General features: G+C 70.0%; 49 protein-coding genes and 7 pseudogenes (1 of these 56 cut by a window edge). 36 read left to right on the top strand and 20 right to left on the bottom strand.

The window, feature by feature from the left end; all coding sequences use genetic code 11:
• Window positions 1–140: 140 nt before the first annotated feature.
• Window positions 141–596, bottom strand: a complete 456-nt coding sequence (locus tag SMA5143A_RS04310; RefSeq protein ID WP_283946334.1) for a hypothetical protein — start codon at window positions 594–596, stop codon at window positions 141–143.
• A gap of 113 nt (window positions 597–709) precedes the next feature.
• Between SMA5143A_RS04310 and SMA5143A_RS04305 the strand changes: the two genes are divergently transcribed.
• Both SMA5143A_RS04305 and SMA5143A_RS04300 read left to right on the top strand, forming a co-directional pair.
• Window positions 710–1483: an MBL fold metallo-hydrolase gene (locus SMA5143A_RS04305; RefSeq protein WP_107461547.1), complete on the top strand. Its 774-nt coding sequence runs from the start codon at window positions 710–712 to the stop codon at window positions 1481–1483.
• A gap of 34 nt (window positions 1484–1517) precedes the next feature.
• Window positions 1518–2132: a DedA family protein gene (locus SMA5143A_RS04300; protein WP_107461545.1), complete on the top strand. Its 615-nt coding sequence runs from the start codon at window positions 1518–1520 to the stop codon at window positions 2130–2132.
• Between the two features lie 45 nt (window positions 2133–2177).
• Here the strand turns inward: SMA5143A_RS04300 and SMA5143A_RS04295 are convergent, their stop codons facing one another.
• The 4 genes from SMA5143A_RS04295 to SMA5143A_RS04280 form a co-directional block, all read right to left on the bottom strand.
• Window positions 2178–3296 carry an MBL fold metallo-hydrolase gene (locus SMA5143A_RS04295; RefSeq protein ID WP_107461601.1) on the bottom strand — a complete coding sequence of 373 codons (1119 nt, stop codon included), beginning with the start codon at window positions 3294–3296 and terminating at the stop codon, window positions 2178–2180.
• Between the two features lie 109 nt (window positions 3297–3405).
• Entirely contained in the window at window positions 3406–4635 is a 1230-nt protein-coding gene (locus SMA5143A_RS04290) for an aminotransferase class I/II-fold pyridoxal phosphate-dependent enzyme (RefSeq protein ID WP_107461543.1), read from the bottom strand.
• A 191-nt stretch (window positions 4636–4826) separates the two neighbouring features.
• Entirely contained in the window at window positions 4827–5519 is a 693-nt protein-coding gene (locus SMA5143A_RS04285; RefSeq protein ID WP_107461541.1) for a PT domain-containing protein, read from the bottom strand.
• A 178-nt stretch (window positions 5520–5697) separates the two neighbouring features.
• On the bottom strand, window positions 5698–6177 hold the full coding sequence (locus SMA5143A_RS04280; protein ID WP_308812026.1) for an ANTAR domain-containing response regulator: 480 nt from the start codon (window positions 6175–6177) through the stop codon (window positions 5698–5700).
• Window positions 6178–6588: 411 nt separating this feature from the next.
• On the opposite strand from SMA5143A_RS04280, the pseudogene SMA5143A_RS44545 reads away from it, so the two are divergent.
• Window positions 6589–7071, top strand: a pseudogene (locus tag SMA5143A_RS44545) (PAS domain-containing protein); the annotation flags it as partial.
• Window positions 7072–7802: 731 nt separating this feature from the next.
• On the opposite strand, the gene SMA5143A_RS04270 reads toward SMA5143A_RS44545, so the two are convergent.
• The gene (locus SMA5143A_RS04270) at window positions 7803–8609 is read right to left on the bottom strand and encodes an RNA polymerase sigma factor SigF (protein ID WP_107461538.1); all 807 of its coding nucleotides are present in this window, start codon (window positions 8607–8609) and stop codon (window positions 7803–7805) included.
• 231 nt (window positions 8610–8840) lie between these two features.
• On the opposite strand from SMA5143A_RS04270, the gene SMA5143A_RS04265 reads away from it, so the two are divergent.
• The 4 genes from SMA5143A_RS04265 (at window position 8841) to SMA5143A_RS04250 (ending at window position 14161) form a co-directional block, all read left to right on the top strand.
• Window positions 8841–10643, top strand: coding sequence for a thiamine pyrophosphate-requiring protein (locus SMA5143A_RS04265; RefSeq protein ID WP_107461536.1), 1803 nt, complete (start codon window positions 8841–8843; stop codon window positions 10641–10643).
• A 431-nt stretch (window positions 10644–11074) separates the two neighbouring features.
• Window positions 11075–12343, top strand: coding sequence for a DUF418 domain-containing protein (locus tag SMA5143A_RS04260; RefSeq protein WP_107461535.1), 1269 nt, complete (start codon window positions 11075–11077; stop codon window positions 12341–12343).
• Window positions 12344–12627: 284 nt separating this feature from the next.
• A complete protein-coding gene (locus SMA5143A_RS04255; protein ID WP_181361716.1) occupies window positions 12628–13803 on the top strand; it encodes a sensor histidine kinase in 1176 nt (391 codons plus the stop codon).
• A 67-nt stretch (window positions 13804–13870) separates the two neighbouring features.
• Window positions 13871–14161 (top strand): hypothetical protein, encoded by a 291-nt coding sequence (locus SMA5143A_RS04250; protein ID WP_107461533.1) that lies wholly within the window; start codon window positions 13871–13873, stop codon window positions 14159–14161.
• A 46-nt stretch (window positions 14162–14207) separates the two neighbouring features.
• On the opposite strand, the gene SMA5143A_RS44980 is transcribed toward SMA5143A_RS04250, so the two are convergent.
• From SMA5143A_RS44980 to SMA5143A_RS04240, 3 genes and pseudogenes are all read right to left on the bottom strand, one after another.
• On the bottom strand, window positions 14208–14450 hold the full coding sequence (locus SMA5143A_RS44980) for a response regulator transcription factor (RefSeq protein WP_441349504.1): 243 nt from the start codon (window positions 14448–14450) through the stop codon (window positions 14208–14210).
• A gap of 135 nt (window positions 14451–14585) precedes the next feature.
• Window positions 14586–14903 (bottom strand): annotated as a pseudogene (locus tag SMA5143A_RS44975) (response regulator); the annotation flags it as partial.
• A gap of 807 nt (window positions 14904–15710) precedes the next feature.
• The gene (locus tag SMA5143A_RS04240; protein WP_107461531.1) at window positions 15711–17756 is read right to left on the bottom strand and encodes a Xaa-Pro dipeptidyl-peptidase; all 2046 of its coding nucleotides are present in this window, start codon (window positions 17754–17756) and stop codon (window positions 15711–15713) included.
• A 373-nt stretch (window positions 17757–18129) separates the two neighbouring features.
• On the opposite strand from SMA5143A_RS04240, the pseudogene SMA5143A_RS04235 reads away from it, so the two are divergent.
• Window positions 18130–18492: pseudogene (locus SMA5143A_RS04235) on the top strand (acyl-CoA-like ligand-binding transcription factor); the annotation flags it as partial.
• A 17-nt stretch (window positions 18493–18509) separates the two neighbouring features.
• Here the strand turns inward: SMA5143A_RS04235 and SMA5143A_RS04230 are convergent.
• Complete coding sequence (locus SMA5143A_RS04230) at window positions 18510–19211, bottom strand: TetR/AcrR family transcriptional regulator (RefSeq protein ID WP_020276842.1); 702 nt, start codon at window positions 19209–19211, stop codon at window positions 18510–18512.
• Window positions 19212–19423: 212 nt separating this feature from the next.
• On the opposite strand from SMA5143A_RS04230, the gene SMA5143A_RS04225 reads away from it, so the two are divergent.
• The 12 genes from SMA5143A_RS04225 to SMA5143A_RS04175 all read left to right on the top strand — a co-directional run bounded on the left by SMA5143A_RS04225 (window position 19424) and on the right by SMA5143A_RS04175 (window position 30386).
• A complete protein-coding gene (locus tag SMA5143A_RS04225; RefSeq protein ID WP_107461529.1) occupies window positions 19424–20719 on the top strand; it encodes an alpha/beta fold hydrolase in 1296 nt (431 codons plus the stop codon).
• A 31-nt stretch (window positions 20720–20750) separates the two neighbouring features.
• A complete protein-coding gene (locus SMA5143A_RS04220; RefSeq protein ID WP_107461528.1) occupies window positions 20751–22013 on the top strand; it encodes a cytochrome P450 in 1263 nt (420 codons plus the stop codon).
• A 5-nt stretch (window positions 22014–22018) separates the two neighbouring features.
• Window positions 22019–22342: a 2Fe-2S iron-sulfur cluster-binding protein gene (locus SMA5143A_RS04215; RefSeq protein WP_107461600.1), complete on the top strand. Its 324-nt coding sequence runs from the start codon at window positions 22019–22021 to the stop codon at window positions 22340–22342.
• 6 nt (window positions 22343–22348) lie between these two features.
• A complete protein-coding gene (locus SMA5143A_RS04210; protein WP_219923574.1) occupies window positions 22349–23641 on the top strand; it encodes an NAD(P)/FAD-dependent oxidoreductase in 1293 nt (430 codons plus the stop codon).
• Window positions 23638–24159 carry an HtaA domain-containing protein gene (locus SMA5143A_RS04205; RefSeq protein WP_107461527.1) on the top strand — a complete coding sequence of 174 codons (522 nt, stop codon included), beginning with the start codon at window positions 23638–23640 and terminating at the stop codon, window positions 24157–24159. Before SMA5143A_RS04210 ends, SMA5143A_RS04205 begins: the two co-directional genes overlap by 4 nt.
• On the top strand, window positions 24156–25232 hold the full coding sequence (locus tag SMA5143A_RS04200) for a hypothetical protein (RefSeq protein ID WP_107461526.1): 1077 nt from the start codon (window positions 24156–24158) through the stop codon (window positions 25230–25232). The genes SMA5143A_RS04205 and SMA5143A_RS04200 overlap by 4 nt, the downstream gene beginning before the upstream one ends.
• A gap of 52 nt (window positions 25233–25284) precedes the next feature.
• Window positions 25285–26304, top strand: a complete 1020-nt coding sequence (locus SMA5143A_RS04195) for an alcohol dehydrogenase catalytic domain-containing protein (protein ID WP_107461525.1) — start codon at window positions 25285–25287, stop codon at window positions 26302–26304.
• Between the two features lie 82 nt (window positions 26305–26386).
• On the top strand, window positions 26387–27493 hold the full coding sequence (locus SMA5143A_RS04190; RefSeq protein ID WP_107461524.1) for a Zn-dependent alcohol dehydrogenase: 1107 nt from the start codon (window positions 26387–26389) through the stop codon (window positions 27491–27493).
• Window positions 27494–27685: 192 nt separating this feature from the next.
• Window positions 27686–28513 carry an MBL fold metallo-hydrolase gene (locus SMA5143A_RS04185; RefSeq protein WP_020276851.1) on the top strand — a complete coding sequence of 276 codons (828 nt, stop codon included), beginning with the start codon at window positions 27686–27688 and terminating at the stop codon, window positions 28511–28513.
• 22 nt (window positions 28514–28535) lie between these two features.
• Window positions 28536–29516, top strand: coding sequence for an aldo/keto reductase (locus SMA5143A_RS04180; RefSeq protein ID WP_107461523.1), 981 nt, complete (start codon window positions 28536–28538; stop codon window positions 29514–29516).
• Window positions 29517–29652: 136 nt separating this feature from the next.
• Window positions 29653–29829, top strand: coding sequence for a hypothetical protein (locus tag SMA5143A_RS42880; RefSeq protein WP_181361714.1), 177 nt, complete (start codon window positions 29653–29655; stop codon window positions 29827–29829).
• Window positions 29820–30386, top strand: a complete 567-nt coding sequence (locus SMA5143A_RS04175; protein ID WP_107461522.1) for a YbhB/YbcL family Raf kinase inhibitor-like protein — start codon at window positions 29820–29822, stop codon at window positions 30384–30386. The genes SMA5143A_RS42880 and SMA5143A_RS04175 overlap by 10 nt, the downstream gene beginning before the upstream one ends.
• Window positions 30387–31084: 698 nt before the next feature.
• Here SMA5143A_RS04175 and SMA5143A_RS04170 read toward each other — a convergent pair.
• Window positions 31085–32086: an AraC family transcriptional regulator gene (locus SMA5143A_RS04170; protein ID WP_219923573.1), complete on the bottom strand. Its 1002-nt coding sequence runs from the start codon at window positions 32084–32086 to the stop codon at window positions 31085–31087.
• Window positions 32087–32272: 186 nt separating this feature from the next.
• Between SMA5143A_RS04170 and SMA5143A_RS04165 the strand changes: the two genes are divergently transcribed.
• The 4 genes and pseudogenes from SMA5143A_RS04165 to SMA5143A_RS44690 all read left to right on the top strand — a co-directional run bounded on the left by SMA5143A_RS04165 (window position 32273) and on the right by SMA5143A_RS44690 (window position 34595).
• Entirely contained in the window at window positions 32273–33124 is an 852-nt protein-coding gene (locus SMA5143A_RS04165; RefSeq protein WP_107461520.1) for an oxidoreductase, read from the top strand.
• A gap of 4 nt (window positions 33125–33128) precedes the next feature.
• A pseudogene (locus SMA5143A_RS43710) lies at window positions 33129–33325 on the top strand (MBL fold metallo-hydrolase); the annotation flags it as partial.
• A gap of 116 nt (window positions 33326–33441) precedes the next feature.
• Window positions 33442–34356: an MmyB family transcriptional regulator gene (locus SMA5143A_RS04155; protein WP_107461518.1), complete on the top strand. Its 915-nt coding sequence runs from the start codon at window positions 33442–33444 to the stop codon at window positions 34354–34356.
• 23 nt (window positions 34357–34379) lie between these two features.
• Entirely contained in the window at window positions 34380–34595 is a 216-nt protein-coding gene (locus SMA5143A_RS44690) for a helix-turn-helix domain-containing protein (RefSeq protein WP_181361713.1), read from the top strand.
• A 57-nt stretch (window positions 34596–34652) separates the two neighbouring features.
• Here SMA5143A_RS44690 and SMA5143A_RS04145 read toward each other — a convergent pair whose 3' ends face one another.
• Window positions 34653–35465: a helix-turn-helix domain-containing protein gene (locus SMA5143A_RS04145; RefSeq protein WP_107461514.1), complete on the bottom strand. Its 813-nt coding sequence runs from the start codon at window positions 35463–35465 to the stop codon at window positions 34653–34655.
• A 120-nt stretch (window positions 35466–35585) separates the two neighbouring features.
• Here SMA5143A_RS04145 and SMA5143A_RS04140 point away from each other — a divergent pair, with 120 nt between their 5' ends.
• Genes SMA5143A_RS04140 through SMA5143A_RS04105 form a run of 8 tightly spaced genes read left to right on the top strand, consistent with a single transcriptional unit; the run spans window position 35586 to window position 45496 of the window.
• Window positions 35586–37661, top strand: coding sequence for an acetoacetate--CoA ligase (locus SMA5143A_RS04140; protein ID WP_107461512.1), 2076 nt, complete (start codon window positions 35586–35588; stop codon window positions 37659–37661).
• 59 nt (window positions 37662–37720) lie between these two features.
• Window positions 37721–39541 (top strand): PEP-utilizing enzyme, encoded by a 1821-nt coding sequence (locus tag SMA5143A_RS04135; protein ID WP_107461510.1) that lies wholly within the window; start codon window positions 37721–37723, stop codon window positions 39539–39541.
• A 17-nt stretch (window positions 39542–39558) separates the two neighbouring features.
• Complete coding sequence (locus SMA5143A_RS04130) at window positions 39559–40659, top strand: PEP/pyruvate-binding domain-containing protein (protein WP_107461508.1); 1101 nt, start codon at window positions 39559–39561, stop codon at window positions 40657–40659.
• The gene (locus SMA5143A_RS04125; protein WP_107461506.1) at window positions 40656–41150 is read left to right on the top strand and encodes an acetyl-CoA carboxylase biotin carboxyl carrier protein; all 495 of its coding nucleotides are present in this window, start codon (window positions 40656–40658) and stop codon (window positions 41148–41150) included. The genes SMA5143A_RS04130 and SMA5143A_RS04125 overlap by 4 nt, the downstream gene beginning before the upstream one ends.
• Complete coding sequence (locus SMA5143A_RS04120; RefSeq protein WP_107461504.1) at window positions 41147–42511, top strand: acetyl-CoA carboxylase biotin carboxylase subunit; 1365 nt, start codon at window positions 41147–41149, stop codon at window positions 42509–42511. The genes SMA5143A_RS04125 and SMA5143A_RS04120 overlap by 4 nt, the downstream gene beginning before the upstream one ends.
• Window positions 42504–43979, top strand: a complete 1476-nt coding sequence (locus tag SMA5143A_RS04115) for a biotin carboxyl carrier protein (protein WP_107461502.1) — start codon at window positions 42504–42506, stop codon at window positions 43977–43979. The genes SMA5143A_RS04120 and SMA5143A_RS04115 overlap by 8 nt, the downstream gene beginning before the upstream one ends.
• On the top strand, window positions 43960–44853 hold the full coding sequence (locus SMA5143A_RS04110) for an HAD-IIA family hydrolase (protein WP_258193282.1): 894 nt from the start codon (window positions 43960–43962) through the stop codon (window positions 44851–44853). The genes SMA5143A_RS04115 and SMA5143A_RS04110 overlap by 20 nt, the downstream gene beginning before the upstream one ends.
• A gap of 34 nt (window positions 44854–44887) precedes the next feature.
• Window positions 44888–45496 (top strand): biotin transporter BioY, encoded by a 609-nt coding sequence (locus SMA5143A_RS04105; RefSeq protein WP_107461500.1) that lies wholly within the window; start codon window positions 44888–44890, stop codon window positions 45494–45496.
• A gap of 265 nt (window positions 45497–45761) precedes the next feature.
• On the opposite strand, the pseudogene SMA5143A_RS04100 reads toward SMA5143A_RS04105, so the two are convergent.
• From SMA5143A_RS04100 to SMA5143A_RS04070, 7 genes and pseudogenes are all read right to left on the bottom strand, one after another.
• A pseudogene (locus SMA5143A_RS04100) lies at window positions 45762–45953 on the bottom strand (IS1380 family transposase); the annotation flags it as partial.
• Between the two features lie 225 nt (window positions 45954–46178).
• Window positions 46179–47036, bottom strand: a complete 858-nt coding sequence (gene purU, locus SMA5143A_RS04095) for a formyltetrahydrofolate deformylase (RefSeq protein WP_107461497.1) — start codon at window positions 47034–47036, stop codon at window positions 46179–46181.
• A 24-nt stretch (window positions 47037–47060) separates the two neighbouring features.
• On the bottom strand, window positions 47061–48323 hold the full coding sequence (locus SMA5143A_RS04090) for an aminomethyltransferase family protein (protein WP_107461597.1): 1263 nt from the start codon (window positions 48321–48323) through the stop codon (window positions 47061–47063).
• Window positions 48324–48385: 62 nt separating this feature from the next.
• Entirely contained in the window at window positions 48386–49417 is a 1032-nt protein-coding gene (locus SMA5143A_RS04085) for an amidohydrolase family protein (RefSeq protein WP_107461495.1), read from the bottom strand.
• A complete protein-coding gene (locus SMA5143A_RS04080; RefSeq protein ID WP_107461494.1) occupies window positions 49410–50933 on the bottom strand; it encodes an aldehyde dehydrogenase family protein in 1524 nt (507 codons plus the stop codon). The genes SMA5143A_RS04085 and SMA5143A_RS04080 overlap by 8 nt, the downstream gene beginning before the upstream one ends.
• A complete protein-coding gene (locus SMA5143A_RS04075) occupies window positions 50930–51790 on the bottom strand; it encodes an alpha/beta hydrolase (RefSeq protein ID WP_107461493.1) in 861 nt (286 codons plus the stop codon). The genes SMA5143A_RS04080 and SMA5143A_RS04075 overlap by 4 nt, the downstream gene beginning before the upstream one ends.
• Window positions 51787–53202 carry a carotenoid oxygenase family protein gene (locus SMA5143A_RS04070; protein WP_107461492.1) on the bottom strand — a complete coding sequence of 472 codons (1416 nt, stop codon included), beginning with the start codon at window positions 53200–53202 and terminating at the stop codon, window positions 51787–51789. The genes SMA5143A_RS04075 and SMA5143A_RS04070 overlap by 4 nt, the downstream gene beginning before the upstream one ends.
• A 128-nt stretch (window positions 53203–53330) precedes the next feature.
• Between SMA5143A_RS04070 and SMA5143A_RS04065 the strand changes: the two genes are divergently transcribed.
• The 3 genes and pseudogenes from SMA5143A_RS04065 to SMA5143A_RS04055 all read left to right on the top strand — a co-directional run.
• Window positions 53331–54629, top strand: coding sequence for a PucR family transcriptional regulator (locus tag SMA5143A_RS04065; protein WP_181361712.1), 1299 nt, complete (start codon window positions 53331–53333; stop codon window positions 54627–54629).
• Window positions 54630–54661: 32 nt separating this feature from the next.
• Window positions 54662–55827: pseudogene (locus tag SMA5143A_RS04060) on the top strand (ArgE/DapE family deacylase); the annotation flags it as partial.
• Between the two features lie 307 nt (window positions 55828–56134).
• A pseudogene (locus SMA5143A_RS04055) lies at window positions 56135–56365 on the top strand (MFS transporter); the annotation flags it as partial.
• 240 nt (window positions 56366–56605) lie between these two features.
• Here the strand turns inward: SMA5143A_RS04055 and SMA5143A_RS04045 are convergent.
• The gene (locus tag SMA5143A_RS04045; protein ID WP_046915892.1) at window positions 56606–57118 is read right to left on the bottom strand and encodes a 2,4'-dihydroxyacetophenone dioxygenase family protein; all 513 of its coding nucleotides are present in this window, start codon (window positions 57116–57118) and stop codon (window positions 56606–56608) included.
• 149 nt (window positions 57119–57267) lie between these two features.
• Here SMA5143A_RS04045 and SMA5143A_RS04040 point away from each other — a divergent pair, with 149 nt between their 5' ends.
• Window positions 57268–57671, top strand: partial view of a helix-turn-helix domain-containing protein gene (locus SMA5143A_RS04040; protein WP_107461490.1) — the start only. 553 nt of this gene lie beyond the right edge of the window; 404 of the gene's 957 nt are visible here — the first part of the coding sequence; its start codon is at window positions 57268–57270; its stop codon lies off the right edge, out of view.

Here is a 57671-nt window from a genome sequence, read left to right as displayed (position 1 = left end):
GCCGGGGAGCCGGGGTGGTACCGAGGGGTGGCACGGAGGCAGGGACGGGGCACCCGGGGGGGGCAGGGGCCGGGCGCGGCCCTCGGCGGGGTGGAGCCGGCCGCACCGGCGGCCGGTGGGCATGGAGCGCGGCTGGGCGGTCAGCGGCCGTCGTAGCCCGCTGTCGGCATCGACAGTCGGCGGTGGACGCTGGCCTTCATCTGGGCGTCGTAGGCGGGTTCGGCGCGGCCGACGGTCTCGACGCGGACACCGCGGCGGGCGCACTCGGCGGTGAAGTCGTCGACGGAGGCGAGGGCGCGTTCGAGGACGCGTCGGCTGGGGGCGACGAAGAGGTCGACATGGCCGGCGTCGACGTCGGCCCACAGGGCGCAGTGGTCGGGGCGCAGGCCGCGTACGAGCAGCTCGCGCGTGACCACGTAGCCGCGCTCGGCGGCCCAGCGGGCGCACATGGCGTGCTGGCTGCGGGAGTCGACCAGGAAGGGGTCCGCCTCCAGCTCCTCCAGGGGTGTCAGGCTGGCGATGGCGGCGACCCGCACGACCGCTCCGCGTCCCGCCGTCCGCCCTGGGCACTCACGGGGTATCTCCTGGCAGGACAGGGCGAAGGCGTCACTGTTGTCTCCCACGGCGTCCCCCTCACCTCCGGGTCCAGAGCCTGAGACCCTACTCCAGCCCGTAGGCTCGGGGGAGTAGCGCGAAGGAGGCGAAAGAAGTGCCGGTGGAGGTCACCTGGTGGGGTCATGCCACCTGCACGGTGGAGGACTCGGGCACACGCGTGCTCACCGACCCGCTGTTCACGCGCCGGCTCGCGCATCTGCGCAGGCGCCGCGGGGCGCCGCCCCCGCCCGAGGCGGCGGTCGCGGACGTGGCGCTGGTGTCCCATCTGCATGCCGACCATCTGCATGTCCCGTCCCTGGCCCGGCTCGCGCCGGGTACCCGGCTGGTGGTGCCGCGCGGGGCGCCGCGCCAGGTGCGGGGGCTGCGCGGGCTGCGGCATCTGCGGCTGTGCGAGGTGGCGCCCGGGGACGAGGTGGGCGTCGGTGACCTGGTCGTCCGTGCCGTGCCCGCCCGCCACGACGGGCGGCGCCTGCCGGTCGGGCCGCACCGCTCACCGGCGCTCGGGTTCGTCGTCGAGGGTGAGGCGCGGACCTATTTCGCCGGGGACACCGGGCTGTTCGAGTCGATGCCCAAGGAGGTCGGGCCGGTCGACGTGGCGCTGCTGCCGGTCGGCGGCTGGGGGCCCTGCCTCGGCGAGGGGCATCTCGATGCGGGGCGCGCGGCGGAGGCGCTCGCGCTGCTCGCGCCCCACAGCGCGATCCCGGTGCACTACGGCACGTACTGGCCGATCGGGATGGACGCCGTGCGACCCCATGAATTCCACGCGCCCGGTGCGGAGTTCGTACGCCTCGCCGCGCTGCGCGCGCCCGAGGTGGCCGTGCACCGGCTGGAGCACGGGGAGAGCGTACGGCCGGGGGTGGCGGAATGAGACGCCGGTCGAGCGGGGCCGCGGAGGGCGCCCGGTGATAGTGCTGTCCGTCGCGGCCACTCCCCTGCCCTACGAGTCGACGCAGCAGGCGATCGGCTATCCGACGCTGTTTCTGCTGGTGCTGGCGGGGGCGCTGCTGCCGGTGGTGCCGACGGGGGCGCTGGTCAGTTCGGCGGCCGTGGTGGCGTTCCACCAGACGGCGCCGTTCGCGCTGCTGATGGTGTTCGTGGTGGCGTCGGTGGCCGCGTTCCTCGGGGACATCGCCCTGTACTGGCTGGGGCGGCGCGGTATGGGCTCGAAGAACGGTTCGCGCTGGCTGGAGGCGATCCGCCGCCGGGCACCGGAGGACCGGCTGGCCCAGGCCCAGCGGAAGCTCGACGGGCACGGGGTGGCCGTCCTGGTGCTGTCCCGGCTGGTGCCGGCCGGCCGGCTCCCGGTGATGCTGGCGTGCCTGCTGGCGGAGATGCCGTTGCGGCGGTTCGCCCGGGGCAATCTGCCGGCGTGCCTCGCGTGGGCGGTCACGTACCAGTTGATCGGGATCCTCGGGGGGTCACTGTTCGCGGAGCCCTGGGAAGGGGTGCTGGCGGCGGTCCTGCTGACGCTGCTGATCAGCGTGGCGCCGAGCCTGTGGCGACGGTTCGTCCGCTGAGAGATCCGCGTCCCCTCGACGGACAGGTGTGTGCCGTCGCCGTCCTCAGGTGAGGATCCGGGACGCTCCGATCGGCAGGTCCCACAGGTTCTCGCGCGGGAGTCCTGCCGCCTCCCAGGCCGTCCGTACGCGGGTGAGGGGTTCCAGGACCGGTTCGGCGGACAGGACGAACGTGGCCCAGTGCATGGGGGCCATACGGCGGGCGCCGAGGTCCTGGAAGGCGCGGACGGCCTCCTCGGGGTCGCAGTGGACGTCGCTGAGCCACCAGCGGGGGTCGTACGCGCCGATCGGCAGGAGAGCGAGGTCGATACCGGGGTGGCGGCGGCCGATGAGGGAGAACCAGTGGCCGTAGCCCGTGTCGCCCGCGAAGTACACCCGCTTCCCGTCGGACCCCGTGAGGACCCAACCGCCCCACAGGGAGCGGCAGGTGTCGGTGAGGGTGCGCTTCGACCAGTGGTGGGCCGGTACGAAGTCGAAGCGGACGCCGTCGAGTTCGGCCGCCTCCCACCAGTCCAGCTCGGTGACCCGGGTGAAGCGGCGGCGGCGGAACCAGCCGCCGAGACCGGCGGGCACGAACACCGGCGTGTCGCGCGGGAGTCGGCGCAACGTGGGCGCGTCCAGGTGGTCGTAGTGGTTGTGGCTGATGACGACCGCGTCCACGCGCGGCAGCGCCTCCCAGGCCACGCCGACCGGGGTGATCCGGGCGGGCGTGCCGAGGATGCGGCGGGACCAGACCGGGTCGGTGAGCACGGTGAGCCCGCCGATCCGCACCACCCAACTCGCGTGCCCGGCCCAGGTGACGGCGACGGTACGCGCGTCGACGCGGGGCAACGGGCCGGGCTCGTACGGCAGTCGGGGGATGTCGACGAGACCCTCGGGGCCGGGCCGTACCGAGCCCTCGCGGGCGAAGCGCGCGAACGCCCGCAGCCCGGGCAGGGGGGTGGTCAGCCGGCCGACGAAGGACGCGGGCCAGCGGCGCCGCTCGCCGAGGGGGCGGGGCTCGGCGGGCTCCGGGGGCCGCAGGGGAACGGCGAAGGGCGATGTGGGCCTCGGCTCCAGGGCGCCGAGGCCGGACGGGGACGCCGGATCGTCGGTGTCCTCGGGGGGCGCGGAGACGGGCGACGAGGAGGCCGCTGAGGGGGTCGACTCGGACTGCTGCGTCATCGAGGAGGCTCCCATCGCCGGGCGTCGTCGAGGGATCGTCGTCGCGGACCGGACCGCTGGCGGTCGTCCGATCGGTGCGGACACGATCCGGTGGCCCGGGGCTCCCTCGTCATCGGAGATCCTCCAGAGCCGATCCGAACAGGGCCAACGCGCTTTCCACATGGGGGAGTTCAAGTGGGTCGGGGGCGGCCAGGGCCTGCGCCCGCTCCTCGTCGGCGGTGCCGAGGAACAGCCCCGTCGACAGGCGGAACCGCAGCGCCCCGAGGTCGTCCCCGAAGCGGTGCCCACCGGGCGCGGGCAGACCGAGCCGGGCGGTGAGGAAGTCCTCCAGTTCCTGGGCGTCGCCGACGCCGTGCGCGGTGAGCGCCGGGCGCAGCGGGGCCAGGTCGACGTAGAGGTGCCGGCCCGCGCGCGGGGGCAGGGCGAGCGCCCCGGCGGCGATCACGGCCCGGTGCGCGGCGGTGGCCAGCCGCGCGTGCAGCCGGACCGCACCGGCGAGCCGCTCGGTGACGGGGCCGGGCTCGTCGAGCGCGTACGCGGCGGCCGCGGCGACCGGGGTGGCGACACGGGCGCCGAGCGCGGTGAGCACGTCGAGGACCCGGTCGCGCAGTCCGCCGCCGATGCCGTCGGCCGGGAAGCGGGCGACGGCGGCGGGCCAGCCCGGCGGCAGGAAGGGGCCCGCGAGGTCGGTGACGACGGTGACCCGGTCCGGCAGCATCTCGGCGGGGCTGAGCAGCACGGGGTCGTGCGGGTCGTGCAGGGTGTCGCGCCAGGTCTCGTCGCTGACCAGGTGCAGACCCTCCCCCGCGGCGGCCTCCACAGTCTCGTGGACCAGCTCGGGCGGGGCCACGGTGGCGGTCGGGTCGTCGGCGACGCACAGCACGAGCAGCCGGGGGTCACCGCCCTCGTCGCGGATCCTGCGCACGGTCTCCAGCAGCGCGTACGAGTCCGGTACACCGCCGCACTCGGCGGGTGTCGGGACGTGGAAGACGGATCTGCCGAGCGCCCGCGCCTCGGGCTCCCACCAGGCGGCGCACGGTCGCGGGAGCAGCACGTCGCCGCCGATCGCGGCCGTCAGCGCCAGCAGCAGGGCGGGGGCGCCGGGGGCGGCCGCGACCCGGTCGGGGGTGGTGGGCAGCCCGCGCCGGTCCCAGTAGCCGCAGGCCGAGTCCAGGAGCGCGGGGGAACCGCCGAGGGGTACGGCGTCGGGGCGGCCGGCGGCGGCCGAGAGCACGGCGGTCAGCTCGGGCAGGAGCGGCAGTCCCTGGTCGGGAAGGGGCGGACCATAGCGGACGGGGCCGTGCCCCACCGGACCTCTTCCCGGTTCCGTCCGCCGCATCTGTGCCTCCGCGCCGTGTCCTCGCGTTGTCCGGTGCTCAGCGCTCCCGCGCTGTCCATGGTGCTCCGCCGTTCCCGCGCGTGCTCCTTCGTACCCCGTGACGCGTGTTCCACGCCCTCGGCCTGCCGGTACCCCGGCTCACGCGCCTCATGAGCACCGCGTCGGGTCGCGCCGGTCACCACGGCGGGCGGTCACGGCGCCCACCGGCCCCGGCGGTGCAGCAGCCGGTGGACGGCGGCGCCGAGCGCGCCGGCGATGAGGAGGCCGCCGGCGACCATGGCCGGCACGGAGTCGGTGAAGGCACCGCCGCTGCCCGCGTGCACGCCCCGCTGGACGGGCGCGGGACGCTGGGTGTCGTGGTGGGTGGGCTGGTGCGTCGGCTCGTGGGTGGGCGGGTACGTCGGCTCGTGGGTGGGCTGGTACGTCGGCTCGTGGGTGGGCTGGTCGGTGGGGTGGTGGCCGCCGAGGTCGACGGCGAAGGCGGCGCTCCACTGTTTCTGCTCGGCGCCGGGCGGGGCCGGGCAGACGCCGTCGCCGCCCCACTCGGTGGAACCGCCCGCCGCGTCCGGGCCGGTCTCGAAGTCGGCGGCCTGGGCGATACGGGCGGTGCCCTGGTAGGAGGGCCCGCCGGCGGGGTCGTCGTCGCCCGGGATCCGTTGCAGTGTGACGGTGCCCTGCTCGAACGCCTGGGAGCTGGCGTCGATGTTCTCCGGGGCCGGGCCGTCGGTCGGGTCGCAGGAGACGGAGATCGTGACGGTCTCGCCCGGCGCGGCCTCGTTCGGGACGACCTCGGCCGCCGGATCCGCGGACGCGACCGGGGCCGTGACGCCGAGCACGGCACCGGCGAGGACGGCTGCGGACAGGACACGGGCTCTGCGGCGCATGGGCGGGGCTCCTTAGGCCGACTCCGACTCGGGACACGCCCACCGCGCCCCGCCCTCCCCATCAGACCCCCCACCCCGACCCCCCGCCCGCCACCGAGCCCCATTAGCGGGACCACCCCCGCCGACCGGGTGACGGCACGTTTGAGGCGCGGGGGGCGCGTGGGAGGCGCCCTCCCCCTCACCCGGAAAGGGACATCAACTCCCGCTCCAGCCCCCTCCCCCGCTTCTCCACCACCGCCGAAGCCACCTCCGCCAACTTACGATTCGTGCCCTGCGAGACACGCCGCAGCACCGCGAACGCCGCCTCCGCGTCGCAGCCGAGGACGTGCATCACGATCCCGCACGCCTGATCGACCACCGGCCGCGTCCGCAGCGCCGCACCGAGCTGGTCGAGCTCCGTGAGCGCCGCCCGGTACGACCGGTCACGGACGATGCACGTCGCCGTGAGATCCCCGAGCGCGTGGGCCGGCCCGTGCGGCGCGTCCCCCAACGCTCCGGCGCGGAAGCTGTAGAGACTGAGCGTGACGGTCAGCCCCGACCGCCGGAACGGCAGGGTGACACTGGACCGTACGCCCGCGTCGAGGGCCACGGCCCGATAGTCCGGCCACCGTTCGTCGCTCAGGAGATCCGCCGCGTCGACCGGCTCCCCGCGCTCCAACGCCGTAGGGATCGGCCCCTCGCCCGAGCGGAGTTGGACCGCGACCAGCCCGGCGAGGTCGGGGTGGGTGACGGCGGCGGGCCGCTCCGCCCCGTCGTCCAGATGCCGCTCGCCCCGCAGCAGTCGCTGGTGCAGCGGGCGGCGTGTTCGACGAGCTGGGAGAGCCTCCTCGCCGGAAGGGCCGACTCGGGCGATTCCCCGGGCGGAAGGCCGACATGTTCGGGTTCCGGCATGCTGCGCGCCTCCTCTCGTGGGGCGCGTTCCCGTTCGCCCGCGCGGAAAACGGACACGGCGGACCCTCCGCGCGAAAGAGCGGCCCCTCCGCGCGAGAGAGAAGTGAGGTGGAGGACCGACGTCGTGCGGTGTGCCACGCCATCCCCGTGAACGCCTCTCCCGCGTTACGTTCGTCGCATGGCTCAGACGGACGAATTCGGCGAGGAGCCGGCGGATTTCGTACGCCGCGTCGCGGAGCTCAAGACGGCCAGGTCGGTGCCGGCCGACGATCTGCCGACGGTGCTCGACGCGGCGATCTTCGAACTCGACCATGTGGCGGACCAGTTGTGGCCGCGGTACGAGCGGCTCACGGCCCGACCGCCCGGTGGGACCTCGTCGGCCGCGCGGGAACACCAGTTGCTGAAGGCTGTTTTCCATCATCTGCCGCTGCCCGTGGCCCTGTTGGACCGGGAGACGGTGGTGCGCCGCCTCAACCGGGCGGCGAGCGCGTTCACCGGCGTGCGGGCGGGGCACGCGACCGGCCGCCCGCTCGCCGGGTTCCTGGCGCACGCCGACCGGAGCGCGTTCCGGGGCCAGGTGGCGGCGGTGGCACGCGGTGAGGGCGACCGCAGTCTCACCGTGCACCTCCAGCAGCGCCCCGTCGTGCCGGTCCGGGCGACGTTGACGGCGCTGCGCCCCAGCGGTGAGCCCCGCACCACCGTGCTGGTCGTGGTCCAGCCGGCGGGGCACCGCATGCCGGCCGTCGAGAGCTCCGCCCGCCCCCTGCCCGACCTCGCCGAGACGACCCGCCACGCGGCGCTCATGGATCTGCTGGACGCCATGACGACGGCCCTGCTCACCGCGCCCGCCGCCGAGGCCCTCGACCGCGCGGCCCGGGTGCTGCACGGCCGCTTCGCCGACTGGGTCGTGGCCGACACGGCGTCCCCCACGCTGAACCGTACGACCGTGCTGCCCCCTTCCGGCAAGGAGCCGGGTCTCCTCGCGGAGCAGGACCCGGCCACCTGCCCCCTGGTCGTGGCCGTCGGCCGGGGCGGCTCCGCCGCCCTCCAGGTCCGCCCACCGGATCCCGACGCCTTCGGCCACGACACCTCGGGCGCCCCCGTCCTCGTACGGGCCGACGTCACCTCACTCCTGTCGGTCCCGCTGACCGCCCCCGACGGTAAGGCGTCCTCACCCTCTTCCGTTCGGGCGCCCGGCCGGCCTTCTCGATGGCGGAGGCCCGGGCGATGGACACGATGTCCCGCCACATCGCCCTGGCGATGGACGCCCGCGGGCGACCGACGGGGGTCCCCGCGGACGGCGTCACCCCTCAGTGAGGAACGACCGGCCGGCCGAGCCCCGGGGGGGGTCGGCCGGCCGGTCGCGTCGGTGGCCGCGTGGACGGGCGGGGTTCAGTCGGAGGGGCCACCGGCGTCCTGCATCACCTGGTCGCGCAGTCGGTCGCAGCACCGGCTGATCAGCCGGGAGACATGCATCTGCGAGATGCCCAACTGCTCCGCGATCCGGCTCTGCGTCATGTCGCCGAAGAACCGCATGTAGAGGATCGCCCGCTCCCGCTCGGGAAGCGCCGCGAGCCGCGGCTTGACCGCCTCGCGGTCGACGACGGTGTCGAGCGCGGGGTCGGGCGCGCCCAGCGCGTCGCTGAGCGAGTAGCCGTCCTCGCTCCCCGGCAGTTCGGCGTCCAGGGACAAGGCCGTGAAGCTCTCCAGGGCCTCCAGTCCGACCTGGACGTCTTCCTCGCTCATGTTGGCGTGTGCGGCGATCTCGGCCACGGTGGGCCTTCGGCCCGAGATCGTCTGGGACAGGTCCTGGGTAGCGAACCGAACCCGGTTGCGCAGGTCCTGGACCCGGCGCGGCACGTGCAGGGTCCACATGTGGTCCCGGAAGTGCCGCTTGATCTCACCGGTGACGGTGGGTACCGCATAGCTCTCGAAGGCGTTGCCGCGCTCGGGGTCGTAGCGGTCGACGGCCTTGACCAGGCCGAGCGCCGCGACCTGGCGCAGGTCCTCGTAGCTCTCGCCGCGGCTGCGGAACCGACCGGCGAGCCGTTCGGCCATGGGCAGCCATGCCTCGACGATGTGTGCCCGGAGAGCGTCCCGCTCCGGGCCGGGGGGTAGTGTCGCCAGCTTTCGGAACGCCTCGGCGGTGTCGGGGGCGTCGTCGTGCGGGTGGTGCTTCGCGCTTGCCTGAGTACGCATGGTGCGTCGCAACTCCCTGGATGTGCTCTGGGGGGCGGTCACCGTGGGGGGCGCGGACGTGCACATATGGGGCACACCCGTGATGGATGGATCGCCGATCCCACGGACGTGCCTTCTGTCCGAAGCACTGGGGTGCGCCTGCCCCGCTTCATGCGCGGCAAACACACGCAGGTTTTCCTCCTCCCCACAGGGTGACTCGGGCTTGAGGAAAAACACCCTGGGAGGTCCAGTATGGGCACGTATGTCGCCGATCACATCCTGCGCAGGCTGCGCGCGTGGGGAGTCGAACATGTCTTCGGCTATCCCGGTGACGGCATCAACGGGCTGCTCGCCGCCTGGGGCCGGGCGGAGGACCGGCCGCGGTTCATCCAGTCACGGCACGAGGAGATGTCGGCGTTCCAGGCGGTCGGCTACGCCAAGTTCTCGGGCCGGATCGGGGTCTGCGCGGCGACGTCGGGGCCCGGCGCGATCCATCTCCTGAACGGCCTGTACGACGCCAAGCTGGACCATGTGCCGGTGCTCGCGATCGTCGGCCAGACCCATCGCAGCGCGATGGGCGGCTCGTACCAGCAGGAGGTGGACCTGCACACCCTGTTCAAGGACGTGGCCTCGGACTTCGTCGAGACGGTGACCGTGCCCGAGCAGCTGCCGAACGTCCTGGACCGGGCGATCCGCACCGCCTACGCCCGCCGGGCACCCACCGCGATCATCGTCCCCGGCGATGTGCAGGAACTGGACTACTCGCCGCCCACCCACGACTTCAAGATGGTCCCCTCCAGCCTGGGCAGCGGCTCCTGGACGACGGTCCCCTCGCAGGAGTCGCTGGAGCGGGCGGCAAAGATCCTGAACGCCGGCGACAAGGTCGCCGTCCTGGTCGGTCAGGGCGCCGCCGGGGCCCGCGCCGAGGTCCAGCGGGTGGCCGAGCTGCTGGGCGCGGGGGTCGCGAAGGCCCTCCTCGGCAAGGACGCGCTGAGCGACGAGCTGCCGTACGTCACCGGCTCGATCGGACTGCTGGGCACGCGCCCCTCGTACGAGCTGATGCGCGACTGCGACACGCTGCTGACCATCGGCTCGTCCTTCCCGTACTCGCAGTATCTGCCCGAGTACGGCAAGGCGCGGGCGGTCCAGATCGACATCGACCCGCACATGGTCGGGATGCGCTACCCGTACGAGGTGAACCTCGTCGGCGACGCGAAGGCGACGCTGGAGCGGCTGATCCCGATGATCGACCCGGAGCGGGGCCGGGAGTGGTTCGACGAGGTGTGCGCGGGTGTGGCGCGCTGGCGTGAGGTGATGACGCGGCGCGCGGAGCTGTCGGCCGATCCGATCAACCCGGAGTACGTGGCCCACGCCCTCGATCCGCTGCTGCCGGACAACGCGATCATCTCCTCGGACTCCGGTTCGGCGGCGAACTGGTACGCCCGCCATCTGACCCTGCGGGACGGCATGCGGTCGTCGCTGTCGGGCACGCTGGCGACGATGGGCTGCGGGGTGCCGTACGCGATCGGCGCGAAGTTCGCCCATCCGGACCGTCCGGCGATCGCGCTGGTCGGGGACGGGGCGATGCAGATGAACGGTCTGGCGGAGCTGATCACGGCGGCCAAGTACAAGGACGGCTGGGAGGATCCCCGGCTGGTGGTGGGCGTCTGGAACAACCGTGATCTGAACCAGGTGACGTGGGAGCTGCGGGCGATGGGAGGCGAGCCGTCCTTCCTGCCGTCGCAGGAGCTGCCGGACGTCCAGTACGCCGCGTTCGCCCGCTCCCTGGGGCTGACCGGCATCCGGGTCGAGAAGCCGGAGGATGTCGAGGCGGGCTGGCGGGCGGCCCTGGAGGCGGACGGCCCCGCCGTCGTCGAGTTCCTCACGGACCCGGCGGTCCCACCGATCCCACCGCACGCCACCTGGGAGCAGATGGAGGCCACGGCCGCCTCGATCCTCAAGGGCGACGCCGACCGGGGCTCCATGATCAAGCAGGGCTTCAAGGCGAAGATGCAGGAGTTCCTGCCGAACACGAAGCCGAAGAGCAAGAAGTGATGTTGAACGGCACTGAAGAGTTCAGTTGCGCACGAAAGAGTTCAGCGGTCAGTTCAATAGCGCGGTAAACTGTTCAGTGCCGTACCTGGCATCGTGGTGCGGCTGAAAGTCCCGACGTCACGCCACGTGTCCGAGTCAGTTGTCCCCAGCCGGTAGCGGCGGGGAGTTCTCCAGCAGCCACACGATGCGCGTCGGAATCTCTGAGCTCGACCGGTCACACACCTGCTCGTGGCGTTCATCGACAAGCACAGGGGCCGCGTCGGCGACGTCGGCCGCCCGCACCGGCCGCGACAGCGACCGCGAGTCAAGACCGCAGCACCGAAGTCGCTTCTGGTGATGGTCGATCGGCTCGGCGTCCTTGGCCGTTCGGCGGAGGTGGTCCGGAAGCTTGGCAGAGGCGTCAGGGCGTCCCCACCGGCGACGTTGGGCGCATGACTCAGATCGAGATCTCGCACGAAACGCCACCTCCGCGGCACGGGGCACCGGCTGAGCCCGCGGGCGTGGTCGAGCAGGGGCCGTCGGTGGGGCGGTTGGTCGGGGTGGACGTGGCCCGCGCGCTGGCGGTGTTCGGCATGTTCGCTGTCCACGTCGCCCCACCTGCCGAGGACGTGGGTGGCTTCGGCGGCTGGCTGCTGGAACTGACTGAGGGCCGGTCGTCGATCCTGTTCGCCACCCTGGCCGGGTTCTCGCTGATGCTGATCGCCGGCCGCCGGGAGCCGAAGACCGGCCTGGCCGGCCGGCAGGCGAAGGCCCGGATCGTGATCCGGGCTGTGGTCCTGCTGGCACTGGGCACCGTGCTGACGATGCTCAAGACCGGGATCCTGGTGATTCTCGCCTTCTACGGGGTGTACTTCCTGCTGGCACTGCCCCTGATCCGACTGCGGGCCAGAACCCTCGCGATCATCGCGGCCGTGCTCGCGGTCGTCGGGCCGCAGGCGGCGTTCGGCCTGAAGTGGCTGCTGGGCGAGTCGACGGCGAAGATCATCAACACCTACGACCCGATCGGCAGGCTCGGCGGCGACGGACTGCTGGGCCTGCTGCTCCACGGCTACTACCCCGCGATCACCTGGATGCCGTTCGTGATCGCCGGCATGGCACTGGCCCGGCTCGACCTGGCCGCCGGCGCGGTGCAACGGCGGCTGGCCGCGCTCGGCGCCGCGCTGATGGCGCTCGGATACGGGACCGCCTGGCTGACGGCAAGGCTGTATCCGCCCATTCAGGCGGACAAGGCCGCTCTGAAGGAAGCCTTCGCGAACCTGGATCCGAACTCCATCGAATCCCTGCGACCGGGATCGCCGGCCTTCGACTACATCCACAACAAGGTCACGGACAGCGCGAACCTGGCCTCGTCGCTGCTGGGAGCCGAGCCGCACAGCGGTACGACCTTCGAGATCATCGGCGGCCTCGGCGTGGCGATCACCGTACTCGTCTGCGCGACCGTGGCCATGGCCCGGCTGGCGTGGCTGCGCCGGCTGGCGAGCCCGCTCATCGCCGTGGGCACCATGTCCCTGACGCTCTACGTCGCCCACGTCGCCGCCTACACCATGCTGCCCGACGGAGCCACCGGCACCCTGGTGCCGCTGCTCGGGTTCATCGCCGGGGCGATCGTGTTCGCCACGATCTGGTCGCGGTTCTTCCGCCGCGGACCGCTGGAGCACCTGCTCAACAGCACCACCAAACTGGCGAAGTTCGTCCGGTGAGACGCGGCGTGTCAGGGCCCGTTCGCCCTTCGCCCGAACGAGGTCGGCCCTGGCTGAGCCCGGATACGATGACCACGGCCCCCGTCATCGGGTACGGTCGGCGCCGATCACGGGCTACCGGTCATCACCGCTGCACTGCTGCGGCTGGTGACCCCGGTCGGCGTGGCCCGGAGGCGGCTGCGCTCATCGGTCGGGCGACCGCCCGGCTCGGCGGCCACCGCCGTCGTCGTGGAGGTGCCGTGGCTAGTTGGGCGAAACTCGCCGAGGTCGTCACCGCCGGGGCGGTGACGACCTGGCAGCACCTGACACGACAGGGCAGGTTGCTGCTGGCGTGGTGGTTGTTCCTGCCCGCCACGGCGATCGTCACGGCCGTCATCAACGTGCCCGGGCAGCCCGCAACAGCGATCGGCCTGCTGGCCGCCGCACTCGCCCTGCTGTGCCGGTTCACCTGGCCGATCACCTCGCTGCTGGCCGGGACCGGCGTCGCGGCAGTGGCGTTGATCTTGCAGAGCACGACCCTGTTGGCTTTTATCTGGCCGGTGAGCGTGATGCTCGCCTATGCGGTGGGCCGCCAGGTCCCGGACACTCGCCTCGCCGTGGCCGCTCTGACGCTCGCCACCGGCGTGCAATCCGCGGCCAGCCTCGTCGAGCTCGCCGGGCTGACGGTTGACCTGGAGGATGTCGGCCGCATCGTCGTCATCAATGTGCTGCTGGTGGTACTGCCGGGCGCCATCGGCATGCGGCAGGGGGAACGAGCCCTGGCCATGGATGCCCTGCACGAGCGCAACGCCCTGCTGGAACGCGCCAACCTGCTCGGTGAGTCGCAGGCCCGGATGCAGGAAAGGGCGCGCATCGCCGGCGAGATGCACGATCTGCTCGGGCACCGGCTCAGCCTGATCGTCCTGTACGCCGGGGCCCTGGAGATGCGCACCCGCACCGCGGCCCCCGAGATCAACGAGCAGGCCGACCTGCTGCGGTCCACCTCCCGGACCGCACTCGAGGAGCTTCGCACCGTGCTGGGCATCCTGCGCCTCGACGGCGCCGAACCACCGGACGGCACCGAATCGGCGGTCGGCACGCGCGAGGATGTCACCAACCTGGTCGCCGAAGCCCAGCATGCGGGCCTGCCCCTCACCCTGTCCTGGAGCGGCGGCGACCTCACCGACGCCGACACCGGCATCCGCCGAGCGGTCAACCGCATCGTGCGCGAAGCCCTCACCAACGTGCACAAACACGCCCCGGGCGCGCCAACCCGGCTGACCGTCACCGTCGACACCGAAAAACTCACCATCAACGTACGCAACGTCGCACGCCCGCCCGCCGTCCCGCCGCCCAGCAGCGGCCTGGGACTGGCCGGCCTGCGCGAACGCGCCCGCCTGGCCGGCGGCGACTTCACCGCCGGCACAGACCCGCTCACCGGCAACCACACCCTCACCGCCACCCTCCCCCTGCGCCATTGAAGCCCGGGCACCATGAGCCCGACCATCGATCAACCCGCCCTGGCCGACGCGCAGATACTCCCCTCCAGTGCGGGCCGAAGACGGGCCCCACTACGACGCACCACGAAGGAAGACCAAGACGGCCTTCCCCGCCCTCGCCGGAGCCGCCGTTGCGGTCTGCGGCGGCCTCGGCTTCAGCGTCTGTTCCTACTTCGAGTCTGCCGTCTCGCCACTGACCTACCAGCAAATCAAGATCGGCGACACCCAGGACACGGTGCGCGAGCTGACCGGCGGCGACAGCATGACCGCCCGCACAGCGGGCCGGTTCTGCTTCCACGACGCCAAGCTCGCGCAGAAGGTCGAGATCCGGACGTCGTAGGCGGAACCCGGCAAGCCGACGCTTCGCGTGGGCTCGACGAGGCGGATCAGGAACGGCTGCCTGGCGGAAGAACTCCGGCGTCGTGCGCCAGGATCGCCGCCTGAACCCGGTTGGTGCAGCCAAGGACGGAGAGGATGCGACTGACGTGAGACTTGGCGGTGCCTTCACTCATCAGCAGCGCCTTGGCGATCTCAGCGTTCGAGCAGCCCTCACGCAGCAGGCACAGCACGTCGCGCTCACGGTCGGTCAGAGCCGCCACGCGGCGCCGCGCCTCGTCGGCCTGGCTCACGTCCCGGTTGACGTGGCGATCGATCAACTGCTTGGTGACCCGGGGCGACAGGACGGGCTCACCGGCGGCCGCCACCCGGACAGCCCTGATCAGGTCGTCGGGCGGGGTGTCCTTGAGCAGAAACCCCGCAGCGCCGCAGCGCAGCGCCCGGGTGACGTACTCTTCCTCACCGAAGGTGGTCAGCATGACCACGCTCGTCCGCGGCGCCACCTTCCCTATCTCGACGGCCGCGGCCAGCCCGTCGACGCCGGGCATCCGAATGTCCAACAGCGCCACATCGACGAGGTGCTTGCGAGCGAGCTCGACGGCGCCGGCACCGTTGTCCGCCTCGGCCACGATCTCGATGTCATCGGCGACGTCGAGCACGAACCGGATCCCGGCGCGGATCAGTGCCTCGTCGTCGGCCAACAGCACCCGAATCACCCTGCCACCCCACTCAGTCAGCCGCGACATCCCCGACGGCCGACGCGCGAGCCGACTCCGGTCAGAACGCGGCGAGTGCCGCAGGCGTTGGCACCCAATTATCGACGGACGGCATGGCGACGCACACCGAACGGCAAAGTGCGGCACTTCAGGCTGGTCTGACGGCAATTTCCCCGCCTCCAGGTCACGGTCGGCCCGAGTGGCTGATGTCGAGTCGGTCACCCGGAACGTGATGATTGCCCCCGGAGCGGCGTGCGGCCGCCGGTGGTGGCCGAACCGGCGGAATCGGCGGCTGGTGGAGGTGACTGCACGGATGACCGACGCGGCGAAGACGGTGCTGAAGCAGTGGCGAACCGCGGTCTCGCTGTCGGGGAGCTGAGGGCTTCCACCGCCCTCAGGACCGAAACATGCCGACCGTTTCGGCCACTGCCGCGCGGACGAGTTCGGCCGCGGGCAGGTCTGCCCACCGGCTGGTGTCGGCGAATACCCGCCGGTCACTGGGCACTTCGCCGACGGCACCACGTCGCAGCACGACGTGTTGGTCGGCGCCGACGGCATCGACTCGCTGGCCCGACGCACGCTGTGGGGCCCCAAGCAGGAGCATCGGCTGCACATCTTCGGTGGATTCACCATCACAGGGCGACGCCGAGCACACCCGACCTCGCCGTACGCCGCCTGCGGAGCCGGTATGTCCATCGAGGACGGCTACTTCCTCGGCCGCGCGCTGCGGGGCGTCGACCTCACTGCCCCACAGCGCACCTCACAAAGCTACGAGGACCAGGTGAGCGCCGTCGCCCGGAAGGCGGGCGGCCGGGCATGCCCGGCCGCCCGCCTCGGTCAGTTGCCGGGGACGCGCTGTGCGGTGTGCGGTGCCCGCACGCCCTCCAGGACCCTGGCCTCGGGTGCGGCGGACGTGCCGCCCGAGGTGGCGCGGGTGAACGCGGCGGCGCCGCCGAGAAGCGGGACGCGAACCGACGTACGGGCCAGGTCCAGGGTGAGCGTCGGGGTGGTGGACGGCGGTTCGATGAGGTTCTTGTCCGTGCCCGCGACGATCAGAGCCAGGCGGTGGCCCTTGGGGACGACGTGGTCGGTGGCCGCGAGGTCGAGCGTGATGGTGTAGGCCTTGCCCGGGGTGAGCGGGACCCCCTTGCGGTCGGAGGCGTGGTTGCCGAGGTCGGCCCACCCGCGGCTGAACACGGTGTAGTCGACGGACCTCTTCTTCGCCCGCGTTGCCTTGAAGCACGCGCTGTCCCGCTTGGTGCTGCTGCCCCAACAGGTGCGGTTGGTGAGGGTGGTGATGCCCTCGGCCTTGTCGGCGTGGTCCCGGATGGTGTCGGGGCCGAGGTCGACGAGGACGGCGGACAGATGGGCCGTCGACGTGGTCGGGGTGGCGGTGACGGTGACCTTGGAGGAGCCGGACAGACGCAGGTCACGGAAGAGCGGCTTGGTCACGAAGCCGGCCTTCTCGGGCGTCGTGCTGCCGATCCGCGCCGGCCAGTCGGTTTCGCCGCGCGCGCGGTTGTCGGTGAACGTCTCGGTGCCGGTGCCCTTGTTCAGGCCGAGGGTCCCCACGCCCGGCCGACTGCCGATGGCCGGGTGAAGGGTGGTGGTGTGCGTGTCGCGCGGCGGCCACACGTTCGAGGTGACCCACTGGTCGGGGTGCCGCTCGATGTCGGCCATGGGCTCACGGTCGATGCCGTTGTCGTAGCCGAGGAGTTCGTGGTCGAACCAGCGGTGCAGGGCATGGACCCAGTCGGCGCGCCGGAAGTCGAAGGGGTCGACGTGACCGGTCTGGGAAAGCCAGATCTTGCGCTCGACGCCGTTCTTCGCGAGGGCGTCCCACCACTGCCCGAAATGCTTGGCGCGGACGTTGAGGTCTTGCATCCCGTGCACGAGAAACACGCTCGCGCGTACCTTCGCCGCGTCCTTGACGTAGTCGCGCTCAGTCCACAGGGGCGTCCAGTCACCGCTGCGCGGGGCCCCGTCGACGAGCTTGCGCTCCATGGCCGCACAGCGCCTGGAGGCGTCGTCGCTCTGCACTGCGAAGGACAGCCAGTCGGGGCCGAACTCCGAAAACGGGGCACCCTTGGCGAAGTAGTAGTCGTACCAGGAGGAGATCGCGCTGATCGGAACGATCGTCTTCAGGCCCTTGACGCCGGTGGCGGCGACGCCGTTGGCTATGGTGCCGTCCCAGCTCTTGCCGATCATGCCCGTGCGGCCGTTGGTCCAGGTCGCCTTGACGGCGGTGCCGCCGCGCCGGCTGGTGTAGGCCCTGGCGCGGCCGTTCAACCAGTCGACGACGGCCTTCGCGGACCGGATGTCGCTGCGGCCGCCGACATCGACGCAGCCGTCGGAGCGGTTGGTGCCGGCGAGGTCGACGCCGACGAAGGCGTAGCCGCGGGGAACGAAGTAGTTGTCGTAGAACAGCGGCATCCGGCCGACGCGACCGCGAGTGTCGTACGTCTTCTTCTGGCTCTCGTTGCCGCGCCCGCAGCAGGAGTAGTACGGGCTGGCGTCCATGATGACGGGGACCTTGCGGCCCAGCCGGGCGGGTTCGCGGGGCCGGACGATGTCGGCGGCGACGCGGTCGTTCCTGCCGTCGCCATCGCCGTCGAGGCCGGTGTCCACCCAGACGGACTCACGGACGGCATGGGCGTAGGAGTAGACCGGTCGGCTCTCCTTCGGGGCGGGGGCGGCCCGGGCCGCCGCCGGGGTGAGGAAGGTGGCCAGCAGGGCAGCCACGGAGGCGGTCGCGTACGTTCTGTAGATCGTGAAACGCGTGCGTTTCCCCGTACGCGGAGGCGGCCCAACGACCGCGGGCACGGGCGCGATGATCGCGTGCCATGGAGGTGGCGTTTCGTGCGAGAACTCTGTCTGAGTCATGCGCACAACGTCGCCGGTCCGGACGCCTAGACGCGTCTGCCAAGCTTCCGCACCACCCCCGCCGAACGGCAGAGGACGCCGAGCCGATCGACCATCACCGGGAGCGACTCCGGTGTCGCGGCGGGAACCGAGATGCGCCTGCGTCGTGTCCCTGCAGCTCTCCCTCCCAGCCGCGTTCTGCTTGAGGATCAGGGGGTCTGTCAAACGATGTGCAGTCCCGCGGAACCACGAACGCGTTCCGGAATCAGGGCCGCGGGTACTGAACTTTTTCCTTGCGTCCGACACTCGTGTCTGTTCGGGGCCATGTTCTACATGACCTTCTACCTGCAGAACGTGCACGGCACGCCCGGCCGAGGAGCCGCCGGTCACCGCGTTCGCCAACGCGGCCCGTACCGTCGTGGAGCGGCTGATGCAGGCCGACGACGGCACCGGCGAACTGTGGACGCGCATCGTGTGGCTGCTGGAGAACTCCCCGCCGCTGCTAGCCGCCTACTTCCAGCGCCTCCTGTCGATCGAGGACCGTCTCGCGCGCAAGCTCGCCGAGCGCGAGGGCGTCGACCCGGACACCGACCTGCGCCCCTTTCTCGCCGTCGGCGCGGTCGGCACGGCGCTGCGCGCCGCCCATCACCGCTGGGCGGCTCTTCCCCGGGGCACGGCGGAGGATCTGGCCCAGCTGCGCGAGCAGGCCCTGCAGTGCTTGAACGAGCCCCTCGACCGTCACTGGGCAGAGGGCTAGAGCCCGGAGTTGGGGCGTCAGGCGATGTCGCTGGGGCGACGGGAGCCGGCTGTGATCCGATGCGACGAGCTCCTTGACGTCAGGGCGGCGAGCCGGTCGAAGACGTCCTGGGCGGCCTCCGCGTAACTGAGGCCGTGGGCGACGGCGTTGCGTTGGAAGAGGCGGAGCAGGGCCATCGTCGTGGAACTCCACACCTTGGCGTCCATCTCGTCGAGTTCCGGGTACCGCACACGCAGCGCGTCCGCGAGATGGTCCTCCCAGACGACAGTGCGGAGGTTGACAGCCGCCATGAGGGTCTCGGACTGCTCGGTCATCGGAGCCAGGGCGCGGAAGAGGTCCCCGTATTCGCGACACCAGGCCACGACGGCTTCGGTGAGCGTCGGCAGCACCTCGGCCTCGGGTTGCCCCACCGTCTCGATCAGCTCCATGAGACGTGCGTTCGTCTGGTCCCAGATGTCGAGGATCACGGTTTCCTTCGACGGGAAGTACCGGAAGAACGTCCGTGACGTGACCCCCGCGTGCGCGGCGATCTCGCTGACCTTCACGTCGTCGAAGCCCCGTTGGGCGAAGAGCGCGACTGCGCTCGTGCCGAGCCTGCGCGCGATGCTCCTGGTGTCGCGCAGGGTCGTTCCGCGCCGCTCCTCGGTGACCGCCGCGACTCCTTGTACGGCGGCGAGCAGCGCGGCGCTCGCTCCGGTGGCCCAGCTCTCGTCCCTCACCGGGCCAGGCTAGCGAATCCGGCGACAGGCGACTGTTCAGGCGTTCGACCGCCATTGATTTCCATCACGTTTCCCCACCTCTTGCCACACCCAGGTTCGTGTCATACGGTGACACCGACTTCGAGTCACAGTGTGACACGAAATGGACGGCCGTACGGCATGGCCCGTCGGCCGCTTCTCTCCCCTCCCGGCACGCAAGGAAGCGGGCTCCCATGACTGCTCTCGTCGATCGACAGAAGATCCTCGCGGCGGCCGGTTCCGACAAGGAACTGGCCTACAAGCTGCGCACCTACTCCGGCCGCGTCCGGTTCGATCTGCCCGAGGGGGCGTTCGACCTGGTGGTCGAGGACGGTGTCCCCGCCAGGGCCGAGGAGGTGCACGCGGACCTCGCCGCCGATGTGACCTTCTCCGCGCCGGCCGAGTTCTGGTCGACCGCGTTCTCCGCTGCTGTCCCCCCGGCCGGCTACGAGAGCTGCGTCGTCGGCATGACCCGCGGTCTGAGGATCGTCGGCGACTTCGGCGGCACCGTCGCCCCCTGGCAGAGCGGCTGGTCCCGCCTGTACCAGGTGGTGCGCGAGACGGTGGCCGGCGCGCCGGTCCGCAAGCCCTTCCAGGACCCCTTCCGCGAGACGGACAACGCCGTCGGACGGTACGTCTACGTCTCCGCGAACGGCCAGGAGGCACGGATTTACTACGAGACCTCCGGCCACGGCCCGATCCCGCTGCTGCTGCAGGCGACCGCAGGCGCCGACGGCCGCCAATACCGCCACCTGCTGGCCGACCCGCGGATGCAGGAACGCTTCACGATGTACGCCTACGACCTGCCCTACCACGGCAAGTCGCTGCCTCCGATCGGGGTGCGCTGGTGGGAGGAGACCTACCGCCCCGGCCGCGACGGCCTGATCAACTGGGTGGTCGCGATCGCCGACACCCTGGGCCTGGACAACCCGTACTTCATGGGCTGCTCGGTCGGCGGCCAGCTCGCCCTCGACCTCGCGGCCGAACGCGGCGACCGCTTCGGCGCGTTCATCTCCCTCAACGGCTGGTACGGCAACCCGCCGCTGTTCGACGGCTTCTCCAACGACATGTTCCGTACCCCGTCGATCGCCGACAGCTACGCCCCCGCGCTCAACTTCGGTGCGACCGCGCCCCAGGCACCCGAGCCGAACGCGCACGAGACGTACTGGATCTACCGCTCGGCGTTCCCCGGCATCTACGCAGGCGACAACGACTACTTCGCCTACGAGCACGACCTCAAGGAGAACGGGCACAAGATCGACGCCCACGCGAAGCCCGTCTACGTCGTCACCGGCGAGTACGACCCGGCCAGCGACGACGACGTCAACGGCGGCCCGGCCGTGGAGAAGTTCATCCCCGGCGCCAAGTTCATCAAGGTCGCCGGGCTCGGGCACTTCGCCCCCTGCGACGACCCCATCGGGTTCGGCGACGCCATCGTCCCGATCCTCGACGAGGTCATCGCCAAAGCTGCCTCCGCCGGCCAGTCCTGATGCCGCTCCCGCGAAGAAAGGCCCGTACGACATGAGTGTCACCCACGACCTCGTCCGGCGGTCGGCCACCGGCAGGCCGGTCATCGACTTCGACCACCACTCGCCCGCCTACCGCGACACCTGGAAGCAACTCGCCGCCCGGTTCCACGCCACCGGCAGCCCCATCGCCTGGACCGAACACCACGGCGGCTACTGGGTGGTGGCCTCGTGGGAGGAGGTGCAGCGCATCGGCTCCGACTGGGAGACCTTCACCTCCGTCAACGACCTGACCGGCACCGAGAACGGCGGCAAGGGCCAGCTCATCCCCCAGATGCCCTACCGGCTGCACCTCGGGGAGTCCGACCCGCCGCTGCACACCGAACGCCGCCGCATCGAAGCGCCGTTCTTCACCCCGAAAGCCCTGCGCCAGTGGGCTCCCGTCGCCCGGCAGTACCTCGACGAGGCCCTCGACAAGGTGGCGGGGCGGGGGCAAGCCGAGCTGATCGACGACGTGATCATCCCGACCACGGCACGCACCACGCTCTACGTCCTCGGATACGACGCCGACGACTGGCACGACGCCGCCTACGCCGCGCACGAGGGTGTGTACCTGCTGCCGGACGATCCCCGCTACCCGCACGAGGCACAGGCACGGCTCCGGGTCCGCTTCCGCGACATGCTGGCCACCCGCAGCCAGAACCCGGCCGGTGACGTCCTCTCGGCCCTGGCCACCGGTACGGTGCGGGGCGAACCGCTCGGTCTCGAGGTGGCCGAGAGCATGGTGAACGCGCTGGTCTTCGGCGGCTTCGACACCACTACCGCCGCGACCGCGAGTGCGCTGATCCATCTCACCCAGCACCCGGACCAGGCGGAGCGGGTGCGCACGGACGCCGCGTACCGGAAGAACGCCATCGAGGAATTCCTGCGGTTCTGGCCACCGGGGACCGGCATCGCCCGTACCGCCGTACGGGACACCGAGATCCTCGGGCAGCCGATCGCCCGTGGGGAGAGCGTCTACATGTGGCTGGCCGGCGCCAACCGCGACCCGCTGAAGTTCCCCGACCCGGACCGGCTCGACCTGGAGCGGGACAACGCGCGCGACCACGTCTCCTTCAGCACCGGACACCACCGCTGCCTCGGCTCGCCCCTGGCCAAGGCCGAACTCGACGCCATGCTGGAGACGATCCTCACCCGGCTGCCCGGCCTGCGCATCGACCCGGACGCCGTGGTCGGCTACCCGAGCATCGGGGGCGCGCACGGCTACATCTCGGTCCCCGCGACCTTCACTCCCACTTCGACCCCGACGGAGGTGTGACGAACATGCCCAAGGTCACTTACGTGTCCGACGCCGGTGAGGTCCGCGTCGTCGACGGCCTGGTCGGCGACTCGGTGATGCAGACCGCAGTCCGCAACGGCGTCCCCGGCATCACCGGCGAATGCGGCGGCGTCCTGTCCTGCGCCACCTGTCACGTCTTCGTGGACGAAACCGACCTGGATCGGCTGGAACCGGTCAGCGGCCTGGAGGACGAGATGCTCGACGGCACGGTCGTCGACCGCTGCCCCAACTCCCGGCTGTCCTGCCAGATCAAGCTCTCCGAAGGGCTCGGCGAGCTGCGCGTCACCACCCCGGAAGCCCAGGAGTAGCACCTCGTGAACAGCACCGCCGTCGCCCCGCGCGACACCGGCGTGCTCGTGGTGGGCGCCTGCCAGGCCGGCATCCAGCTGGCCTGTTCCCTCCGCGAGTACGGCTACACAGCCCCGATCACCGTGGTCGGCGCCGAACAGCACGCGCCCTACCAGCGCCCACCGCTCTCCAAGACCCTCCTCCACGCGGAGACGTCGCCCGACGCGATCACACTGCGATCGGAGGCGTTCTACGCCGACCAGGGCATCCGGCTGGTCCTCGGGGAACGCATCATCCGGGTCGACCGGGGCGACGGCGGTGCAGGGGTCGCGTACGCGCACTCCGGCCGTAGCTTCGCGTTCGACCGGCTCGCGCTCACCGTGGGCGCCCACCCACGACGACTGCCCGTCCCCGGCGCCGATCTGGCCGGCGTCCACTACCTCCGGGACGCCGACGACGCGCTCGCCCTGCGTGCGGCCCTGGCAGAGGCGGTCGACGTCCTGGTCATCGGCGGTGGCTTCATCGGACTCGAAGTCGCGGCCAGTGCCCGGGGGCTCGGCTGCGAGGTCACCGTCGCCCTCGCCGACAACCGACTGCTCGAACGTGCCGTAGGGGTCCCGACCAGCGAGTTCTTCCTCGACGCCCACATCCGGCGCGGGGTGCGAGTGCACCTCGGAGCGCCGCCCGTACGCCTCCTGGACGACGGTCACGGGCGCGTCCGTGGCGCCGAACTCCCCGACGGCAGCGCGCTGACGGCCGACCTGGTGGTCGTCGGGATCGGCGCCGTGCCCCGCACCGAACTCGCCGAGCAGCTCGGACTGACCGTCGACAACGGCATCGTCGTCAACGAGTACGGCCTCACCTCCGACGGCACCACGGTCGCCGCGGGCGACTGCGTCGCCTGCCCCCCGCCGGTGGACCTCCCCGACGGCCCGGCCCGGATCCGCTTCGAGTCGGTGAACACCGCCATCGAACAGGCGAAGACCGCCGCCGCCCTGCTCGCCGACAGGCCGGTCCCCTACGGGGCCGTGCCCTGGTTCTGGTCCGACCAGTACGACCTCAAACTCCAGGTCGCCGGCCTGTCGACCGGCCATGACCGGTACGTCGTACGCGGCGAGCCGGACACGGAGAAGTTCGCCGTCCTCTACTACCGCGGCGGACATCTGGTCGCCGGCGACTTCGTCAACCGGCCGGCCGACTTCCTCGCCGTACGCTCCGCCTTGGCCGCGGGCCGGACCATCCCGCCCGAAGCGGCCACTGACACCACGGTGCCGTTGAAGAAGCTCATCGCCGACGATCCCCGGCAGGCAGTGGCATGACCGCCGGCCCGGCCACCCTGCCCGGACTGCGATGGAGCGTCAAAGTCCCGTTCCTGCGCTACATCGCCCGCTCTCCAGAGGGCCGCTGCTCGGTCACCGACGGCGCCTCGGTCGTCGACGAGCACATGTTCCTCTTCAGCCCGGACGATGCGTCGGCATTCGACGCCGACACGGTCACCGGCCTGCTGAAGTTCCGGGGAGACGTACGCTTCGCCGCCCACTACGGGCTGCTCTTCCTCCGCATCGCCGACCCCTGGCTGTCCGTCACCGGCGGCGCGGGAACCCTGACCATCGCGGCACCGCCCGGCCAGTCACCCGAGCGCATCCCCCTGACCTCCCTCCACCTGCGGACCGCCGATCCGACGGACCACGCCGACTTTTGCCTCGGCACGCACGTCCGGCTGACTGCTCAGGGATCCGAACTCTTCAACGGGGTCTACCCCGTGGACGAACCGTTCGACGACCTGACCCTCCTCCTCACTCCGTCCTCCACAACCGCCCTGGAGAAGACACCATGACGACCCTCGCGTCGGACACGGAAACGGCCCCCTGGCCGACCGAACCCACCCCCGACCTGCTGACCCGGATCAGCCAGGCACGGGCCAAAGGGGTGGCCTGGCTGCGCGACCGCATTGCCGACGACGGCCGCCCCGAAGGCGCCGAGACCGCCAACTCGTGGTGGCGCGCCCCTTGGGCCCTGTGCGTCGGCGGAGCCCCGGACGCCGCCGCCGCGATGATGGGCTGGGCCGAACGCGAGGCCCTCACCGACGAAGGCGACCTCCGCTCCGGCCCCTACGACGCCCCCGGCGGCACCAGCCCCGTCTACCACCTCTCCCCCCTCGCGATCGCCTCCTGGCTGCTCGGCCGCTACGACACCGCGACCGCGATCAACACCACGCTCGCACGCTTCCAGAACCCCGACACCGGCGGAGCCTACGACCTCCGCGACTTCGCGCAGGACCCCCTGGAGGACAACCTCAAGACCGCCCAACTGGGCTTCTCCGCGCTGGTCACCGGTGACCGTCACACCGCCGACGGCGTCCACCGGTGGCTGAATCGCAACCTCGCCGACCAGCCCGACCTGCCCCACCGGCTGTTCACCAGCCGCCGCGGCGACACCCTGGTCACCGACTTCCCGGACGAGACGGCCTTCCTCCGCGTGGTCGACTTCCGGGCGCCCCGGCAGGCGTACTTCCACCCCGGCATCGCCGCCGCCTTCCTCGCCGGATACGCACGACAGACCAGCGACGCCTCCGCGCTCCGGCTGGGCCGTGAGTACCTCACCCTCACCACACGCGGCACCGAGGAGCAGTACGACGACCCGACGTCGGTGCAGATCTGCAAGTTCGGCTGGGGCGCCGCCGCCATGCTCACGGCCGACCCGGACGGCGGCCACCTCCCCTGGACGGTCCGGATGGGCGAGTGGTTCGTACAGCGCCAGCGCCACGACGGCGCCTGGGCACCGTCGTCGTTCGCGACCCCGAGGCCCGGAATGCTCGACCTGTACTGGAAGACGGCCGAGCACGTGATGGAACTGTCCTACATCGAGCACGCCCTGCGCTCCACGAGCGCCGGCACCACCCCCGCCTGACGCATTGATTCGCACGGCCAAAGACGGACGTGCGTCGGCAAAGGAACCAGGAATGCTCGCTGTCGTTACCCAGGGCAATGGCACCGTCGAAGTGACGGATGCTCCCAAGCCCACTGTCGTGGAACCCGATGACGTGATCGTCAAGGTGAGCGCGGCCGCCGTGTGCGGGACGGATCTGCACTTCGTCCGGCACCCCTTCCTGCCGCCCACCCTCACGCTGGGGCACGAGTTCATCGGCACCGTCGTCGAGACGGGCACCCAGGTACACCATGTGACCGAGGGGCAGCGGGTGCTGTCGAAGATGTTCGTCGCCTGCGGACGGTGCAAACCCTGCCGCACCGCGAACCAGCCCCGGTGCGCCGAATACCGGCTCTTCGGCGGAGGCATCCTCGACGGAGGCCAGGCCGAGTACGTCCGCGTCCCTCGCGCCGACTTCACACTCAGCGAACTCGACGCCTCCGTGTCCGACCAGGACGCGCTCGTCCTCACCGACATCCTCCCCACCGCCTGGGAGGCGCTCGTCAAGACCCGCTTCCAGAGCGGTGCGACCGTGGGCGTCGTCGGCTCCGGCCCGGTCGGCCTCCTCATCGCGCAACTGGCCCTCGCCCGCGGCGCGGCCGCCGTCTACCTCGTGGACCTGGACCAGCGTCGCCTGAAGCAGGCGGAGAAGCTCGGCGCGGTGCCGGTGCCCGGCGGTGAGGGTGCCGCCGAACGCGTTCTCGAACTGACCGGTGGGAACGGCGTCGACGTGGCCATCGACGCCGTCGGCGCCATCCCTGCGATCAGCACCGCCCTGGCGTGTGTGGCCCTCGGCGGCACCGTCGGTCTCGTCGGTGTCCTGCTCGACGGCGACCTGCCGGTCACCGCGCAGAACCTGTTCGGACGCCAGGTGACCATCGTGCCGGTCACCGGCAACCCGTACGCGGCCAACGACAACCTCACCACCATGATCACCGCGGGGAGGATCGAGCCGGGCATCGTCATCGACCACGAAGCCCCCCTGTCCGCCGCCGCCGAGACCTACCAGTCGTTCATGGCACGCGACTTCGTCAAGACCATTCTGCGGCCCTGAACCCTCCCGCCGCGCTGCCGGGAGCGGGGCACTCCAGCCGACGAGATCACCAGCAACATCAGCAACACGAAAGGAAACAGACATGACCAAGGCAGCCGTGCAATTAAAGGCAGACGGCCCCGTCGAATTCATCGAGGTCGACGTCCGGCCGCCAGGTCCTGGAGAAGTCCGTGTCCGGATGGCCGCCGCCGGCCTGTGCCACACGGACGTGCAGGCCCTCTACGGCGGCGTCGCCAGCATGACCATGCCGCCACCGGCGGTCGCCGGACACGAGGGCGCCGGCGTGGTGACCGAGGTCGGCCCGGGCGTCTTGGGCCCCGCCGTCGGCGACCACGTGATCCTCTCCGCCTTGGGGCACGATGGCACGTGCGAGTTCTGTACGGACGATCATCCCTCGTTGTGCCTGCGGAGCCTTCAGCTGGCGGACCCGCGCACGGGGAACGGCCCCGCCCTGTCGGTCGACGGCACCCCGGTGACCCCCTTCGGCCCCCTCGGCACGTTCACCGAGGAGACGATCGTGCCCGCGGAATGCGCCATCGCCATCGACAAGGCCATGCCGCTGGACCTCGCGTGCCTCATCGGCTGCGCGGTCTCCACGGGAGTGGGTGCCGTCCGCAACCGGGTCACGGTACGGCCCGGCGACCACGTCGCGGTCCTCGGCTGCGGCGGAGTGGGCCTGAACATCGTCCAGGCGGCACGACGGGCGGGCGCCGGCAGCGTGATCGCGGTCGACGTCAGTGAGGAGAAGCTGGCGGCCGCGACCGCGTTCGGCGCGACCCACGTCATCGACGCCCGCCACGTGCAGGTACCCGACGCCGTCCGCGCCGTCACCGGCCCCTTCGGCGCCCACTTCACGTTCGAGAGCACCGGTCTGACGGACTGCATGGTGCAGGCCGTCTCCGCAATCCGCCCGGGCGGAACCGCGGTCCTCCTGGGCATGGCGCCCAGCTCCTCCGCACTCGCCCTTGACAACATCGCCGACATCATCCTCCAGGAGAAGGTGATCACCGGCTCGCTGATGGGCAGCGGCTACTCGGCCCGCGACTTCCCCGTTCTGGTGCGCGAGTACCTCGAAGGGACCCTCAAGCTCGACGAGCTCATCACCCGGCGTCGTCCCCTGGCCGAGATCAACGAGGCCATCGCCGACCTGAAGTCGGGCACCGGCCTGCGAACCGTCTTCACCTTCTGAGCCCTCTCATCCGGCTCCACCCCTCGTTCGCGGGCACGGAGGTCCCGCAGCACTGCACCCGACAAAACCGTGACGACATCACCGCGGGGACGATCTGCGAACCGATGAGGCCGTCCAAGCCCGTGCCGTCGCCGCTGCACCGCCGACTGCCGGCGCCCACGGTGCACGCCACACAACGCCGAGGAGGACCTTGTGGTCGTTACCAGCATCGATCCCGTACTCGATGCTCAGCATCCCGTACCGCCGGGCGAATTCTTCGACCCTCCGCCCGGCGCGGGCCAAGATTGGCAGACCGCGCCGCCGTGGTTCGACGGGGCGGGCTGGATCATGCCGATGGGCGGTTTCCTGCTGCGATCGGGAGACCGGACGATCCTGGTCGACGCGGGACTGGGACCGAACATCGATATCGTCGAAACGCGCGGAAAGCTGTTCGACTCGCTCGCCGATCTTGGCGTCACACCCGAGCAGATCACCGATGTCGTGCTCACCCACCTGCACTTGGACCACGTCGGCTGGGTCGCTCCTGCGGGTGAACCGATCTTCACTCACGCCCGGCACCACTGCCACCGCGCTGATTACGACTGGATGCGTGCTGATCCCGGCAGCAACCCTGCCACGGCCCGGGTGACCGATACCATCCATGCCGTTTCCGACCTTCTCCGCCTAGCCGAGGGGGAGCGAACGGAGATCGCGGATTCGGTCGCGCTGCGGCTGTTCGCCGGTCACACGCCCGGCAACTGCGTCGGCGAGATCGAGACCGGCGAAGCACGAGTATTGCTGCTGGGGGACACCGCGCATCACCCCGTACTCCTGGTCGAGGATGGGTGGACCGACCGCCTGGACGAAGATCGCGCCGCGGCGGCCAGGGCCCGCGACCGGCTCGCGCAAGAGATGGAACGTACCGGAGCTATCGGTCTCGGCGCACACTTCCCGGGGACCCAGGGCGGCCGCATCATCCGTGACAAGCAGGGCTCACGGCAGTGGCAGCCGATCCCGAGCAACCGAATCCACACGAACTGAACGCACATGAAAGGAATCACAGGTGAAAACTGTCCGACTGGGCAAGAGCGGCCTGGAGATGAGCGGCGTCATCCTGGGCATGATGACCTACGGTGACCCCGAGCAGGGCTACCCGTCGTGGACCATCGGCCTCGATGAGGCCCGTCCGTTCGTCCGCCGCGCCTACGAGGCGGGTATCACGACCTTCGACACCTCCAACGTATATTCCAGCGGCACAAGTGAGGAAATCCTGGGCACGCTGACCAGAGAGTTGGGTCCCCGCGAAGAGTTCCAGATCGCGACGAAGGTGTACGGGCATCAACGCCCGTCTCGCAACGGCTCCGGCCTGAGCCGGGTCGCCATCATGCACGAGATCGACGCCTCGCTGCGCCGCCTTGGTACCGACTACGTCGACCTTTATCAAATCCATGCTTTCGATCCGAATACACCGATCGAAGAGACGATGGAAGCACTGCACGACGTGGTCAAGGCTGGCAAAGCCCGCTATATAGGCGCATGCAATCTCCTGATGTGGCAGCTCGCGCTCATGCAGAACGCGGCAGACCGACACGGGTGGACCAAGTTCGTGTCGAATCAGCTGCACTACAACTTGCTGGCGCGGGATCTGGAACGCGAGGTCGCGCCCTATGCCGAAGCCACAGGCATGGGAATTCTGCCCTGGAGCCCGCTCGCACGCGGACGGCTCACCCGGCCGTGGGGTTCGGAAGGGTCCGGGCGTGAAGCCAACGACACACTGTCTCCACAGCTGTATACCCGCGACGAGGAATCGCACAAGCGGGTCGTGACCGCTGTGCAGGAAGTCGCCGAGGCTCGCGGGGTGCCGATGGCGCAGGTCGCGGCGTCCTGGGTGGCGAATAAATCCCCGGTGGCCGCGCCGATTGTGGGTGCCACGAAGGAACGCCATATCGACGACGCCGTCGCCGGTCTCGAACTCGAACTCACCACCGAGGAGATCACCAAGCTCGAAGCGGCGAACACCTTGGTCCGCAACGGAATCATCTGAGTCCTCCCGCCGCTGCCCCGCCGGGCCGCGCACCACAACACCATCCATTCGGTGATCATCCGACCAGGAGAAGAAGAAAGGCCCGACAGGGACACAGTCATCGCATCGGTTCCGACCGGGCTGTGGTGGTGAACAGGTGCCGGCCATCGACGGACGCACGTTTCCGATGTTCGATCCGGCCGATGGCCAGGTGCTGACCGAGGTCGCCGTGGCCGACTCCGCCGATGGCACCCGCGCGCTGGGGTTGCTCGACGGCACTGTCATCGCGGGTGATGCTGCCTCGACCGACAACGACGGAGTGCGATGTCTCTGATCGGCAAACTGCTTGTCAATCGGCGCGCCGGTGAACAGACCCTGGCCTGGCACCGATCGAATCTGGCCGCTGCGGCCACCTTCGACATCACCAGTCCCAATTTCGACCACGAAACCACGCTTCCTGTTCGGCATGTGGTGAAGAGACTCGGCGGGCAGAATCTTTCGCCGGCGCTGGCCTGGGCGCTGCCACCGGCCGAGACCGCGCAGTTGCTGCTCGTGGTCGAAGATCCCGACGTACCGCTGCGAAGCCCGCTGGTGCACGCGGCGGCACTGCTGGACCCCGCAGTGACCGAGTTACCGTGCAACGCACTTGATTCGAGCGCGCTCGACGCGGGCGTGCAGATCTTGCGGTCGAGCCAAGGGCGCGGCTATCAGGGCCCGGCACCGATCAAAGGTCATGGCCCGCACCGCTATGCGTTCCAGCTGTTCGCACTCGCCGAACCAATCTCCACAGTGGCAGGCAAACCGGTGGCCTCGGCGAAGCCGAAGGCTGTCCTGGAGGCTGGTCAGGCATTGGCCCGCGCACGGATTGGCGGCTTCTACGATCGACCCTGACATGCCGAAACAGGCGAATATCAAGCCTTTTCGAGCGTTCGCCACCGCTGATGATCGGCTGGCCCCAGCGGCGAAGCGATGTCTTCGTCGTTGTGGGCCGACTTCTTGGATTCTTTTGGTCTCCTCTAACGAGACATCCACTAATCGCGCATTTTCCCCCACCCCGGCCAGATACATCCCGAATTCAGGAGTCTGGCTAACGTTGGAAGTCGATTCGGTCAATTCCATAACCTGAGTCCGGGCCCTGGGTGCACTGACGGGGAGGCTCGAGAGAAGGCGAAGTTATGGCTGGGCATGCCTATCGACAACAATGACGGCCACGCAACTCCGGGAAACGTATGACCGATATCGTGCTGGAACAGTGCGTCGGCCGAACCCAGGATTGTTCGGCAATCCCGTGGCATACCCTGCCGAGTTCCGCCGCCGGCAATGAGGCCATTTTGATCGATCTGGAGGAGTCTTTGCTGCAACACGCCTGCTCCCGGTACCGGAGGTTCCGAGCCCTGCTGAGTGACAGGCCAGGTCGGCACCCCTGCTCCCGGAAGGTGGACGAGGTCGCCCGATCATGCGCCGCTCGATAAGTCATCGGTGCACCTCACGCGGCATGCCTGATCTCGTTGATGACTCCGCCGCCATCTCGTCGCTCGCGATCTGATGGGCCGCATGAGCGAGCCGGTCGAGGTCCCGCGACGGCCCGTTCAGACTCCGGCGACTGCTGCGGTCCGGAGGGCGTCGGGAGTGGTTCCGGTCCAGGTGCGGAAGGCGCGGTAGAAGGAGTTGGTGTCGTCGTAACCGAGTAGGTAGGCGATTTCGGCGATGCGCATAGTGCTGTTGCCGAGGTAGTGGCGGGCCAGGTTTTCGCGGGTCGTGGCGAGGATTTCCTGGAAGCTTGTTCCTTCGAGCTTCAGTTGTCGTTGCAGCGTGCGATTGCTGACGGCGAGGTGACGGGTGACTGCGGTCATGGAGCTTCCGCCGGCGGGAAGGGTTTCGTGCAGCGCGGCCCGCACCCGATCGGCGACGCTGGCCGTCGCCTGCAGGTCGGACAGGCGTCGGCGGAGTTCCGGGGCGAAGAACCGCCAGAGTTGCTCGTTCTCGGTGAGGAACGGGCGGTTCGCGTCGGCGGGCGCGAAGCTGATCGCGTGCGTCCGTCCCTTGTGGACTTCTACGCCGAGGTAGTCGTCCAGGCCGGCGTGCTCGGCAGACAGCCAGGGATCGACGGCCCGGACCGGCCGGACGTCGTGGCGGGTCGCGATCCGGGCCAGAGCGACCCAGAACACCATCTCGGCGGCGGCCAGCTGGGGCGGGGGCGGGGGCGTGTCCGGCGGCCACCGGAAGCTGATCGTCAAGCCTTCGTCGCCGTTGTCGAGCCGCAGGTGCAGGGGTCCGATGAGGGGCTTGTAGATGGCGATGCGCTCAGCTGCGGTCCGCAGATCGGGGCTGCACAGGGCGGCGAAGATCGGCGGGTTGAACATCTCGACCGAAATCGACCGGCCGATCGCGACAGCCAGGTCCGGATCGCCGCTCTCGGCCTCGAGCGCCTCCCACAGCCGGAAGTACTCCTCGAGAGGGAGGGCGACCGGGCCGCGGCCGAACAGGTCGGCAGGCAGCTGAGCGCGCCGGAGCACCCGGGTGGATGACACGCCGAGGTCCTTCAGCAGGGCTTTGATGCTGGGATCCAGGATGAATCGTCCGGTGCTCACGACGGGAGCGTAACGGCCGCCGGCATGCCTGACACCAGCAGATGGCGCCATTCCTCTCGCCAAGCGCGCCATCGAAAGCTGGCGTCATACGCAAGTGAGTTGGCGCGCCACGCTAGTGCCAGGCCGCAGATCCACTTCTAGCGTTCACAGCGAAACGTCACCACGTCCACCGAAAGGATCACCACCATGACCACCAAGGTCGCACTCGTCACCGGAGCTTCGTCCGGGATCGGCGAGGCCACCGCGCTCAAGCTGCGCGAGGCCGGCTACACCGTCTACGGCGCGGCGCGGCGCGTGCAGCGCATGCAACACCTGACCGAGCTGGGGATCCGGCTGCTGGCCATGGACGTCACCGACGACACTTCCATGCGGGAAGGCGTCGAGAAGCTCATCGCCGACACCGGCCGGCTCGACGTCCTCGTCAACAACGCCGGCTACGGTTCCTACGGCGCCGTCGAGGACGTCCCCCTGCAGGAGGCCAGGGAACAGTTCGAGGTCAACGTGTTCGGCGCAGCGCGCCTGACCCAGCTGGTCCTGCCGCACATGCGGGCGCAGCGCTCGGGAACCATCGTCAACATCACCTCGGTCGGTGGCCGCATGTGCACCTCACTGGGAGCCTGGTACCACGCCACGAAGTTCGCGCTGGAAGCGCTCAGCGACTGCCTGCGCATGGAGCTCAAGCCCTTCGGGATCGACGTCGTGGTGATCGAACCGGGCGGGGTCAAGTCCGAGTGGGGCGGCATCGCCGCGCAGAAGGCTCGCGCCGTCTCCGGCACCGGCCCGTACGCCCCGCAGGCCAACGCTGTGGCCGACTCGCTCAGTTCGGAGGCCAACGAACGCCGCATGTCGTCGCCGGACTTGATCGCCAAGACCATCGTCAAGTCCGTCCGGGCACGCCGGCCCAAGACGCGTTACGCCGTCGGCTTCGGCGCCAAGCCCATGATCTTCCTGCACAACACGCTGCCCAATCGCACCTTCGACGCCTTCATGCGCCGCGCCACCGGCGTGCCCGGGAAGTACGTGCCCGCGAACAACTGACGTGTGCCACACCCGATCGATCCGGCACGGCACGCGCGGACCGCACCCGGCACTTGATCCCTTTCCCCTAGCCTTGCCGAGCACGTGTACCTGTGCGGGCACAACTCGCCGCGCACCGCAGGCGCGAACTTTTACCTACTGCGCCAGCCGGCCGGAAACCTGATGATGATCGACACGCCGCGCTTGAGTACAGCCCTGGCGCGTGAGGTTGCATGGGAGTAACAGCTGCCGGGTCCGCCTCCGGACCGTACGAGTAAGCGCTTCCTGACACTGACAGGGACAGGAAGCGCCGACCATGCCTGCTCATACTGAACCCCATGATCCAAGAGCCCGATCCCGCTGTGGACGCCGGCGTGGCCCAGGAGCGCGGTGCCGAGCTGAGCGAATTCCTTCGCGGCCGCCGCGCCCGACTCAAACCCAGTGACGTGGGGCTTGTCGACCACAGCCGCTACCGGCGGGTGCCCGGCCTGCGCCGTGAGGAGCTGGCCCAGCTGGCTGGCGTGTCCATGGCCTACTACACGCGCCTGGAACAGGGACATGTACACAATGCATCGCTGGAGATCCTCGATGCCATCGCACGCGTCCTTCAGCTGAGCGAGGCAGAAAGCCTTCACCTCACCCATCTCGCCGGGCCGAAGAGGCCCTTCCGCAAGAGGCCTGCGACCAGGCCGCGAAGAGTGCGCAGCAGCCTATGCCACTTGCTCGACTCCATGACAGGCGTCCCCGCGTGTGTCATCGGGAGCCGCGCCGACATACTGGCGTGGAACGGGATGGCGGCGGCACTTTTCGGCGACTGGTCACAGCTGCCCGCGCGCGAGCGCAACTGGGCACGCCTGATCTTCCTGGACCCCGGCTACCGGGACTTGTTCGTCGACTGGGAGCACAAGGCGTCGGAGGTCGTCAGCTACCTGTGGATGGATGCCGGGCGCCACCCCGGAGACCTGCAACTGTCGGCGCTGGTGGGGGAGCTCTCGGTCAAGAGCGAGGAGTTCCGGCGCATATGGGCCCGGCATGAGGTCCAGAACAAGGGCTTCGGGGTCAAGCGGATGCATCACCCGCTGGTCGGCGAGATCACCTTGTCCTTCGAGTCCTTCCGCGCGGCACGTGACTCCGGGCAGGTGCTGATCACTTTCCACGCCGAGCCGCACACGCCCTCTGCGGAAGCGATGCACATGCTCGCGAGCTGGGGCGCAGATGCCACCGCCGCCGGTGCCGTCGAGCACAGCGACTGACCCACGACTGCGCCCGTGACAGGGTGCTGCTGCTGTTCGGGGCGCAGCAGCGGATCGACATCGCCGCCAGGCTGCCCGCCGACCCAGTCCGGACGGGCCGGAGTGTCACGGACATCGCCTACGCGGTCGGCGTCAAGGACACCTCACACTTCGCCCGCGCCTCAAAGAGCCGCCACTGCGTCAGCCCGCGTGAGTATCGCAGGGACCACTCGGCTGCTCCACAGGGGCCTGGCGCATAGCCTTTCCGGTGGCTGGTGGAGACTGGAAGACGGCGTATGGTCTCTTTTTCCTCGTCTTCAGATCTCGTCGCCGCCGGGCCCGTGTCGTTGCGGGACGGCCGCCGAAGCCCGCTCTTCGATCCGGTGCACTGCGGCCCGCAGGTCGTCCAGGTGGCGCCGCGCCACTTCCTGCGCGGACATGACCGTCTTGCGCCAGGTCACGTTGACGCATCCCAGGACCTCCCCGTGCAGGCGGATCGGTACGGCGATCGAGTTGCGACCGTCGAAGTCGTACTCCGGTGCGCGCACGCTGTAGCCGCGGGACCGGGTGGTCGCCAGCAGACGCCGCAGCCAGCCCGGGTCGTGGGCGTATGCGTTGCCCGGAGCGTCGTGCTCGCGCAGGCGGCGCAGGACCGCCTCCCGCTCCCGCTCGGCGCAGAAGGCGATGTAGGCCCGGCCCGAGGCGCCGAGCAGCATGTGCGAACGGAAACCGATGGGCGCAACGGGGACCACCTCGTCGAAGTACGCCTTGGGGCTGTTGGTGTCGATCGTCTCCATGTAGTCCAGCCGGGGCACGGTCAGCACCGACGGCCACATCACGCGCTCGCACAGCTCCTCCAGGACCGACGACGCCAGCTCGCCGAGCCACTCGACGTCGTTGTACGGGGCCCTCTGGGGTCTGAGGCTCGCGACGAAAGCCCCATCGGCGAGCCGCTGCCAGACCAGGCCCTCCTGGTTGCAGGTATGGAGGATGCGGATCAGGGTGGCTTTGGGGATGCCGGTGACCTGGTGCAGGTCGTGCAGGCTGGCAGCACGCATCTCCTCCAGGGCCTTCAGCACCTGTAGGCCACGCTCGAGAGAGCTGATCGTTTTCACCTGGTACTGCCGCATGAGACGACCCTCACCTGCGAAGATGGAGAGCGGATTTCACCAGGTGAAAAGCTAGCAGGGAACTGTTGCTCGCGTCCCGGCTCGTCGGAGACCGTTCCTCCCATGACGCGAGGAGGCGACATGACCGTCGAGGCAGCAGGGGGCTTCCCTGCCACTGGTCGGGCACACGGCGCAGCCGGCAGGGCCGCCGTGGTGGCCGAAGGCGAGCTGCTGTGGACGCCCGGCCCGCGGCGGGTCGCGGAGGCCAATGTCACGCGGTTCGCGGACTGGCTGTCCCGGGAACGGGGGCTGCGGTTCGACGGCTACGACGAGCTGTGGAACTGGTCCGTCACCGACCTGGGGGGATTCTGGGGCGCCCTGTGGGACTACTTCGGCATTCGGTCGACGACCCCGTACTCCTCGGTGCTCGACGGCCGGGACATGCCGGGGGCGCGGTGGTTTCCCGGGGCGCGGCTGAACTACGCCGAGCACGTCCTGCGAAACGAACGGTCGGGCACCGACGCCGTGGTGTTCGGCTCCGAGAGCGCCGCTCCCGTCGGCCTTCCGTGGGAGGACTTCGCGGGCCGGGTACGCATCCTGGCGACCCGGCTGCGCGGGCTCGGCGTACGCCCCGGCGACCGGGTCTGCGGATATCTGCCGAACGTGCCCCAGGCCGCGATCGCGATGCTCGCGACGACGGCCGTCGGGGCCGTATGGGCGAGCGCTTCCCCCGACTTCGGGTCGCGAGGCGTCATCGACCGGTTCGGCCAGCTCAGGCCGAAGGTCCTCTTCTGCGTCGACGGCTACCGTTACGGCGGAAAGACCTTCGACCGCCGGGACGAGGTGCGCCGCATCGCCGACGCGCTTCCCGGCCTGGAGCAGGTGATCCACCTTCCCGTCCTCGACGACGGGGACGACGAGCCGCTGGCCGTCGGCGGCCTGCGCTGGGACGAGGTCCTCGACCACCCGCCCGTTGCCGCCGAAGACTTCGAATTCGAGCATGTCCCCTTCGACCACCCGCTGTGGGTGCTGTTCTCCTCCGGTACGACCGGACTGCCCAAGGCGATCATCCACGGGCACGGCGGCATCCTGCTGGAACAGCTGAAGCTGCAGACCTTCCACATGGACCTGCGCGAGGGCGACCGGCCGCTGTTCTTCACCACCACCGGCTGGATGATGTGGAACTTCCTGATCAGCTCCCTGCTGGTCGGCGCCTGCCCGGTGCTCTACGACGGCAACCCCGCCCACCCGGAGCCGGACGTGCTGTGGCGGATCGCGCAGGACACCCGGACCACCTTCTTCGGCGCCAGCCCCGCCTACGTCGACCTCATGACCAAGGCCGGCATCGTCCCCGGCGAACGCTACGACCTGTCCGCCCTGCGCACGGTCATGCCCGCCGGCTCACCGGTGTCGCCCCAGTGCACCGCCTGGTTCTACGGCAACGTCAAGGCGGACCTGTGGATCGCCACCGGCAGCGGCGGCACCGACTGCTGCACCGGCTTCGTCGGCGGTGTGCCCACCCTGCCCGTGTACGCCGGCGAGATGCAGGCCCGCTCGCTGGGGGTCGCCGCGTACGCCTACGACGAACACGGCCGCCAGGTCGTGGACGAGGTCGGCGAGCTGGTGATCACGGAGCCGCTGCCGTCCATGCCGGTCACGTTCTGGGGCCCGGACGGGGACGAGCGGTACCGCCGTGCGTACTTCGAGGACTTCCCGGGCGCCTGGCGACACGGCGACTTCTTCAAGGTCAACGCTCGCGGCGGCTGCTTCGTACTCGGCCGCGCCGACGCCACCCTCAACCGGCAGGGCGTACGCATCGGCACCGCGGAGATCTACCGGGTCGTCGAAGCCCTCGACCAGGTCACGGGAGCCCTGGTGGTCAGCCTCGACCTGCCGGACGAGAAGTTCTTCATGCCGCTGTTCGTCGCCCTGACCGACGGCGCCACCCTCGACGAAGGCCTACAGCAGACGATCCGGGACCGACTCCGCCGCGAGTACAGCCCCCGTCACGTGCCGGATCGCATCATCCAGGTCCCGGCCGTCCCGACCACCCTGACCGGCAAGAAGCTCGAGGTGCCGGCGCGCCGCATCCTGCTCGGCACCCCCGTTGATCAGGCGGCCGACCCGAGCGCGGTCGCCGACCCGCGCGCGCTCGACGCCCTCGCCCGCTACGCCCGTACCCAGCGCGACTACCCCCTGGCCACCGCCACCGTCTGAGCCGCACCACCCTCGGATCCCCGCTCCCTACGCCTGAGCCGCACACCCTGGAGAGCCCCGTGAACGATGCCAGACCCGCCCCCCTCTTCCCACTGCCCTCGGAACTGACCGACGTCGCGGGCGCCGAAGGCTGGGCGTCGATGTACCCGTACTACACCCGGTTCCAGCCCGGGGACGACCAGCGGTTCTGGTTCTACAACGCGATGCACTTCCCCGAGCCCATGCCCGCGTTCGACGCCATCACTGCCGAGGCGCCCTACACCGCTATCGGCGCGAACACCGCGCGCATGTTCGTCTTCCCCACCACGCTCGGCATCGAGCACCGCATCGTCAACGGCCGGGTCTACATCACCGCCAATCCGGTCACCGACCCCGAGGAGATCCAGCACAGGCTCGCGGAGTTCAGTGAGCGGGCGGGGTACTACTACGAGAACTGGGACGAGCTCTACCAGGGCTGGGTCGCCCGCATCACCGCGCTGATCGACGAGGTGCAGCGGATCGAGGTGCCCCGGCTGCCCGAGTTCGAGGACCCGGAGGTCGTGTTCCAGGCCAAGGGTGTGGCCCAGAACCACTACGTCCGGGAGAACTACCACCGGCTGATCGACCTGTACTCCAAGATGTGGCACCACCACTCCGAGTTCCTGATGCTCGGCTACGGCGCCTACGTCGTGTTCTTCGAATTCTGCAAGACGTCGTTCCCGGAGATCCCCGACCAGGACGTGGCCCGCATGGTCGCGGGCATCGACGTCATCCTCTACCGCCCGGACGACGAGCTGAAGAAGCTGGCGAAGCTGGCGGTCGAGTACGGCGTCGACGATCTCTTCGTCGAGGGCTGCGAGCCGGGCAAGGTGCTGGCCGCGCTCGCCGCCCGCGGGGACGGCGGCCGAAGCTGGCTGGAGGCGATGGACGCCGTGCGCGAGCCGTGGTTCAACATGTCGACCGGCGCCGGTTTCTACCATCACCACCGCAGCTGGAACGACGACCTCACGGTGCCGTTCGCGGCGCTGCCCGGCTATGTCGACCAGGCCAGGAGGGGCGAGCTGCTCGACCGCCCCACCGAACAGCTCACGGCCGAGCGCGAGCGCATCGCCCAGGAGTACCGCTCCCTGCTGGCCGGGGAGGAGGAACGGGCCGCCTTCGACCAGATGCTCGGGCTGGCCCGGGTGGTGTTCCCCTTCGTGGAGGACCACAACTTCTACTGCGAGCACTACTTCACCACGAAGTTCTTCGCCAAGGTCCGCGAATTCGGCGAGCTGCTGTGCGATCAGGGTGTCCTGGCCGACGCCGAGGACGTCTTCCAGCTGAACCACACCGAGGTCGGCCAGGCCCTGACCGACGTGATGCTCGCCTGGGCGGCCGGGAGCAAGCCGGTGGGCTCGGCACACGTGCGCGAGACGGTCGCTGAGCGCAAGCGGATGCTGGAAGCCCTCGCGGGCTGGTCCCCGCCGCCCGCGCTGGGCCCCGTCCCCGAGGCACTCAACGACCCGGCGGTCCGCATGCTGTGGGGCATCACCGCCGAGACCATCCAGGCCTGGTCCACACCGACCGCGGACGGCGATCACGAGGTGCGCGGCTTCGCCGCCTCGCCGGGCGTCGTCGAGGGCACCGCCCGGGTGCTGCTCAGCGCCAACGACATCGGCCAGGTCCGGGAGGGCGAGGTGCTGGTCTGTCCGGTGACCGCGCCCAGCTGGGGCCCGGTCTTCGGCAAGATCGCGGCCGCCGTCTCGGACATCGGCGGCACCATGTCGCACGCGGCGATCGTGGCCCGTGAGTACGGGCTGCCCGCCGTCGTCGGCACCGGCCACGCCACCAAGCGGATCACCACCGGCCAGCGGCTGCGCGTGGACGGCGACCGCGGCATCGTCACCATCCTCGACTGAGCATGGGGAGCACGACAATGAACACCTCACCCCATGTCCGCCGGTTCGCGGAACTGCGGCTGTCGGACCGGCCCACGGTCGGCGGCAAGGGCGCCAGCCTCGGTGAACTCACCTTCGCCGGCGCGCCCGTACCGCCCGGCTACGTCGTCACCACCACGGCCTTCGAGGCCTTCCTCGCCGCCCTCGACCCGGACGGCGAGATCCGCACCGCCATCGAGGCGCTGGACTCCGAGGACACCGAGGCGATCACCCGCGTGGTCACACCCGTCAGGGAGCGCATCGAGGCGGCCGAACTGCCCGAAGAGGTGGCGGCGGCGATCCGCGGCCACTACCGCGACCTGGACAGCGAGTCCGACACCCCGGGGGAGCCCGCCCCCGTCGCCGTACGCTCCAGCGCCACCAGCGAAGACGCGGAGGACGCCAGCTTCGCCGGCCTCCAGGACACCTACCTGTGGGTGCGCGGCAAGGACTCCCTCGTCGAGAACGTCCGCCGCTGCTGGGCCAGCCTCTACAGCGTCGAGTCGGTCAGCTACCGGCGTCGCCTCGGCCTGCCGGAACACGACCTCGCCATGGCCGTCGTCGTCCAGCGCATGATCGACCCGCGCTGCGCCGGTGTCATGTTCACCCGCAGCCCGCTCACCGGGGACCGCTCGGTCGTCGCCCTGGAAGCGTCCTGGGGCCTGGGGTCCGCTCTCGTCAGCGGTGACGTGACACCCGACAAGTACGTGGTCAGCAAGGTGACCGGGGACATCTGCTCCCGTACCGTCTCGGCGAAGCTGCGACAGCACCGGATGGACCCCAGCGGCTCCGGTGTGCTGGAAGAGGACGTACCGGAATACCTCCGGGACGAACCCTGCCTGTCCGACGAGGAGATCCACGAACTCGTACGGCTCGGCCGGCAGGTCGAGTCCCACTACGGAACACCCCAGGACATCGAGTGGGCGATCTCCCGCAACCTCGTACCCGGCCACAACATCTACCTGCTCCAAAGCCGCCCCGAGACCGTCTGGGCGAGCCGCGAGAAGGCCCCGACGGCCGCGCCGAAGGCCAGGGCGTTCGACCACGTCCTGTCGCTGCTCGGCGGCGCGGGCTCCGGCCCCGGTGGGAGTACGAAGTGAACCTGACCGGCGAGGACGTCCAGGACATCCTGCGGATCATCGACGGCATGGAGGTCGACCGCCTCCATCTGCGCACGGGTCGGTTCGAACTGTCGCTTTGCCGTGGCGACGACGGCGCGTGGACACAGTCCGCGCGCACGACAGCCGAACCGGTGCTGGTCGATGGCCGTGAAGTACCCGCGGTCCAGGGCGTGGCAGCTGCGGACGAGCAGACTGAGCCCGCCCGCGAGGGTCTGACCGGGGTCCTTACACCTTTGCCCGGTGCCTTCTACCGGGCGCCGAAACCCGGCGCGGCCCCCTTCGTCGAGATCGGGGACGAGGTCACCGAGACCACGGTCGTCGGGATCGTCGAGACGATGAAACTGATGAACTCCGTGTACGCGGAGGCCTCCGGCACGGTGGCCGAAATCGTCTTGGGCGACGGAGAGTTCGCCGAGCAGGGTGCCGTGCTCATGTTCATCGACACACAGGCGGCAGGGGTGGCGCCGTGATCCTGCGACGCGTTCTGATCGCCAACCGGGGTGAGATCGCCCTGCGCATCATCCGTACGTGCAGGCGGCTCGGCATCGAGGCGGTGCTCGCCGCCTCCGACGCCGACCTCGACTCCGTACCGGCACGGCTGGCCGACCGGGTGGTGCGCCTCGGCCCCGCCCCGCCCTCGGCCAGCTACCTGGACGTGGACGCCGTCCTCACGGCAGCGAGAACCGCCGGCGCCGACGCCATCCATCCCGGGTACGGCTTCCTCTCCGAGAACCAGCGGCTGGCCCGGGCCTGCACCGAGGCCGGCATCGTCTTCATCGGCCCCACGGTGGAACAACTCGCCGCAGTGGGCGACAAGTTGGAGGCCCGTCGGCATGCCGTGGCGGCCGGGCTGCCAGTGGTACCCGGCGGGCCGCTGGAGGACACCGCCGACGTGGCCCGGCTTGCCGCGGAGATCGGCTACCCCCTGCTGATCAAGGCGGTCGGCGGGGGCGGCGGCCGGGGCATGAAGCAGGTGCACGATCCGGCGCACCTGTCCGCCACCGTCGACCTGGCCGTCGCCGAGGCGGGCGCCGCCTTCGGTGACCCCCGCGTCTACCTCGAACGCTTCGTCGCCACCGGGCGGCATGTGGAGGTCCAGCTCATCGCGGACGGGGAGAACGTCGTCCACCTCGGCACCCGCGACTGCTCCGTGCAGCGCCGCTACCAGAAGCTGATCGAAGAGGCGCCCGCGCCCGCCCTCGACCCGGCCTTGCGCGAGGAGATGCACCGTGCCGCGGTGGCCCTCGGCAAGCATCTGGAGTACCGGGGCCTGGGCACGGTCGAGTTCCTGGTCGACGTCGACCGGGGCACCTTCTACTTCCTGGAGATGAACGCCCGCATCCAGGTCGAGCACCCGGTCACCGAGGCCATCACCGGACTCGATCTCGTCGCGGAGCAACTCGCCGTCGCCGAGGGGCGATCACTCTCCTTCGGACAGGCGGACGTGTCCTTCACGGGACACGCCATCGAGTGCCGGATCAACGCCGAGGACTGGGCCCGCGACTTCCAGCCAAGCCCCGGCACTGTGACCGAGGCGGTCTGGCCACTCGGTGACGGCATCCGGATCGACACACACCTCCAGGCGGGCGCGAGCGTACCGCCGTACTACGACTCGCTGCTCGCCAAGCTGATCGTCCACGGCCGGGACCGCGCCGACGCGCTGGCACGGCTGCGCGCCGCCCTCGCCCGGTGTGCCGTCGCCGGGGTCAGCACCAACATCCCGCTGCACCAAGAGGTGCTGGCACAGACCGAGTTCGTCGAGGGCGGCGTGGACACCGCCTGGTTCACCCGCTTTCTGCGGGACCTTCCAGTAGGGAGCAGCCGTGGCTGACATCCAGCTCGTCGACGTGTCGCTGCGCGACGGCAACCAGAGCCTGTGGAGCGCCACCGGACTCGACACCGGCAAGATCCTCCAGATCGCGCCGGTCCTGGACCGGGTCGGCTTCCGCGCCCTCGACTACACCTCCAGCACCCACATGGGCATGGCGGTGCGCACCCACCGCGAGGACCCATGGGAGCGGATACGGCTGACGCACCGCGCCATGCCCAACACCCCTCTGCAGTTCATCGGCACCGGGCTGCGCTTCATCTCCTGGGAGGCCGCCCACCCCGAGTTCATGCAACTGGTCTACGACCGGCTGGTGGCCAACGGGGTCACCCGCTACGTCGTCCTGGACCCCATGCACGACATGGACGCCGTACGCGAGTCCGCCCGCATGATCCGAGCAGCCGGGGCCACCGAGATCGTCGGAGCACTGACCTTCACTGTCAGCGACGTCCACGACGACGCCCACTACGCCTCGCTCGCGGCGCAGATGGCCGACTGCCCGGACATCGACCGGGTCTACATCAAGGATCCTGGGGGGCTGCTGACGTCGGAACGCGCCGCCACACTGATCCCGGCAGTCCTGGGCAAGCTCGTCGGCACACCGCTGGAGCTGCACTCCCACTGCACGATCGGTCTGCCGGGCCTGACCTACCTCAAGGCCGCCGACCTGGGCGTACAGGCCCTTCAGGTGGCCTGCGGGGCTCTTGCGGGCGGCACGTCCCTGCCCAACGCCCAGCAGGTCGTGGCCAATCTGCGCGAAATCGGCCACACCGTGGACGTCGACGACCGGCTGCTGGGCGTGGTCGCCGACTACTTCGACGGCATGGCGGCGGCCGAGGGGCTGCCCGTCGGTGGCCCCCGGGACTACGACGCCGCGTTCATGCGTCACCAGGTCGCAGGCGGCGTCATGACCACCCTGCACCGGCAGCTCGACGAACTCGGTTTCAGCGACCGCTTCGACGCGGTCATCGAGGAGGTGACCCGCGTCCGCGCCGAGCTCGGCCACCCCATCATGGTCACCCCGTTCCCGCAGATGGTGTGCACCCAGGCCCTCTACAACGTCATCGGCACCGAACGCTACGAGAACGTCTCCGACCCGGTGATCCGGTACGTGCTGGGCAGTTTCGGCCGCCCCACCGCCCCCGTGGACCCGCAGGTCGCCGACCGCATCCTGGGCCGGCCACGAGCGAAGGAACTCGCCGCCGAACCGCCCCCGCCCACCGTCGCAGAACTGCGCCGGCGCCTCCCGCGCGGCATCAGCGACGAGGAACTGCTCCTACGGGCCACCATGCCCGCCGAGCAGGTGGACGCCATGGTGGCCGCCGGTCCGGCCCGACAGCACTACAACCCCGACGTCAAACCGGTGCTCGACCTGCTCCAAGGCCTACGGACACGCCCGGCGACACCCGAACTGATTCTCGACCGGCCCGACTTCCGACTGGAGCTGCACCGTGACCGCCGACCGGTCTGACGAGGCTGCCGCCTGCGTAACCGCCGAAACGGCTGATGAGATCGACGACCTGACTGGCCGTCTGCGGGCCGTGCGGGGCGTCGTCTTCGACATGGATGGCACGCTGGTCCTGGGCGACCGACGCAACCACGGGCTCACTCCCCTCCCCGGAGCCCTGGAAGTCACGGCCGACCTCACCGCCCGCGGCCTGCCCTGGGTCACCTTCACCAACGGCACCACGCGTACTCCGTCGGCCTACGCCGAGACGCTGCGCCGCATCGGGTTCGACCTGCCGGACGACGCCATGCTCACTCCGGCGACCAGCGCCGTCGACCACTTCCTGGACATGGGACACCGCAGCGCGCTGGTGCTCGGCGGCGACGGCCTGAAGGAGCCGCTTCGTCAAGCCGGCATCGAGATCGTCGAGCCCAAGGGCAAGCCGGAAGCCGACGCCGTGCTCGTCGGCTGGTACCGCGAGTTCACGATGGACGACCTGGAAGCCGCCTGCCACGCCGTCTTCGGAGGCGCCACCCTGTACAGCAGCTCACAGTCGGTGTTCTTTGCCAGCGCCGACGGTCGAGCACTGGGCACGTCCCGGGCCATCTGCGCCATGATCAGCAGTGTCACGGGCGTCACCGAACAGGTCGTGGGCAAGCCCTCACTCACCGGCCTGCGCTGCGCCGCGCGCCGACTGGGCGTCGCCCCGCAACACCTCGCCGTCGTCGGAGACGACCCGGAACTGGAGATGGCGATGGCCCGGCGTGCCGGGGCTCTCGGCATCGCGGTGACCACCGGCATCCACGCGGCGAACCACTTCGCCACTCTGCCGACGGAGCAGCGCCCGCATCTCACCGTCGAGGGTGTGGGCGGGCTGACCACCCTGTTGCCCGCCTGAACTCCCACCCCATCGAGAACGGACCCGTACCGACATGACCACCACGACCGCCTCCCTGCGACCGAGCGCCCATCCCGGAGTCCTTGCCGACCTAGTCCCCGGATCCGCCCTCCTGCGGAACACGCTTCTCGTCGTCGGCGGCGCGGGCCTCACCGGCCTCTGCGCCCAGGTCTCCCTGCACACCCCGCTCAGCCCCGTGCCCTTCACCCTGCAGACCCTCGCGGTCCTGCTGGTCGGCACCGCGCTCGGTACCGTTCGCGGGGCGGCGGCCATGCTGGTCTATCTCGCCACCAGCGCCGCCGGAGTGCCCTGGTTCGCCAACCACACCCATGGCCTGGGCGGCCCCAGCTTCGGCTATGTCGTCGGTTTCGTCCTCGCCGCCGCCCTCGTCGGCGAACTCGCCCGCCGCGGCAACGACCGAGGCATCCTGGGAACCGTCGGGATGATGACGCTGGGCAATGCAGTCATCTACCTGGCGGGAACCGTGTGGCTGGCCATGGACCTGCACCTCGGCGCCCAACAGGCCATCGCTTTGGGAGTCACCCCGTTCCTCATCACCGACGCGCTCAAGACCGCCCTGGCGGCAGGACTGCTGCCACTCGTCTGGCGAGGCGTGGCGTCGACAGCGGCCCCTGAAGAGTGAAAACGCCGGTGCTCGTATGAGGTTCCTGGTACGGCCAGAGCCGCGGCCGCCGCGCGCTGCGCAAGGCGCTTGACCGGTTCCGACACGGGAATCGATCTTGATGGCAGTTCTGTCAAGCTGCGCGGGTAGCAAAGGCACAACGCGGACTCAGCGATCTCCTTGTCTGTGCGGTCGCGGAATGGTGATCACCATGGGTCGAAGGTGTACTGAGTCCGTCTGAGAAAGACGCAACGCCTGTGCCTGCAGATCAGACACCAGCGTGTCGAAGTCCAGCTTTTGCGCGCGTGCCCTTCGGCTCGGTGATGGTCTCGCCGCCGTCGGCGAGCATCACGGCGAGATCGACCGCGACCCGGCCCGGCTCGTGGCCGGTGCCGCGCGGGCGCAGCCTGCGCAGAGCGGTGGTGAAGGCGCTGGTCAGGCCGGTGGCATCAGTGAGATCGGCCAGCAGACGCGATCCGGTGTCGAGTCCGATCGGCTGTTGCGGAAGCCCTGGGGGCGCCTCACTCGAGCCGGAGGCCGTAGTCGCTCAACGCTGCTCGTCGCCGACGGCCATGAGCAGCGGCCTGCGGAGGAGATCTTCCACCGCCTCTGCCAGGAGCACGGCTGCACCGCGCTGCCGTTGCTCGGAGGCCAGGACGGACTGTTGCGGGCGCTGCGCCAGGCGGCGCCCGCAACGGAACCGTCAGTCCGGAAAAACCACGGTCGTACGTCCGTTGAGGAGCACTTGGCTCTCCAGATGATGGCGGACAGCCCTGGCCAGCACGCGCCGCTCGATGTCCCGCCCCTTGCGGACCAGTTGCTCGGGCGTGTCCCGGTGGGTGACGGGCTCGACGTCCTGGGCGATGATCGGGCCCTCATCTAGGTCGCCGGTCACGTAGTGCGCTGTCGCCCCGATCAGCTTCACCCCGCGCTCGTACGCCTGGTGGTAGGGCTTGGCGCCCTTGAAGCCCGGCAGGAACGAGTGGTGGATGTTGATGCAGCGGCCTGCCAGGCTGGCGGACAGCTCGTCCGACAGGATCTGCATGTAGCGGGCGAGGACCACGAGGTCGACCTCGTACTCGTCGACGATCGCGAGCAGTTTGGCTTCCTGCTCCGGCTTGTTCTCCTTGGTCACCGGCAGGTGATGGAACGGGACGTCGGACAGGTCGATGTGCTGGTAGACCTCGCAGGGATGGTTGGACACCACGCCGACCACATCCATAGGCAACTCGCCGATACGCCACCGGTAGAGAAGGTCCGCGAGGCAGTGATCGAGCTTCGAGGCCATGATGAGGACCCGCATACGGGACCGGTCCCCGGTCACCGACCAAGTGGCTGCCAGCTGGGTGAGACCGTCGGAGACGTTCTCCCGGACGGTGGTTTCGGTCACTCCGGCCGGGACGGTGAAGGCGAGTCGGCAGAAGAACCGGCCGGTGAGCTGGTCGTTGAAGTGGCTGGCCTCCTGGATGTTGCCGCCGATCGCGGCGAGGCCCGTGGTGACCCGGCTGACGATGCCGGGCCGGTCGTCGCAGGCGAACTTCAGAGTGAAAGCGGTGGACATGACGGTCGCCGTTCCTTTCCGGGGTCACGCTTGGTGCAGGTCGGCGCGGCGCCGGTCGGGCTTGTAGGGCGCGGCGGCGACGGTCGCCCGGATCGCCTTCTGCGGTCCGCCGGGCTCTCCCCAGTGGACGGTGACCTCGGTGCCCGGCTCGCTGTGCGCGACGTCGACAGTGCATAGCGAGAGCATTTGCCGGTAGTAGTAGCTGTAGCCGCGGGAGGTGGCGATCCCAACGAGGTCGTCGCCGGCGGTGACCTTGTCCGCCCACATGAAGCCGCGCTGGTCACGGGGCATGTCCATGAACGGGTAGTGCTCGCCCGGTCGGAACATCGACGCGAAGACGTCCGCCACGTCGTTGCCGTTCCACACCAGGGTCCGCATGACGCGCCGGGGCGCGGCCTTCTCCGCCTCCAGCGCCTCGCGGCCCAGGAAGTCGTGGTCGAAGTTGATGTTGCGGGCCCAGCCCAGCTCCACCGGGCTGCGGTAGTAGTCGCTGATCTCGGCGCCGTCGTAGGAACCGGCGATGTAGGCCGGCTGCGCGAAGGACGGCATGGAGGAGGTGAAGAACTCGCGGTAGCTCTTCATGTCCTCGTCGAAGATGGCAGGGATGTAGTCGGTGGCGATGGTCGGGAAGCACGCCTCCAGGTGGTTGATCATGGTGGCGCGGGCACCGAGCTTGCGGATCCCGAACTCCTGACCGGCATCGAGGATGGCGTCGTAGATGTCCTGCTTGGCGGCCATGGGGCCCTGGAGCTCGAAGCCGATTTCCCCGGCCATGCCTTGCCGCAGCGCGTACAGCTCGTGGTCGGCGATCTTCAGGGAGTTGACCCACATGAACTTGGTCTCGCGCAGGTTCGATGAGCCCGAGACCTTTTCGAGGAGCTTCACCGAATTGGGGCCGGAGACCTGGAGGATGAACCAGTCGTCCCGCTCCACCTTGACGTCGTAGTCGGTCGTGCCCAGGTAGTTGCGGACCCAGAAGCCACCGCGGCCGTGCAGCATGAACTCCTCGTCGCCGAAGCGGGTGAGGATGCCCTCGTGGATGACCTTGCCGTCCTGGTTGGTGTGGATGGCGTGCTTGGACTGGCCGAGGGCGAAGTTCGCGAGGGTGTTGACGGTGATGTCGCCGAGCATGGTGAGCGCGTCGGGGCCGGTGATCCGGTGCTGCCACAGAAACGACCAGTCCCCGATGTAGCAGGCGTCCTTCCAGGACATGCTCTCGTCGAGCCAGTCGGTGTACTCGGGCTGTCCGAACCGGCTCCATGCGTAGCCCTCCGGTGGAGTGCGCATGCTGCTGACGGTGTATTTCATGTCGTCCCTTGGGATTGGTGCGGGCTCTGGGCGTTCTGGGCTCAGCGGAGCTGGAAGAGATTCTCGGCGGTGGTCTGGAAGAAGGCCTTCAGCCCGGCGGTGCCGAGCGGGAGGTCGTCCTGGGCGGTGACCTCGTCCGGGGCGTACTGGTACGGGTAGTCCATGGCGTACAGCACCCGGCCGGCTCCGAGGACTTCGCGGCAGAACATGATCGCGGGGGCCCAGGGCATGCCGCTGGTGGTGACCCAGACGTTCTCCCGCAGGTAGTCGCTGACCTTGCGCTGGAGGGGCTTGATGACGGGGTAGCGCTTGGCGCGGACGGTGGCCTCGTGCATGTAGTCCAGGCGGTAGAGCCAGAACGGCAGGGCTTCGCCGAGGTGTCCGACGACGATCTTGAGGCGTGGGAAGCGGTCGAAGACGCCGGAAGTGATGATGCGCAGCAGGTGCATGCCGGTCTCGACGGCGAAGCCGTAGATCGCGCCGTCCAGACCCGCTTCCAGCAGTGGCCCGATCATCGCGGGGGAAGGCGTGTTGGGGTGGAGGTAGATCGGGGTGTCGTGGGCCTCGGCCGCCTCGAAGATGGGCCAGAACTTGGGGTCGTCCAAGTACTCGCCGTGGGTGTGCGAGTTGATGATGACGCCCTTCAGCCCCAGGTCACGATGGCCGCGTTCGATCTCGTGGGCGGCGTGCTCCGGGTCCTGTGGGGCGACGGCGGTGAGGCCGCTGAAGCGGTCGGGGTGGCTGCGGATCGCCTCGGCGAGCCGGTTGTTGGCGAGTTCGGCGATGGCGACCGCCTCGGACCGCGGCAGGATCTGCGTGCCGGGGGAGGTGAGCGAGATGACCTGGCGGTCGACGCCCGCGGCGTCCATGTCGGCCAGCCGTCGCTCGCCGAGGTCGGGGAGGCGTTCGAGGATGAAGTCGGTGCGTGCGCTGCGGTGGTTGACGTAGAAGCCCATCAGGCTGTCGAAGCCCGGGTCGCCGTGGTCGTTCCGCTTGATCATGTCCCGCCACAGATCGATGAGTTCCTGCGGAGCGAACGCCTCCTCGGTGGCGATGCGTGCGTAGTCAGGCATGGTCGTCGGCTCCTTCCGCGGCGCGCAGCAGGGTGTTCCAGTGGTCGGTGCCGGGCAGCAGCGACGGGTCGTCGTAGGTGACCACGGCCTGCTGTTCCATGCACTCCAGGACGGAGGTCAGGCCGTGGGTGCGGCCGATGCCGCTGTGCTTGATGCCGCCGAACGGCACGGACATCGGCGAGGCGCCTACGCGGTGGACGTTGACGAAGGCGGTCCCGGCCTCCAGGCGGCGGGCCAGTGCCCAGGCGCGGTCGGTGTCGGCGGACCAGACGGACGCGGCCAGGCCGTAGTCGGTCGAGTTGGCCAGCCGGACGGCCTCCTCCTCGTCGTCGAAGGGCAGGATCGGCACGATGGGCCCGAACTGCTCCTCGGTGACCAGCGGCGCGTCGGGAGCGATGTCCGTGACGACGCTCGGGAGGATGAAGTAGCCCTCGTTCCAGCCGACGGGGTCCAACTGCTCGCCGACGACGGTGACCTTGGCGCCGGCGGCCGCGGTGGCGTCGCGCAGGGCGAGCACGCGGTGGTACTGGGCACGGGTGGTGACCGGCCCGATGGTGGCCCGGGGGTCGCTGCCCTCGCCCACCCGGATCCGGGAGACCAACTCCGTGAACCCGTCGGTGAATTCGGCGAGGCGGCTGCGGTGGACGTAGATCCGCTTGACGTTGTAGCAGATCTGCCCGCTGAGGCCGAACACGCCGGCGACCAGCTCGCGGAGCATCGTCTCGTCGATGACCGCGTCGTGCAGAACCAACGCCGGGTCGTTTCCGCCGAGTTCGAGCGTGACGTTCTTGATGGTCGGCGCGGCGGACGCCAGCACTCGGGACCCGGTCGCGACCGAGCCGGTGAACATCAGCCGCCGCACGGCGGGATGTTCGGACAGCGCGGCACCCGCGTCCGGGCCGAGCCCGGGTACGCGGCCGACGACTCCGGACGGGAGGGCGTCGGCGAGTACCGCGACGGCCCGGCTCAGGGCCAGCGGAGCCTCCTCCGGCGGCTTGACGATCACCGGGTTGCCCGCCATCAGGGCCGGGCCGATCGACATGAACGCCAGGAACACCGGGGTGTTCCACGGCGCGATGACCCCGACCGGGCCCATCGGCACATGCCGGGTCACCGCGCGGCCCGGCCAAGGGAGTTCGGCCGGTTCCTCGGCGGCGGCGATGTCCTCGGCCAGCCCCGCGAAGTACCGCAGCAGCCGGGGCGCGCCGCCCGCGTCGCCGTACGACTCGTGCAGCACCTTGCCCACCTCGCGGGTGAGCAGCGCGGCCAGCTCGGGAACCTCGGCCTCCAGCGCGTCGGCGGCCTTCACCAGGTACGCGGCACGCTCGGCCGGGCTCAGCGCGGCCCAGCCGGGGAAGGCGGACGCCGCCGCGCGGGCCGCGAGGTCGATCTCCCCGGCCCCGCCCAGGGCGAACTCGCCGACGACCTCGCTGATCCGCGCCGGATTGAGCACCGGCGCGAACCCGGTGGTGACCTCCTCGCCGCCGACCAGGACGGATGCGCGGATCGCGCTCATGCGGTGCTCCTCACGGCGTATTCCTCGATGAACCGCAGCAGCGGCTCGCCGAGCGGGGCGTCGTCGACGCCGAGGGCGACGATCTCGGAGATGTGGTTGTGGCCCGTGACGTGCACGAAGGAGGAGACGAAGTCCCGTACCGCCTCGGCCTGGGCATGGAAGTCCGGGGGGTCGAGCTCGGCCACACAGGCCAGCAGCGGGATGGCGCAGTCACGCAGCCCGGGCAGCGCCTCGCGGGCGGGGAGTTCGGCGGGATCGGAGCCGTAGTAGGAGAGCAGCAGTTCGTTCTGCCGGAGCTCACGCAGGTCGTAGATGCCCGACAGCAGGCCGGCCGCGGCCACCCGGGGTCGCGTACCGCCGTGGCAGGCCAGGTATCCGGCCACGTGGGCGGCTCCCGCAGAGTGCCCGACGAGCACGATCCGCTCCGGATCGCCCCCGTGCTCCGCGATGTTCGCCCGCACCCAGGCCACCGCGTCGGCGACGTCCTGCGCCCCGGCGGGCCATCGGTGCTCCGGGGCGAGCCGGTAGTTCATGGTCACGGCGACGAGCCCGCGGTCCGCCGCCCAGCGGCCGATATGGCGGTAGAACGGGAAACCGGCGGTGTCCTTGTCCCCGGCGACGAAGCCGCCGCCGGGCGCGAACAGCAGCACCGGCGCGCCGGCCGGCGGCTCGAACGCCCGATGGACGTCGAGCCGCTGCCTCGGATGAGTGCCGTACGACTCGTCGGTGACGACCACCGGTGCCTCGTAGCCGCGTTCCCGGTGGTCTCGCGCGAACAATGCCCACATGCCCTGGATCAGCTCCGGGGTCACCTCGGCGGGCGTGCTCCGGATGACCGCCTCATGACGGGTGGTCACTTGCCCTCCAGGTCCTCGTCGGGCACCCAGTTGCCGTGGAAGCCCAGCGGTACGCGCTGCGGGATGTGGATGCGGGCGACCGGGCCGCCCGACAGGTCCTGGGAGTGCAGGATCAGGACCTCGGCGTTGCCGTTGGCGAGGTCGGAGACGTAGGTCATCAGCCAGCCGTCGTCCTCCGCCGAGTCGGCGGTCCGCGGCACGAAGACGGCCTCCATGCCGAAGCGGCCGGGTCCGTAGGTGTACGACTCGGAGGTGCCGCGCAGCAGGTCCTGTTTGAGCAGGGCACTGTCGGCGTTCTTGGCGCGCGAGGAGAAGTAGCCGTAGCGGTGTTCACCCACACCGATGAGCCGCTCGTCCAGGCGGGGCATCTCCTGCGGGGTGTCGTCGAGCCGCCTGACCGTGCAGCGACCGGTGGCCGGGTCGAGGAAGTAGCGGTCCAGTCGGGACGGTGTGTCTGTGGGACCGGTGGGGTCGGTGTGGAAGAGACGCTCGTTGCTGCACACGTCGACCGCGACCCGTCCGTCCGGCAGGTCGAAGGCGCCGAGGATGTGGAAGACGGCGGCCGGTTCCGTCTCGCACCACACGACCTGGTCGGCGCTGCCCTCCCGGGGCAGCAGGGCCCAGGCCGGACGGTGGTCGAAGTCCCACGCGTAGGGGAAGTCGTAGCCCTTCTCCAGCATGCCCGGATGGGCCTGGACGGGGCCGTTGTAGAAGACGCAGTAGCGCGAGCTGAGCGCCATGTCGTGGATGATCGGACGGCCTTCGAGCGGCACGTCCACCGTCCTGCGGACCCGGCCGGCGATGTCCAGCACCACGTACTGGGCGAAGTTCCAGTCCCAGCGGTAGGCCACACCGTGCAGTTCGCCGGTGGTGGCGTCGCGGTGCGGGTGACCGGTCCAGGCGCCGTTCCACGTGTTCTCGAAGTTGGTGCGGGCGATCGTCTCCAGCTCGTACGTCAACTCATAGGGGAGCTGTCCGCCCTCCATGAACGCGAACGTGTGGCCGCCCTGGGAGAGGACGTTGGTGTTGGCCGTCTGCCGCACCACATAGGCGGGGCCCGGGGCGGGGGCCTCCGGGCCGGGGGTCTTCGGCCAGCCGCGGCTGGCGGTGACCTGGTCGTCGCGTACAAAGCGATTGCGGTACCACTCGGCACGGCCGTCCCGGAGCCGGACCCCGTGCACCATGCCGTTGCCGGAGAACCAGTTGTACGTCACCGGGTCCTCGGGGTCGATCGGATTGGGGCCGACCCTCAGCAGGCGGCCGTTCAGCTCGGCCGGGATCGTGCCCGTCACCTTCAGGTCATGAACGGTGATCTCCTGGTCGACCGGGGCGAACGGCCCCTTCAGGAACTGGTTGCCTGGCTGCTGGGAGCCGGCCCCGGCGGTGGGGCGCTGCGGTTCGGTGCTCGTCATCAGGGGGACGCCTTCCGTACGTCTGCGGTGCGCTCCCGATCGTCGAGCCGGGTACCGGCCCGGTCACTGGGCCGGGAATCCAAAAACGCGAAGGCCCGTGTATGTTTCGTACAATCCCGACTGTGTTGGTGGCCAAAGCGCAATTCCTGTCGGGGCTCGTCCTCGGGTTGTCCGCACCACCGGGCGACGAGCCCGCCTGCGACGCGGCGGTGACCGAGCCGGTGGTGGCGGAGCTCGGACCCGCACCGGTCCGGTGGGCGGTGGCACTGGCCCGCCAGGCGATGGGCGAGGTGCTCCCGAACATTCCCGAGGAGCGGCGCATGCCGCTCGCCTCCCGGCTGGCGCCCGCGATCGAGAACATGGTGCTGGAACTCCTGCTGACCCTCGGCGGCCGGGCCAGGACCTTCTCGCTCAACGCGGGCGAGGTGGCCATCACCGCCTACCTGGCGGGAGAGGGGATCTCCTACGAGAGGATCGTCGAAGGGCTGCGGATCGTACGGCGGGTGTGCACGGGGGCCCTGCTGGACGAGGCCGAGGCCCTGCTGCCGGCCTCGCGTCGCGCGCCGGTGACACGGGAACTGACCGAAGTGGTCAATGACTTCTTCGACAAGACGACCGACGCGATCACCGTCGAGCACCTCGGCCAGAGCCGGCGGCTCCTCGCCCGCAGGCTGGCCGACCAGCGGGGTGTGATCCGCTCGCTGCTGGACGGCGAGAGCGTGGACGCCGCCACGGCCGGCCGGGTCCTGGAGAAGGACCTGACGGCTCACCACCTGGGCCTGGTGGCCTGGCTCGGAAAGCCGGCGTCCCGGGCCGGTGCGCGCCCCGAAGACGCCCGGCACCTGCTCGAAGAAGCCCTGCATTCCGCCGCCGTGGCGCTGCATGCCGCCGACCTGCTCAGTGTCGAGGCGGACGCCACCACGCTCTGGGCGTGGGCCACCTCGCCCCGCCCGCTGGACGCCGGCGCGCTGACCATGGCGTGCGTCGACGGCGCTACCGGCGTCCGGCTCGCGGTCGGCCGCAGCGCCCGCGGCCCGGCCGGTTTCCGGCGCACACACCTCGCCGCGCTCGACGCCCGGCGCGCGGCCCTTCGGTCCCGCCCATCCGAGCCGGTGACCCGTTACGACGAGGTGGCCCTGATCTCCCTTTCATCCACCGACTCCGAACGCGCCGCCTGGTTCGTCGCGGAGGAGCTGGGCGCCCTCGCCGCCCCTGACCGCGCCACGGCCGACCTGCGCGTCACCCTGCTCGCCTACCTCGACCGGGGCAGCAGCCTCGTGCGGGCCGCCGAGGCGCTGCACGTCCACCGCAACACGGTGGTCTACCGGCTGCGCCGGGCCGAGGAACTGCTGGGACGGACGACCGCCGAACGGACCCTGGAGACCCACCTCGCGCTGCGGCTGGCAGTGGCCGGATACCCGTCCTGACAGGAGAGGCGACTGTACGAGCGTGAAGCCAGAGTGCCGCGGAGTCCGAGTTGCAGCACATCCTGGCCCGGCACCTGGAGCGGTTGGATCTCGATGTCGACCTGTGGTCCATGAACCTGCCCGAGCTGCGTGCGCACCCCGCTTCCCGGGCGGCGAAGCCCCACGCACGGAGGCATGGGGCCTGGTGGGAGGCACGCAGCAGCAGGGCGACGGGCCGATCCTGGTTGTTCAGGGCCATGTCGACGTCGTCCCTCCCGGGGACCTGGCGCAATGGGAGGGAGACCCCTTCCGTCCTCGGGTCGGCGCAGACGTGGTGCATGGCCGGGGAGCGTGCGACATGAAGGCCGGCGTGGTGGCGATCCTCGCCGCCTTGGCCGCGATACGGGGAGCGGGCGCGAAGCTGCGTGGCCAAGTGGCCACGCACTTCGTCGTCAGCGAGGAGGACGGAGGGCTTGGAGCGTTCGGAACCCTCGAACGAGGCCACACCGGTGATGCCTGCATCATCACGGAGCCGACCAGCGGCACCCTCATGACCGCGAACGCCGGCGCCCTGACTTTCCGCATCGAGGTACCCGGCCGCGCCACCCACGGCAGCACCCGGTACGCGGGCATGAGCGCCATCGACGCATACCTGCCCATCCACCACGCGCTCGCCCGTCTCGAAGCCCGCCGCAACACCGGCACCGACCCCCTGATGGCGGAGTACCCCATTGCCTACCCGCTGTCCGTGGGCACCGTCCGGGCCGGCGACTGGGCCAGCAGCGTGCCCGACCTGCTGGTGGCCGAGGGAAGACTGGGTGTCCGGCTGGGCGAGGATCCGGCCCAGGCGCGCACCGAACTGGAGGCGTGCGTGGCCGAAGCCTGCGCGGACGACCCGTGGCTGCGCTCTCACCCCGCCACGGTGACGTGGCCCGGAGGTCAGTTCGCCAGCGGACGGCTGCACGCCGAACACCCGCTCGCAGCCCTGGTAGGCGACGCGCACGCCGACGTCACCGGCGGCCCACGACCGCCGGAACGAGGCGCCCCCTACGGCAGCGACCTGCGGCTGTACTCGGGGACGGGCATCCCCACACTGCAGTACGGCCCCGGCGACGTACGCCTCGCGCACGGCCCGCAGGAACAGGTCCACGTCAGCGACATCGTCACCGTCACCCGGGCACTGGTGCTCGCCACACTGCGCGCAGTCGGCACCAAGTAGCACCACCGACACCGTCCCTTACCGCCTGCTCCCAGCCCATGACAGGCGGGTTCCGCCGACCGGGCGACCGGTGGAACCCAAGCGGCTTCTTCCGGGGTCACAGCCGCGTGAGGTCTCCGCACACGCGGAGATGTTGGCGGTCACGCCGAGACCGTCTACTCGGTGTCCGCAGTGGGCCATCTCAGCTCAGAACCATGATCAATCTCAGCACCAAGGCTGTACCGATGTTCTCCAAGGCCAGTCCCGTCAAAGAAGCGCTGCCTGAGACACCCTAGGTCTGAGACACCCGTACAGGTCACGTAACACCATCGAAGACCTCGAATGGACGGTGAGCGCCTACACCCTCACTTTCGCGGTGCTGCTGATGTTCGGTGCCTCTCTGGGAGACCGTTTCGGGCGCCGCAGACTGTTCGTCCTCGGACTCGGGATCTTCACCGCAGCTTCGGCCGCCGCCACGCTGGCTCCGGGCATGAGCGAGCTGATCGCCGCCCGCGCCGTGCAGGGTGTCGGCGCGGCGATCGTGACGCCGCTGTCACTCCTGCAAGGCCCGCCAGACCCTGGACACCTACCTCCGCGAGCAATGCAGCACCACGCGCACCGCCGAGCGGCTCTTCACTCACCGCAACACCGTGCTGCGCCGCCTGCCCCCCCCGCCGACGACCTGCTGCCCCGCCCCCTTGCCGACAACGTCACCGCCGTCGCCGCCGCCCCCGAAGTGATCCGCTGGCGCGGTTGACCGGGTGCGTCGTCGGCGAGGGTCGGGAAAGCATCGGCGTGCTCAGAGATAGAGACGTTCGTTGATCTTCAGACCGTTCTCCCGGCAGTAGTTCTCGTAGTGATCGATGAACCAGAACACGTCCACCGTCTCCATCACGCGGTCCTCCTCGTCGAGGAACTCCAGCGGACCGTTGAGCCAGAACATCGTCTTCATCCCGTGCTCGGAGTAGAGGGTATGGCTGCGCCCCGGGCTCTCCCGGACGAAGTCCCCGGGCTTCCCGACCCAGTCGTACTCCAGGTAGCGCCAGCTGCCTTCGAGGACGTAGCCGGAGACCGGGCCACGATGCCGGTGGCGGCCCAGCGTGCCGCCCTCCTGCACCCACAGCACGTTGGCGGCGCTGCTGCCGCGGACGTCAAAGGTGAGGTGCTTGATGAACACGTTGGGCACGAACGGCACCCACGGACTGCTGTCCTCGCTGATGTACCCCTCCTCCAAGGCGTACTTGTCCCGCATGCGGTCCACGCGCGCCTCGGTCGCGACGTACTGCGCCATGATCTCTTCGGACGTAGTCATGTCACCTTGCCTCATTGCCTGGGTGGGTCTGTGGGTGCGAACGTACGGTCCGACCTGCGGCGGGGGCTTGACTGAGGCCGCACGGTTACTTGAACCTGAGCGCACCCACGACCGGGTCCCCGGAAGGTGCGCAGTGAGGTGGCACCGGTATGACGCTCGACTTCTCCACGGCGCCACTCGAAGGCCGAGCTCGGCTCGACTACTGGCGTGAGGTGGTCTGCACGACGTTCGTCCAGTACGAGATGGACGTGCCGCAGCCCACGTCCGCCGGGTTCCGGGGCAGGGTCACGGCCCAGACGCTCGGAGACCTGGGCGTCGCGAGGGTGGTCTCCGACCCCCACACGGTGTTCCGGTCCCCGACGCTGATCCGGAGATCGGGCGAGGACGACCTCCTGGTCAACCTGGCCGTCCAGGGCTGTGTGACGGTCTCCCAGCAGGAGCGGGACGCGGTCTTGCGCCCAGGCGACTTCACCGTCTACGACAGTGCCCGGCCCTGCCGTATCGTCTGCGCCGACCCGTTCGAACTGCTGGTGCTGAAGGTGCCCAGGCCGCT

The organism is Streptomyces sp. MA5143a (genome assembly GCF_900290235.1).
GTDB lineage: Bacteria > Actinomycetota > Actinomycetes > Streptomycetales > Streptomycetaceae > Streptomyces.
The sequence above is the reverse complement of the archived record's forward strand: the minus strand, read 5'-3'. Positions and strand labels throughout refer to the sequence as shown.

Bases quoted from the DNA above. Each gene is read 5' to 3' on its own strand.
- SMA5143A_RS04225 (WP_107461529.1), top strand. From the start codon at position 19,424: ATGACTGCTCTCGTCGATCGACAGAAGATCCTCGCGGCGGCCGGTTCC.
- SMA5143A_RS04260 (WP_107461535.1), top strand. From the start codon at position 11,075: ATGACTCAGATCGAGATCTCGCACGAAACGCCACCTCCGCGGCACGGG.
- SMA5143A_RS04155 (WP_107461518.1), top strand. From the start codon at position 33,442: ATGATCCAAGAGCCCGATCCCGCTGTGGACGCCGGCGTGGCCCAGGAG.
- SMA5143A_RS04240 (WP_107461531.1), bottom strand. From the start codon at position 17,756: ATGACTCAGACAGAGTTCTCGCACGAAACGCCACCTCCATGGCACGCG.
- SMA5143A_RS04145 (WP_107461514.1), bottom strand. From the start codon at position 35,465: ATGCGGCAGTACCAGGTGAAAACGATCAGCTCTCTCGAGCGTGGCCTA.
- SMA5143A_RS04285 (WP_107461541.1), bottom strand. From the start codon at position 5,519: ATGCGCCGCAGAGCCCGTGTCCTGTCCGCAGCCGTCCTCGCCGGTGCC.
- SMA5143A_RS04085 (WP_107461495.1), bottom strand. From the start codon at position 49,417: ATGCCTGACTACGCACGCATCGCCACCGAGGAGGCGTTCGCTCCGCAG.
- SMA5143A_RS04105 (WP_107461500.1), top strand. From the start codon at position 44,888: ATGACCACCACGACCGCCTCCCTGCGACCGAGCGCCCATCCCGGAGTC.
- SMA5143A_RS04070 (WP_107461492.1), bottom strand. From the start codon at position 53,202: ATGACGAGCACCGAACCGCAGCGCCCCACCGCCGGGGCCGGCTCCCAG.
- SMA5143A_RS04295 (WP_107461601.1), bottom strand. From the start codon at position 3,296: ATGACGCAGCAGTCCGAGTCGACCCCCTCAGCGGCCTCCTCGTCGCCC.
- SMA5143A_RS04190 (WP_107461524.1), top strand. From the start codon at position 26,387: ATGACCAAGGCAGCCGTGCAATTAAAGGCAGACGGCCCCGTCGAATTC.
- SMA5143A_RS04270 (WP_107461538.1), bottom strand. From the start codon at position 8,609: ATGCGTACTCAGGCAAGCGCGAAGCACCACCCGCACGACGACGCCCCC.
- SMA5143A_RS04080 (WP_107461494.1), bottom strand. From the start codon at position 50,933: ATGAGCGCGATCCGCGCATCCGTCCTGGTCGGCGGCGAGGAGGTCACC.
- SMA5143A_RS04090 (WP_107461597.1), bottom strand. From the start codon at position 48,323: ATGCGCACTCCACCGGAGGGCTACGCATGGAGCCGGTTCGGACAGCCC.
- SMA5143A_RS04175 (WP_107461522.1), top strand. From the start codon at position 29,820: ATGTCTCTGATCGGCAAACTGCTTGTCAATCGGCGCGCCGGTGAACAG.
- SMA5143A_RS04140 (WP_107461512.1), top strand. From the start codon at position 35,586: ATGACCGTCGAGGCAGCAGGGGGCTTCCCTGCCACTGGTCGGGCACAC.
- SMA5143A_RS04220 (WP_107461528.1), top strand. From the start codon at position 20,751: ATGAGTGTCACCCACGACCTCGTCCGGCGGTCGGCCACCGGCAGGCCG.
- SMA5143A_RS04290 (WP_107461543.1), bottom strand. From the start codon at position 4,635: ATGCGGCGGACGGAACCGGGAAGAGGTCCGGTGGGGCACGGCCCCGTC.
- purU (WP_107461497.1), bottom strand. From the start codon at position 47,036: ATGTCCACCGCTTTCACTCTGAAGTTCGCCTGCGACGACCGGCCCGGC.
- SMA5143A_RS04165 (WP_107461520.1), top strand. From the start codon at position 32,273: ATGACCACCAAGGTCGCACTCGTCACCGGAGCTTCGTCCGGGATCGGC.
- SMA5143A_RS04215 (WP_107461600.1), top strand. From the start codon at position 22,019: ATGCCCAAGGTCACTTACGTGTCCGACGCCGGTGAGGTCCGCGTCGTC.
- SMA5143A_RS04045 (WP_046915892.1), bottom strand. From the start codon at position 57,118: ATGACTACGTCCGAAGAGATCATGGCGCAGTACGTCGCGACCGAGGCG.
- SMA5143A_RS04205 (WP_107461527.1), top strand. From the start codon at position 23,638: ATGACCGCCGGCCCGGCCACCCTGCCCGGACTGCGATGGAGCGTCAAA.
- SMA5143A_RS04195 (WP_107461525.1), top strand. From the start codon at position 25,285: ATGCTCGCTGTCGTTACCCAGGGCAATGGCACCGTCGAAGTGACGGAT.
- SMA5143A_RS04130 (WP_107461508.1), top strand. From the start codon at position 39,559: ATGAACACCTCACCCCATGTCCGCCGGTTCGCGGAACTGCGGCTGTCG.
- SMA5143A_RS04200 (WP_107461526.1), top strand. From the start codon at position 24,156: ATGACGACCCTCGCGTCGGACACGGAAACGGCCCCCTGGCCGACCGAA.
- SMA5143A_RS04265 (WP_107461536.1), top strand. From the start codon at position 8,841: ATGGGCACGTATGTCGCCGATCACATCCTGCGCAGGCTGCGCGCGTGG.